This is a genomic window from Leclercia adecarboxylata, assembly GCF_023639785.1.
Taxonomy (GTDB): Bacteria; Pseudomonadota; Gammaproteobacteria; order Enterobacterales; family Enterobacteriaceae; genus Enterobacter; species Enterobacter adecarboxylatus_D.
In genome coordinates, this window is record NZ_CP098325.1 from 3,834,348 (window position 1) to 3,890,446 (window position 56,099).

57 protein-coding genes and 1 other RNA gene (1 of these 58 only partly in view) are annotated in these 56,099 nt (G+C 57.6%); 18 read left to right on the top strand and 40 right to left on the bottom strand.

Features of this window, described 5'->3' with window-relative positions:
- Positions 1 to 91, top strand: partial view of a flavodoxin FldB gene (gene fldB, locus NB069_RS18050; RefSeq protein WP_250585781.1) — the 3' end only. It extends 431 nt beyond the left edge of the window; 91 of the gene's 522 nt are visible here — the last part of the coding sequence; its start codon lies off the left edge, out of view; its stop codon occupies positions 89 to 91.
- A 4-nt stretch (positions 92 to 95) separates the two neighbouring features.
- Here the strand turns inward: fldB and NB069_RS18055 are convergent, their stop codons facing one another.
- Both NB069_RS18055 and sdhE read right to left on the bottom strand, forming a co-directional pair.
- Positions 96 to 509, bottom strand: a complete 414-nt coding sequence (locus tag NB069_RS18055; protein WP_250585783.1) for a protein YgfX — start codon at positions 507 to 509, stop codon at positions 96 to 98.
- A complete protein-coding gene (gene sdhE / locus NB069_RS18060; RefSeq protein ID WP_039029834.1) occupies positions 490 to 756 on the bottom strand; it encodes an FAD assembly factor SdhE in 267 nt (88 codons plus the stop codon). The genes NB069_RS18055 and sdhE overlap by 20 nt, the downstream gene beginning before the upstream one ends.
- A gap of 303 nt (positions 757 to 1,059) precedes the next feature.
- On the opposite strand from sdhE, the gene ygfZ reads away from it, so the two are divergent.
- Positions 1,060 to 2,040: a tRNA-modifying protein YgfZ gene (gene ygfZ / locus NB069_RS18065; protein WP_250585786.1), complete on the top strand. Its 981-nt coding sequence runs from the start codon at positions 1,060 to 1,062 to the stop codon at positions 2,038 to 2,040.
- 90 nt (positions 2,041 to 2,130) lie between these two features.
- On the opposite strand, the gene trhA is transcribed toward ygfZ, so the two are convergent.
- Entirely contained in the window at positions 2,131 to 2,790 is a 660-nt protein-coding gene (gene trhA, locus NB069_RS18070; protein ID WP_250585788.1) for a PAQR family membrane homeostasis protein TrhA, read from the bottom strand.
- A gap of 165 nt (positions 2,791 to 2,955) precedes the next feature.
- Positions 2,956 to 3,267 (bottom strand): N(4)-acetylcytidine aminohydrolase, encoded by a 312-nt coding sequence (gene yqfB / locus NB069_RS18075; RefSeq protein ID WP_250585790.1) that lies wholly within the window; start codon positions 3,265 to 3,267, stop codon positions 2,956 to 2,958.
- 52 nt (positions 3,268 to 3,319) lie between these two features.
- Between yqfB and NB069_RS18080 the strand changes: the two genes are divergently transcribed.
- Both NB069_RS18080 and bglA read left to right on the top strand, forming a co-directional pair.
- Positions 3,320 to 4,051, top strand: a complete 732-nt coding sequence (locus tag NB069_RS18080; RefSeq protein WP_250589541.1) for a MurR/RpiR family transcriptional regulator — start codon at positions 3,320 to 3,322, stop codon at positions 4,049 to 4,051.
- 114 nt (positions 4,052 to 4,165) lie between these two features.
- Entirely contained in the window at positions 4,166 to 5,599 is a 1,434-nt protein-coding gene (gene bglA / locus NB069_RS18085; RefSeq protein ID WP_250585792.1) for a 6-phospho-beta-glucosidase BglA, read from the top strand.
- A 77-nt stretch (positions 5,600 to 5,676) separates the two neighbouring features.
- Here the strand turns inward: bglA and NB069_RS18090 are convergent, their stop codons facing one another.
- The 8 genes from NB069_RS18090 to NB069_RS18125 form a co-directional block, all read right to left on the bottom strand.
- Positions 5,677 to 6,420 carry an SDR family oxidoreductase gene (locus NB069_RS18090; RefSeq protein ID WP_250585794.1) on the bottom strand — a complete coding sequence of 248 codons (744 nt, stop codon included), beginning with the start codon at positions 6,418 to 6,420 and terminating at the stop codon, positions 5,677 to 5,679.
- Positions 6,421 to 6,489: 69 nt separating this feature from the next.
- A complete protein-coding gene (gcvP, locus tag NB069_RS18095; RefSeq protein WP_250585796.1) occupies positions 6,490 to 9,363 on the bottom strand; it encodes an aminomethyl-transferring glycine dehydrogenase in 2,874 nt (957 codons plus the stop codon).
- A gap of 127 nt (positions 9,364 to 9,490) precedes the next feature.
- The gene (gene gcvH, locus NB069_RS18100) at positions 9,491 to 9,880 is read right to left on the bottom strand and encodes a glycine cleavage system protein GcvH (protein ID WP_039029826.1); all 390 of its coding nucleotides are present in this window, start codon (positions 9,878 to 9,880) and stop codon (positions 9,491 to 9,493) included.
- 23 nt (positions 9,881 to 9,903) lie between these two features.
- Positions 9,904 to 10,998 carry a glycine cleavage system aminomethyltransferase GcvT gene (gene gcvT / locus NB069_RS18105; protein ID WP_250585798.1) on the bottom strand — a complete coding sequence of 365 codons (1,095 nt, stop codon included), beginning with the start codon at positions 10,996 to 10,998 and terminating at the stop codon, positions 9,904 to 9,906.
- 429 nt (positions 10,999 to 11,427) lie between these two features.
- Positions 11,428 to 12,630 carry an FAD-dependent 2-octaprenylphenol hydroxylase gene (gene ubiI, locus NB069_RS18110; protein WP_250585800.1) on the bottom strand — a complete coding sequence of 401 codons (1,203 nt, stop codon included), beginning with the start codon at positions 12,628 to 12,630 and terminating at the stop codon, positions 11,428 to 11,430.
- A gap of 12 nt (positions 12,631 to 12,642) precedes the next feature.
- Positions 12,643 to 13,821 (bottom strand): 2-octaprenyl-6-methoxyphenyl hydroxylase, encoded by a 1,179-nt coding sequence (gene ubiH, locus NB069_RS18115; RefSeq protein WP_250585802.1) that lies wholly within the window; start codon positions 13,819 to 13,821, stop codon positions 12,643 to 12,645.
- Entirely contained in the window at positions 13,818 to 15,131 is a 1,314-nt protein-coding gene (gene pepP / locus NB069_RS18120; protein ID WP_250585804.1) for a Xaa-Pro aminopeptidase, read from the bottom strand. Before pepP ends, ubiH begins: the two co-directional genes overlap by 4 nt.
- Before the next feature lie 21 nt (positions 15,132 to 15,152).
- A complete protein-coding gene (locus NB069_RS18125) occupies positions 15,153 to 15,731 on the bottom strand; it encodes a YecA family protein (protein WP_250585806.1) in 579 nt (192 codons plus the stop codon).
- Positions 15,732 to 15,898: 167 nt separating this feature from the next.
- Between NB069_RS18125 and zapA the strand changes: the two genes are divergently transcribed.
- From zapA to NB069_RS18140, 3 genes are all read left to right on the top strand, one after another.
- On the top strand, positions 15,899 to 16,228 hold the full coding sequence (gene zapA, locus NB069_RS18130) for a cell division protein ZapA (protein ID WP_039029820.1): 330 nt from the start codon (positions 15,899 to 15,901) through the stop codon (positions 16,226 to 16,228).
- A 41-nt stretch (positions 16,229 to 16,269) separates the two neighbouring features.
- A non-coding RNA gene (ssrS, locus tag NB069_RS18135) (6S RNA) lies at positions 16,270 to 16,453 on the top strand.
- A gap of 25 nt (positions 16,454 to 16,478) precedes the next feature.
- Positions 16,479 to 17,078 carry a 5-formyltetrahydrofolate cyclo-ligase gene (locus tag NB069_RS18140; protein ID WP_250585808.1) on the top strand — a complete coding sequence of 200 codons (600 nt, stop codon included), beginning with the start codon at positions 16,479 to 16,481 and terminating at the stop codon, positions 17,076 to 17,078.
- Positions 17,079 to 17,169: 91 nt separating this feature from the next.
- On the opposite strand, the gene serA is transcribed toward NB069_RS18140, so the two are convergent.
- Both serA and rpiA read right to left on the bottom strand, forming a co-directional pair.
- On the bottom strand, positions 17,170 to 18,402 hold the full coding sequence (gene serA, locus NB069_RS18145) for a phosphoglycerate dehydrogenase (protein ID WP_039029818.1): 1,233 nt from the start codon (positions 18,400 to 18,402) through the stop codon (positions 17,170 to 17,172).
- A 267-nt stretch (positions 18,403 to 18,669) separates the two neighbouring features.
- The gene (rpiA, locus tag NB069_RS18150) at positions 18,670 to 19,329 is read right to left on the bottom strand and encodes a ribose-5-phosphate isomerase RpiA (protein ID WP_039030111.1); all 660 of its coding nucleotides are present in this window, start codon (positions 19,327 to 19,329) and stop codon (positions 18,670 to 18,672) included.
- 150 nt (positions 19,330 to 19,479) lie between these two features.
- Between rpiA and argP the strand changes: the two genes are divergently transcribed.
- Positions 19,480 to 20,373, top strand: a complete 894-nt coding sequence (gene argP / locus NB069_RS18155) for a DNA-binding transcriptional regulator ArgP (protein WP_039029817.1) — start codon at positions 19,480 to 19,482, stop codon at positions 20,371 to 20,373.
- Between the two features lie 59 nt (positions 20,374 to 20,432).
- On the opposite strand, the gene NB069_RS18160 is transcribed toward argP, so the two are convergent.
- From NB069_RS18160 to tkt, 7 genes are all read right to left on the bottom strand, one after another.
- The gene (locus NB069_RS18160) at positions 20,433 to 21,185 is read right to left on the bottom strand and encodes an oxidative stress defense protein (protein WP_434543630.1); all 753 of its coding nucleotides are present in this window, start codon (positions 21,183 to 21,185) and stop codon (positions 20,433 to 20,435) included.
- A 125-nt stretch (positions 21,186 to 21,310) separates the two neighbouring features.
- Entirely contained in the window at positions 21,311 to 21,946 is a 636-nt protein-coding gene (gene argO, locus NB069_RS18165; protein WP_250585812.1) for an arginine exporter ArgO, read from the bottom strand.
- A 140-nt stretch (positions 21,947 to 22,086) separates the two neighbouring features.
- A complete protein-coding gene (locus tag NB069_RS18170) occupies positions 22,087 to 22,944 on the bottom strand; it encodes a small-conductance mechanosensitive channel MscS (protein WP_250585815.1) in 858 nt (285 codons plus the stop codon).
- A gap of 186 nt (positions 22,945 to 23,130) precedes the next feature.
- Positions 23,131 to 24,210: a class II fructose-bisphosphate aldolase gene (fbaA, locus tag NB069_RS18175; RefSeq protein ID WP_250585817.1), complete on the bottom strand. Its 1,080-nt coding sequence runs from the start codon at positions 24,208 to 24,210 to the stop codon at positions 23,131 to 23,133.
- Positions 24,211 to 24,299: 89 nt separating this feature from the next.
- On the bottom strand, positions 24,300 to 25,463 hold the full coding sequence (pgk, locus tag NB069_RS18180) for a phosphoglycerate kinase (RefSeq protein WP_250585819.1): 1,164 nt from the start codon (positions 25,461 to 25,463) through the stop codon (positions 24,300 to 24,302).
- A 49-nt stretch (positions 25,464 to 25,512) separates the two neighbouring features.
- Positions 25,513 to 26,532, bottom strand: a complete 1,020-nt coding sequence (epd, locus tag NB069_RS18185; RefSeq protein ID WP_250585821.1) for an erythrose-4-phosphate dehydrogenase — start codon at positions 26,530 to 26,532, stop codon at positions 25,513 to 25,515.
- 357 nt (positions 26,533 to 26,889) lie between these two features.
- Positions 26,890 to 28,881, bottom strand: coding sequence for a transketolase (gene tkt / locus NB069_RS18190; RefSeq protein ID WP_250585823.1), 1,992 nt, complete (start codon positions 28,879 to 28,881; stop codon positions 26,890 to 26,892).
- A 279-nt stretch (positions 28,882 to 29,160) separates the two neighbouring features.
- On the opposite strand from tkt, the gene NB069_RS18195 reads away from it, so the two are divergent.
- Positions 29,161 to 29,919 (top strand): M48 family metallopeptidase, encoded by a 759-nt coding sequence (locus NB069_RS18195; protein ID WP_250585825.1) that lies wholly within the window; start codon positions 29,161 to 29,163, stop codon positions 29,917 to 29,919.
- A gap of 82 nt (positions 29,920 to 30,001) precedes the next feature.
- Here the strand turns inward: NB069_RS18195 and NB069_RS18200 are convergent, their stop codons facing one another.
- The 14 genes from NB069_RS18200 to NB069_RS18265 form a co-directional block, all read right to left on the bottom strand.
- A complete protein-coding gene (locus NB069_RS18200; RefSeq protein WP_250585827.1) occupies positions 30,002 to 31,642 on the bottom strand; it encodes a thiamine pyrophosphate-binding protein in 1,641 nt (546 codons plus the stop codon).
- Positions 31,643 to 31,655: 13 nt separating this feature from the next.
- A complete protein-coding gene (locus NB069_RS18205) occupies positions 31,656 to 33,125 on the bottom strand; it encodes an aldehyde dehydrogenase (protein ID WP_250585828.1) in 1,470 nt (489 codons plus the stop codon).
- Between the two features lie 9 nt (positions 33,126 to 33,134).
- The gene (locus tag NB069_RS18210) at positions 33,135 to 33,905 is read right to left on the bottom strand and encodes an aspartate dehydrogenase (protein ID WP_250585831.1); all 771 of its coding nucleotides are present in this window, start codon (positions 33,903 to 33,905) and stop codon (positions 33,135 to 33,137) included.
- Between the two features lie 9 nt (positions 33,906 to 33,914).
- The gene (locus NB069_RS18215) at positions 33,915 to 34,709 is read right to left on the bottom strand and encodes an SDR family oxidoreductase (RefSeq protein ID WP_250585833.1); all 795 of its coding nucleotides are present in this window, start codon (positions 34,707 to 34,709) and stop codon (positions 33,915 to 33,917) included.
- Positions 34,693 to 35,463 (bottom strand): alpha/beta fold hydrolase, encoded by a 771-nt coding sequence (locus NB069_RS18220; RefSeq protein ID WP_250585835.1) that lies wholly within the window; start codon positions 35,461 to 35,463, stop codon positions 34,693 to 34,695. Before NB069_RS18220 ends, NB069_RS18215 begins: the two co-directional genes overlap by 17 nt.
- A gap of 9 nt (positions 35,464 to 35,472) precedes the next feature.
- Complete coding sequence (locus NB069_RS18225; protein WP_250585837.1) at positions 35,473 to 36,003, bottom strand: cupin domain-containing protein; 531 nt, start codon at positions 36,001 to 36,003, stop codon at positions 35,473 to 35,475.
- A 10-nt stretch (positions 36,004 to 36,013) separates the two neighbouring features.
- A complete protein-coding gene (locus NB069_RS18230; RefSeq protein ID WP_250585839.1) occupies positions 36,014 to 37,270 on the bottom strand; it encodes an MFS transporter in 1,257 nt (418 codons plus the stop codon).
- Between the two features lie 25 nt (positions 37,271 to 37,295).
- Positions 37,296 to 38,483 (bottom strand): NAD(P)/FAD-dependent oxidoreductase, encoded by a 1,188-nt coding sequence (locus NB069_RS18235; protein WP_250585841.1) that lies wholly within the window; start codon positions 38,481 to 38,483, stop codon positions 37,296 to 37,298.
- Positions 38,480 to 39,406, bottom strand: a complete 927-nt coding sequence (locus NB069_RS18240) for a VOC family protein (RefSeq protein WP_250585843.1) — start codon at positions 39,404 to 39,406, stop codon at positions 38,480 to 38,482. The genes NB069_RS18235 and NB069_RS18240 overlap by 4 nt, the downstream gene beginning before the upstream one ends.
- Positions 39,407 to 39,484: 78 nt before the next feature.
- Complete coding sequence (locus tag NB069_RS18245; RefSeq protein ID WP_250585845.1) at positions 39,485 to 40,273, bottom strand: IclR family transcriptional regulator; 789 nt, start codon at positions 40,271 to 40,273, stop codon at positions 39,485 to 39,487.
- 12 nt (positions 40,274 to 40,285) lie between these two features.
- Entirely contained in the window at positions 40,286 to 41,035 is a 750-nt protein-coding gene (locus NB069_RS18250; RefSeq protein ID WP_250585848.1) for an SDR family oxidoreductase, read from the bottom strand.
- Positions 41,035 to 42,057, bottom strand: coding sequence for an aromatic ring-hydroxylating oxygenase subunit alpha (locus NB069_RS18255; protein WP_250585850.1), 1,023 nt, complete (start codon positions 42,055 to 42,057; stop codon positions 41,035 to 41,037). The genes NB069_RS18250 and NB069_RS18255 overlap by 1 nt, the downstream gene beginning before the upstream one ends.
- A 10-nt stretch (positions 42,058 to 42,067) precedes the next feature.
- Complete coding sequence (locus NB069_RS18260; protein WP_250585852.1) at positions 42,068 to 42,376, bottom strand: recombinase-like helix-turn-helix domain-containing protein; 309 nt, start codon at positions 42,374 to 42,376, stop codon at positions 42,068 to 42,070.
- A complete protein-coding gene (locus tag NB069_RS18265) occupies positions 42,373 to 42,696 on the bottom strand; it encodes a Rieske (2Fe-2S) protein (RefSeq protein ID WP_250585854.1) in 324 nt (107 codons plus the stop codon). Before NB069_RS18265 ends, NB069_RS18260 begins: the two co-directional genes overlap by 4 nt.
- Before the next feature lie 414 nt (positions 42,697 to 43,110).
- Between NB069_RS18265 and NB069_RS18270 the strand changes: the two genes are divergently transcribed.
- A complete protein-coding gene (locus tag NB069_RS18270; RefSeq protein ID WP_250585856.1) occupies positions 43,111 to 44,322 on the top strand; it encodes an MFS transporter in 1,212 nt (403 codons plus the stop codon).
- A gap of 3 nt (positions 44,323 to 44,325) precedes the next feature.
- Here NB069_RS18270 and speB read toward each other — a convergent pair whose 3' ends face one another.
- From speB to NB069_RS22505, 4 genes are all read right to left on the bottom strand, one after another.
- A complete protein-coding gene (speB, locus tag NB069_RS18275; RefSeq protein ID WP_002434404.1) occupies positions 44,326 to 45,246 on the bottom strand; it encodes an agmatinase in 921 nt (306 codons plus the stop codon).
- A 259-nt stretch (positions 45,247 to 45,505) separates the two neighbouring features.
- Positions 45,506 to 47,482, bottom strand: a complete 1,977-nt coding sequence (speA, locus tag NB069_RS18280) for a biosynthetic arginine decarboxylase (protein WP_250585858.1) — start codon at positions 47,480 to 47,482, stop codon at positions 45,506 to 45,508.
- An 8-nt stretch (positions 47,483 to 47,490) separates the two neighbouring features.
- Positions 47,491 to 47,622, bottom strand: coding sequence for an acid stress response protein YqgB (yqgB, locus tag NB069_RS18285; RefSeq protein ID WP_250589542.1), 132 nt, complete (start codon positions 47,620 to 47,622; stop codon positions 47,491 to 47,493).
- 87 nt (positions 47,623 to 47,709) lie between these two features.
- Positions 47,710 to 47,862 (bottom strand): hypothetical protein, encoded by a 153-nt coding sequence (locus NB069_RS22505; protein ID WP_419146408.1) that lies wholly within the window; start codon positions 47,860 to 47,862, stop codon positions 47,710 to 47,712.
- Positions 47,863 to 48,281: 419 nt separating this feature from the next.
- Here NB069_RS22505 and metK point away from each other — a divergent pair, with 419 nt between their 5' ends.
- The 8 genes from metK to ruvX all read left to right on the top strand — a co-directional run bounded on the left by metK (position 48,282) and on the right by ruvX (position 55,290).
- Entirely contained in the window at positions 48,282 to 49,436 is a 1,155-nt protein-coding gene (gene metK / locus NB069_RS18290; RefSeq protein WP_250585860.1) for a methionine adenosyltransferase, read from the top strand.
- A gap of 208 nt (positions 49,437 to 49,644) precedes the next feature.
- A complete protein-coding gene (locus tag NB069_RS18295; protein WP_250585862.1) occupies positions 49,645 to 51,042 on the top strand; it encodes a sugar porter family MFS transporter in 1,398 nt (465 codons plus the stop codon).
- 71 nt (positions 51,043 to 51,113) lie between these two features.
- Positions 51,114 to 51,611: a SprT family zinc-dependent metalloprotease gene (locus NB069_RS18300; RefSeq protein ID WP_250585864.1), complete on the top strand. Its 498-nt coding sequence runs from the start codon at positions 51,114 to 51,116 to the stop codon at positions 51,609 to 51,611.
- A gap of 94 nt (positions 51,612 to 51,705) precedes the next feature.
- Complete coding sequence (endA, locus tag NB069_RS18305; protein ID WP_250585866.1) at positions 51,706 to 52,413, top strand: deoxyribonuclease I; 708 nt, start codon at positions 51,706 to 51,708, stop codon at positions 52,411 to 52,413.
- Positions 52,414 to 52,526: 113 nt separating this feature from the next.
- Complete coding sequence (rsmE, locus tag NB069_RS18310) at positions 52,527 to 53,258, top strand: 16S rRNA (uracil(1498)-N(3))-methyltransferase (protein ID WP_250585868.1); 732 nt, start codon at positions 52,527 to 52,529, stop codon at positions 53,256 to 53,258.
- Positions 53,259 to 53,277: 19 nt separating this feature from the next.
- A complete protein-coding gene (gene gshB, locus NB069_RS18315) occupies positions 53,278 to 54,225 on the top strand; it encodes a glutathione synthase (protein ID WP_250585870.1) in 948 nt (315 codons plus the stop codon).
- An 88-nt stretch (positions 54,226 to 54,313) separates the two neighbouring features.
- Positions 54,314 to 54,874 carry a YqgE/AlgH family protein gene (locus tag NB069_RS18320; protein WP_250585872.1) on the top strand — a complete coding sequence of 187 codons (561 nt, stop codon included), beginning with the start codon at positions 54,314 to 54,316 and terminating at the stop codon, positions 54,872 to 54,874.
- On the top strand, positions 54,874 to 55,290 hold the full coding sequence (ruvX, locus tag NB069_RS18325; RefSeq protein WP_250585874.1) for a Holliday junction resolvase RuvX: 417 nt from the start codon (positions 54,874 to 54,876) through the stop codon (positions 55,288 to 55,290). Before NB069_RS18320 ends, ruvX begins: the two co-directional genes overlap by 1 nt.
- Before the next feature lie 39 nt (positions 55,291 to 55,329).
- On the opposite strand, the gene NB069_RS18330 is transcribed toward ruvX, so the two are convergent.
- Complete coding sequence (locus NB069_RS18330; protein ID WP_250585876.1) at positions 55,330 to 56,019, bottom strand: IclR family transcriptional regulator; 690 nt, start codon at positions 56,017 to 56,019, stop codon at positions 55,330 to 55,332.
- Positions 56,020 to 56,099 lie beyond the last annotated feature (80 nt).

Below are 56,099 nucleotides of genomic sequence, written 5' to 3' on the forward strand. Positions count from 1 at the left end.
CGACGAAACCAACCAGTACGATCTCAGTGAAGAGCGCCTGCAAAGCTGGTGCGAGCAGATCCTTGGTGAAATGGCGGAGCAGTTCAGTTAAACCGCTACCGCCCCTGCGTCGGCTGGTGTGAGATCATCCGACGCAGATCCCGCCACTCCCCTTCGTCCATGCTGTCTGCCGCCAGCCACAGGTGATGGCAGCGTTGCCCTGCACTTTTGCGCAAACGCAGCATCATGCCGGAATTGAGCATCCACGGCGTGCCGACAATCTCCCACTCGCTGCCCAGCCAGTGCAGGCGGGAATCCATGAACAGTTTGATTTCACCCTGGCGGGCGTTAATGCGCCGCTGGCTGCGGACGCTATCAAACACCACCAGCGACAGCAGTATTAGCCATAACGGGGTGTAGCTCAGCGGCCACGGCATCAGCAGAATGAAAGCCGCGACCAGGCCGTGGAGCAGAAGAGACATCCACTGGGAGCGCCACGAGACGCGTAGATCAGATTGCCACAGGACCACGTTCCCGATTCCGTGTTTGAATTAAAAGCACCATCCGTTGCAGTTCGGTGTCGGCGGGTTCGCCGTGATTCATCAGCCAGTTAAATAAGTCAGGATCGTCGTTCTCCAGCAGGCGGATAAAGAGCTGCTTATCCTCATCGCTCAGGCTGTCATATTCGTATTCGAAGAACGGCATGATGGAGATATCGAGTTCGCGCATGCCGCGACGGCATGCCCAGTGAATGCGGGCTTTGTTATTAATGTCCATGTCTGGTTCCTGCATAACGTTGAGTTCAGGCAGTGTTCCGTTCGTACCGGCGGCGTCAGGCGCTCTACCTGGACGAAACGGCCTCTAGTGTAACGTGTTTTTTGCTGTTTCATTACTGGAATATTAGGTTCCTGGAGCAGGCTTCAACAAAAAACCACAATAAATAAGCGTGTTCATCTGTTTTGCGTGGCGTTACGCAGAATAGCCTGAGGGCACGAATAGCCTGTTGAAACCGCTTGCAATGGCGGCAGTCTCTTTTACCATTAGGCATTATCAAAGCGTTAAGCAATTCAGGACATCAATATGGCATTTACACCTTTTTCACCGCGCCAGCCTGTCGCCTCTGCGCGTCTGCCGCTGACGCTTATGACCCTTGATGACTGGGCGCTGGCGACCCTCGCCGGCGCGGACAGCGAAAAGTACCTGCAAGGCCAGGTGACCGCTGATGTCAGTCAGCTGACCGAACACCAGCACCTGCTGGCAGCGCACTGCGATCCAAAAGGCAAGATGTGGAGCAACCTGCGCCTCTTCCGCCGTCAGGACGGTTTTGCCTTTATCGAACGCCGCAGCCTGCGCGACGCACAGCTCACCGAACTGAAAAAGTATGCGGTGTTCTCTAAAGTGACCATCGCCGCCGACGACGAAGTGGTGCTGCTGGGCGTGGCGGGCTTCCAGGCACGCGCCGCGCTGAAAAATCTGTTCAGCGAACTCCCTGATGCAGAAAAACAGGTGACCACCGACGGCGCCACCTCGCTGCTGTGGTTTGAACATCCGGCAGAGCGTTTCTTACTGGTGACCGACGTCGCCACCGCCGAGCGTGTGACTCAAGCCCTGCGTGGCGAAGCACAGCTGAATAACAGCCAGCAGTGGCTGTCGCTGAACATTGAAGCGGGCATCCCGGTGATCGACGCCGCCAACAGCGGGCAGTTTATTCCCCAGGCCACTAACCTGCAGGCGCTTGGCGGTATCAGCTTTAAAAAAGGCTGCTACACCGGCCAGGAGATGGTGGCACGCGCGAAGTTCCGCGGCGCCAACAAACGCGCCCTGTGGTATCTGGCGGGTAAAGCCAGCCGCGTCCCGGAAGCCGGTGAAGATCTGGAACTGAAAATGGGTGAAAACTGGCGTCGTACCGGCACCGTGCTGGCTGCCGTTCAGCTCGACGATGGTCGTCTGCTGGTCCAGGCCGTGATGAATAACGATATGGAGCCGGACAGCGTGTTCCGCGTGCGCGATGATGCGAACACCCTGAGCATTGAGCCGCTGCCGTATTCGCTGGAAGAGTAATACCTGTTAGTGCCGGGTGGCGGCTTCGCCTTACCCGGCCTACGGGTTGTGTAGGCCCGTGCAAGCGAAGCGCCGCCGGGCAAAGCGGAATCAAACCTGCCCAACGTACAAATAAATCGCCAAAAAATGGCACACGCTGCCGCCCAGCACAAACCCATGCCAGATCGCGTGGTTGTAGGGGATGCGCTTGCAGACGTAAAAAATGACCCCCAGCGAATAGACCACGCCCCCGACTGCCAGCAAGGTCACGCCGCCCGCAGCCAGTTTAACCGCCAGCTGATAAACCACAATCAGCGACAGCCACCCCATTGTCAGGTACGTCACCAGCGACAGCACCTTGAAGCGATGCGCGATGGTCAGTTTAAACAGGATCCCCAGCAGGGCCAGGCTCCAGATAACAATCATCAATCCACGCGCCAGCGGCGAATCCAGCCCGACCAGCAAAAATGGCGTATAGGTTCCGGCAATCAGCAGATAAATGGCGCAGTGGTCGAATTTTTTCAGCCAGATTTTAGCCCGCTGATGGGGAATGGCATGGTAAAGGGTGGACGCCAGGAACAGCAGGATCATACTCCCGCCATACAGGCTGTAACTGGTAAAAGCCAGCGCGCTGGCATTCGTGTCGGCGGCCTGAACCAGCAGCAACACCAGCCCGACGATGCCAAACACCAGGCCGACTCCGTGACTAATACTGTTGGCTATTTCCTCAGCCAGCGAATATCCCTGTGTGGTTAATGGTTTGCTAACCATAGATAACTCCGGGAAAACAAAAGTGAATAATGTATCGCTGCCTATGCTAACTGAGAATGATTCCAGTGAACACCTGTTAGCTAAAATAAATATCGAACCAATATTTATCTATAAAAATCATGATATTAAATTATTTTTTCGGCTAACAGCCGTTCACGGAAAATGTTAAAGACATTTGAAATCAATGACATAAAACTGTTGCTGGTCAGGGTAAATTTCTGCAATTACGCGCTTCAGTTCGTTCAGAGTCATGTTCTCCTGTTGAGCATGTTTTTCCGTCAATGTATCAAGGGTGACCGTCGAGGTGCCTGTTACCTCAATAGTGCAAAAGTAGCCGTCATCCTCGTAGCGCCCTACCCGCAGTACGTCGCCCGCGCTGAAATGGGATTCGCTTTCATCGCGAATGGTGATGGTTTTACGTCCGGCCAGGATGTCATCCTGAAAACGCTGAAAAAAAGTAATGTCGTTTGGCTGCATGGTATTATTCCCTGTAGATGAAGTCTGATGAGTGAGTTTAGCCACTGTGAGCATGTTCTCCCATTCCGCCATTGCCAGTCTCAATAACCTGGAGATGATGGTCTACAACACCGTCATCAAAAACCGCGATCGGGTGATGTACATGACCATTCGCGAACTGGCGGATGCGGCGGGCGTGTCCACCACCACCGTGCTACGCTTTTGCCGCAAGCTGAACTGCGATGGCTATTCTGAATTCCGCGTGCGTTTTAAATTATATCTTGAGCAAAACGAACCCCAGCAGGCTAATTTTGGCGCCAGTGAGATTATCAGCTTTTTCAAAAGTGTAAATAACGACGAATTTGACGCCCTGCTCAATGAAGCGGTGGATATTATATTATCCTCCGAGCGGATTATATTTGTCGGCGCAGGCACCTCCGGTTCTCTGGCGAAATATGGCGCGCGTTTCTTTTCCAATATAGGTAAATTCAGCAACCATATCGACGATCCTTATTTCCCGGTCACTAACGACATGGCGAAAAACGCGCTGGCTATCGTGCTCTCGGTCTCGGGCGAAACCGAAGAGATCCTGCGCTTCGCCAGCCAGTTCAGCCTGCATCACTGCAAGGTACTCTCTATCACCAGCCACGAGCATTCGCGTCTGGCTAAATTAGCGGACTTCAATCTCTCCTGGCACGTGCCGCAAACGCGTATTGGCGGCGTCTACGATATTACCACTCAAATACCGGTCGTTTATATTCTTGAATCTCTGGGACGTAAACTGGCGAAGAAATTAACGGAATAAAACACCCTGTTTTTTCGGTGTGACAAATTACAATTTCGGCGAATTGTTATATCGTGACTTTTTAATCCCCTTTGTTAGACTCAAAAACAATAGCAATAAATGAGATTAGCAAAGATGAAAAAACTCACCTTACCGAAAGACTTTTTATGGGGCGGCGCGGTTGCGGCGCATCAGGTTGAAGGCGGCTGGAACAAAGGCGGCAAAGGGCCAAGCATTTGTGACGTGCTGACCGGCGGCGCGCACGGCGTACCCCGGGAAATCACCCAGGAAGTGGTGGACGGTAAATACTACCCGAACCACGAAGCCATCGATTTCCACGGCCACTATAAAGAAGACATCAAGCTGTTTGCCGAGATGGGCTTCAAATGTTTCCGCACCTCCATCGCCTGGACCCGTATCTTCCCGAAAGGTGATGAAACCCAGCCTAACGAAGAGGGGCTGAAGTTCTACGACGACATGTTCGATGAGCTGCTGAAGTACAACATCGAGCCGGTGATCACCCTCTCCCACTTCGAAATGCCGCTGCACCTGGTGCAGGAGTACGGCGGCTGGACCAACCGTAAAGTGGTGGATTTCTTCGTTAACTTCGCTGAAGTGGTGTTTGAGCGCTACAAGAGCAAGGTCAAATACTGGATGACCTTCAACGAAATCAACAACCAGCGTAACTGGCGCGCGCCGCTGTTCGGCTACTGCTGCTCCGGCGTGGTCTACACCGAGCATCAAAACCCGGAAGAGACCATGTACCAGGTGCTGCATCACCAGTTTGTGGCCAGCGCCCTGGCGGTGAAGGCGGCTCGCCGCATCAACCCGGAGATGAAAGTCGGCTGCATGCTGGCGATGGTGGCGCTCTATCCGTTCTCCTGTAAACCAGAAGACGTGATGTTTGCTCAGGAATCAATGCGTGAGCGTTATGTCTTTACCGACGTGCAGCTGCGGGGTTACTACCCGTCCTACGTGCTGAACGAGTGGGAGCGTCGTGGCTTTACCATCAATATGGAAGCGAACGACGAGCAGATCCTGCGTGAAGGCACCTGTGACTATCTGGGCTTCAGCTATTACATGACCAACGCGGTGAAAGCCGAAGGCGGCACCGGCGATGCGATCTCCGGCTTCGAAGGCAGCGTGCCGAACCCGCACGTCAAGGCGTCCGACTGGGGCTGGCAGATCGATCCGGTTGGCCTGCGCTATTCTCTGTGCGAACTGTATGAGCGCTATCAGAAGCCGCTGTTTATCGTTGAAAACGGCTTTGGCGCTTACGATAAAGTGGAAGAAGACGGCAGCATCAACGATGACTACCGCATCGACTATCTGCGCGCGCACGTGGAAGAGATGATGAAAGCGGTCACTTACGACGGCGTGGATCTGATGGGCTACACCCCGTGGGGCTGCATCGACTGCGTATCGTTCACCACCGGCCAGTACAGCAAGCGCTACGGCTTTATCTATGTGAACAAGCACGACGACGGCACCGGCGACATGTCCCGTTCACGCAAGAAGAGCTTTAACTGGTACAAAGAAGTGATCGCCAGTAACGGCGAGACGCTTTAAAGTTTTGCCCGGTGGCGCTGCGCTTACCGGGCCTACGATTAAGGTAGGCCCGGTAAGGCGAAGCCGCCACCCGGCATTTATTTCCCGCCCGCCAGCTCAATAAAACTCCCCGTCACGTACGAGGCTTTCTCGCTCAGCAGCCAGACAATCGCCTGCGCCACCTCTTCCGGCTGACCGCCGCGCTGCATCGGCAGCATCGACTTCACCCGATCCACGCGCCCTGGTTCACCGCCGGAGGCATGAATTTCGGTGTAGATCAGCCCCGGACGTACGCAGTTTACCCGGATGCCCTGCGCCGCGACTTCCAGCGACAGCCCGGTAGTGAGGGAGTCCACCGCCCCTTTCGATGCCGCATAATCCACATACTCCCCCGGCGCACCGAGTCGTGAGGCCGCAGAGGAGACATTCACGATCGCCCCGCCTTTTCCGCCATGTTTCAGCGCCATGCGTTTCACCGCTTCACGGCAGCAGAGGAAATATCCTGTCACGTTGGTGGCCAGCACGCGGTTAATGCGCTCGGCGGAGAGGTTTTCTATGGTGCTTTGTTCAAACAGAATGCCGGCGTTGTTGACCAGCGCAGTGAGGGGTTCGCCTTCACGATCGAGGCTGTCGAACATCGCCATAACCTGCGCCTCGTCGCTGATGTCCGCGCGCAGGGCAAAAGCCTTACCGCCCTCTTCGACAATCTGATTGATGACATCGGTGGCGGCTTTAATGTTGTGATGATAGTTCACCGCCACGGTGTAGCCAACACGTGCCAGTTCAATTGCGGTCGCTTTGCCGATCCCACGGCTGGCGCCGGTTACTAATGCTATAGCCATCTATAATCTCCGGATAAAAAAAAGGCCGGGTGACGCTTGCGCTTACCCGGCCCACAGTATGGCAGAAGGTTACTGGTATTCGCTCATCGGCACGCAGGAGCAGAACAGGTTACGGTCGCCGTAGACGTCATCGAGACGCTTCACGGTCGGCCAGTACTTGTTAGCAACGCCCGCCGGGAAGACCGCCAGCTCGCGGGAGTAACCGTGGTTCCACTCTGCCACCAGCTCGTGCTGGGTGTGCGGGGCGTTCACCAGCGGGTTATCTTCCAGCGTCCATTCACCATCCTGAACGCGATCGATCTCCATGCGGATGGCCAGCATCGCGTCGATAAAGCGGTCCAGTTCGGCTTTGCTTTCGGACTCCGTTGGCTCCACCATCAGCGTACCTGCCACAGGGAACGACATGGTCGGGGCGTGGAAGCCGTAGTCGATCAGACGTTTGGCAATGTCCAGCTCGCTGATGCCGGTCTGCTCTTTCAGCGGACGAATATCGAGAATACACTCGTGCGCCACGCGACCGTCACGGCCGGTATAGAGTATCGGATAGGCAGATTTCAGACGCGTTGCGATGTAGTTGGCATTCAGGATCGCCACCTGGCTTGCCTGCTTCAGCCCTTCTGCGCCCATCATACGGATGTACATCCAGCTTATTGGCAGAATAGAAGCGCTGCCGAACGGTGCCGCAGAGACCGCCCCCTGACGGGTGAGCATGCCTTCGATCTGTACCACGCTGTGACCCGGTACAAACGGTGCCAGGTGCGCTTTCACACCGATTGGACCCATACCCGGGCCGCCACCGCCGTGCGGAATGCAGAAGGTTTTGTGCAGGTTCAGGTGCGACACGTCCGCGCCGATAAAGCCTGGGGTGGTGATCCCCACCTGGGCGTTCATGTTGGCGCCATCAAGGTAAACCTGGCCGCCATACTGGTGCACGATCTCGCACACTTCACGGATGGTCTCTTCATACACGCCGTGGGTGGACGGATAGGTGACCATAATGCAGGAGAGCTTATCGCCGGTCTGTTCCGCTTTCGCACGTAGGTCAGCCAGGTCGATGTTGCCGTTCTTATCGCAGGCCACAACCACCACTTCCATCCCTGCCATCTGGGCAGATGCCGGGTTGGTGCCGTGGGCAGAGCTTGGGATCAGGCAGATATCACGATGGCCTTCGTTGCGGCTCTCGTGGTAGTGGCGGATGGCCAGCAGGCCCGCGTATTCACCCTGGGCGCCGGAGTTTGGCTGCATGCAGAGTGCGTCATAGCCGGTCAGTTTCACCAGCCAGTCGGAGAGCTGGTTGATCATCTGGTGATAACCTTCCGCCTGGTCAGCCGGGCAGAACGGGTGCAGCTCAGCGAACTCCGGCCAGGTAATGGGGATCATCTCGGCAGCGGCGTTCAGCTTCATGGTGCAGGAGCCCAGCGGGATCATCGCCTGGTTCAGGGCCAGATCTTTACGCTCCAGAGAGTGCATATAGCGCATCATCTCGGTTTCGCTGTGGTAGCGGTTAAAGACCGGATGGGTCAGGATCGCGTCGTCGCGCAGCATGCTCTGCTGGATGGAGCGGCTGTCGTGTGCCACCTCTTTATCAAGCGTGTCCAGATTCAGGCCGTGGCCTTCGCCCAGCAGGACATTGAACAGCACCTGTACATCTTCACGGGTAGTGGTTTCATCCAGGGTGATGCTCACCGCATTCAGGATGTCGCTACGCAGGTTGATCTCTGCTGCTTCAGCACGTGCCAGCACGGCCGCCTTGTCGGCCACTTCCACGCACAGGGTGTCGAAGAAGTGCGCGTGACGCAGTTTTTGACCTTTCTGCTGCAGGCCGCAGGCCAGAATATCGGCCAGGCGATGAATACGGCTGGCGATACGCTTCAGGCCGGCCGGACCATGATAGACGGCATACAGGCTGGCGATGTTGGCCAGCAGGACCTGAGAGGTACAGATGTTGGAGTTGGCTTTCTCACGGCGGATGTGCTGCTCGCGAGTCTGCATCGCCATGCGCAGGGCGGTGTTACCGGCCGCATCTTTCGATACGCCGATAATGCGGCCTGGCATGGAGCGTTTGAATTCATCTTTTGCAGCGAAGAAGGCCGCGTGTGGCCCGCCGTAGCCCATCGGCACGCCGAAGCGCTGTGCAGAGCCGAAGACGATGTCCGCACCCTGTTTGCCCGGCGCGGTTAACAGCACCAGCGCCATAAAATCGGCCGCCACGCTGACGACGATTTTGCGCGCTTTCAGCTCGCCAGTCAGCTTGCTGTAGTCGTGCACTTCACCGGTGGTGCCCACCTGCTGTAACAGCACGCCGAACACATCCTGGTGATCCAGCACTTTATCGGCTTCATCAACGATCACCTCAAAGCCAAACGTCTCTGCGCGGGTACGCACTACGTCCAGGGTCTGCGGGTGAACGTCGGCAGCGACGAAGAAGCGGTTTGCACCCTTCAGTTTGCTGACGCGTTTCGCCATTGCCATTGCTTCTGCAGCGGCGGTGGCTTCATCCAGCAGCGAAGCAGAGGCGATGTCGAGGCCGGTCAGATCCAGCGTGACCTGCTGGAAATTGAGCAGCGCTTCCAGACGGCCCTGAGACACTTCCGGCTGATAAGGGGTATACGCCGTATACCAGCCCGGGTTTTCCAGCATGTTACGCAGGATCACCGGCGGTAACTGCACGTTGGTGTAACCCATGCCAATGTAAGACTTAAAGCGCTTGTTCAGGCTGGCAATGCCTTTCAGTTCCGCCAGTGCGGCGTATTCAGTGGTCGACTCTCCCACCTGCGGTGGCGTGTCGAGCTGAATATCCTTTGGCACAATCTGGCCGATCAGGGCGTTGAGCGAATCCGCGCCAACCGTCTTCAGCATCTCCTGCTGTTGCTGAGCATCCGGCCCAATGTGACGTTCGATAAAGGCGCCACGGTTTTCAAGCTGGCTTAAAGTCTGTGTCATGAGCGATGGTTCCTGAAACGTGCAGTGAATCGTAGTTGTCTGTAACTCTGTTGCCCGGTGGCGCTAGCGCTTACCGGGCCTACGTTGTTATGTAGGCCGGATAAGCGCAGCGCCATCCGGCACAACATTATTCGTCTTCCAGTAAGGCTTCGTACGCGGTGGCATCCAGCAGAGCGGCAACTTCCGCTTCATCGCTGGCTTTGATTTTGAAGATCCAGCCTTCGCCGTAAGGCTCGCTGTTGACCAGCTCAGGGGAGTCGCTCAGCGCGTCGTTAACCGCCACGATTTCGCCGCCCACTGGCGCATAGATGTCAGAAGCAGCTTTTACCGACTCCGCTACCGCGCAGTCGTCGCCTGCGGTGACGGTCGCGCCCACTTCTGGCAGATCCACAAACACCATGTCACCTAACAGCTCCTGAGCATGTTCGGTGATCCCAACGGTGTAGGTGCCGTCGGCTTCTTTGCGCAGCCACTCGTGTTCTTTGCTGTATTTCAGTTCTGCTGGCACATTGCTCATTGAATTTCTCCTGATAAAAATAATTAGGCGACCGGTTTACCGGCGCGAACAAAAATCGGTTTAGTCACGCGGACCGGCATTTCGCGGTTGCGGATCTGCACCACGGCAGTCTCGCCAATCCCCGCCGGCACGCGCGCCAGAGCAATACTGTAACCCAGCGTCGGAGAGAAGGTGCCGCTGGTGATAATGCCTTCGCAGTGGTTGCCGTTCGCATCGGTAAAACGTACCGGCAGCTCGCCGCGCAGGACGCCTTTCTCGGTCATCACCAGGCCAACCAGCTGGTCGGTGCCTTTCTCACGCTGCATTTCCAGCGCTTCACGACCGATAAAGTCGCGATCGGCAGGTTCCCACGCGATGGTCCAGCCCATATTGGCCGCCAGGGGAGAGACGCCCTCGTCCATCTCCTGACCGTATAAATTCATACCGGCTTCCAGACGCAGCGTATCGCGCGCGCCCAGCCCCGCTGGCTTAACGCCCGCTTCTACCAGCGCATGCCAGAAATCGGCCGCTTTTTCATTCGGCATCGCAATTTCATAGCCCGCTTCACCGGTGTAGCCGGTGGTCGCCACAAAGAGATCGCCCGTCTGCACGCCAAAGAACGGCTTCATGCCTTCGGTGGCCTGACGCTGCTCATCGCTGAACAGGGAGGCGGCTTTTGCCTGCGCGTTTGGCCCCTGCACCGCGATCAGCGACAGGTCGTCACGCACGGTGATTTCGATAGCGTAGGGTTCTGCGTGTTGGGTGATCCAGGAGAGGTCTTTTTCGCGGGTGGCGGAGTTAACAACGAGGCGGAAGAAATCTTCGGAGAGGTAATAGACAATCAGGTCGTCAATCACGCCGCCAGAGGCATTCAGCATGCCGGAATAGAGCGCTTTGCCCGGCTTCGTGAGCTTAGCCACGTCATTTGCCAGCAGATAGCGTAAAAACTCCCGGGTGCGGCTGCCGTGGAGATCGACAATGGTCATGTGAGAGACGTCGAACATACCGGCATCGGTGCGCACCGCATGATGCTCATCAATCTGCGAACCATAATGCAGCGGCATCATCCAGCCATGGAAATCGACCATGCGTGCACCGCATAAGGTGTGTTGTTCGTACAAAGGCGTCTGTTGAGCCATCTTATCCTCGTTGAATGAGCTGGGCTGTCTTGCGTTTCATGCTGTAAAAAATCACCACGAAACCCGGCATCGACATCGCTCCCGGACGCCGACGCAAACGTTCTCTTTCCTCTGAACTTACCACCGAAAACGGTGGTTAACCATAAGGCAAAACGGGTCATCACATTAGCTTATGGTCAAAAAAGCCAACAAAGCGTACAGAGTTATTCACTATAAAAATGCGAAACCCTCCGCACAAAAGCAAAGTCATCAGCCTGACATTTAGCACAGGCTGATATTTACTGCGGAAAAATGCGCGAAATTTCCGTAACATAAAAACAGCCAGATTAGATAATCTAATGCGAAAAAGTCGGTGAAATTAGATTATTTCAAACGAGGGGATTTTCCCGGCCCACAGGCCGGGAGAAGAAAGTGTGACGGGGGTCTGGTTTACTTAAGCCAGTCGGGCAGATCGTTAAGACCCATCGCCTGACGCAGAAGTTGTGGTTTAACGCCCGGAAGGGTATCAGCCAGTTTCAGGCCAAGATCGCGCAGCAGTTTTTTCGCCGGATTCGCCCCCGCGAAGAGTTCGCGGAACCCCTGCATACCTGCCAGCATCATTGCCGCACTGTGTTTGCGGCTGCGCTCGTAGCGGCGCAGATAGAGGTGCTGACCAATATCCTTGCCTTCGCGGTGCAGTCGGCGCAGTTCGTCCACCAGTTCGGCGGCATCCATAAAGCCCAGGTTTACGCCCTGCCCGGCCAGCGGATGAATGGTGTGCGCCGCGTCGCCCACCAGCGCCAGACGATGCGCGGCGAACTGGCGCGCATAGCGGCCCGTCAACGGGAAAACCTGGCGTTCGCTTTCAACGGAGCAAAGCCCCAGACGGTTATCAAACGCCACGCACAAAGCCTGATTAAATTCTTCTGCTGACGCCTCCTGCATCTGCTGAGCCTTCTCGGGGGCCAGCGACCAGACGATGGAGCAGAGATGCGGATCGCTGAGCGGCAGGAAGGCCAGAATGCCGTCGTTGTGGAAGATCTGCCGGGCCACGGCCTGATGCGGTTCCGCCGTGCGGATAGTGGCGACCAGCGCATGGTGGCGATAGTCCCAGTACGTCAGCGGAATGTCGGCTTTGTTGCGCAGCCAGGAGTTTGCGCCATCGGCCCCCACCACCAGACGAGCGGTGAGCATGTCTCCACTTTGCAGGGTGATAAAGGCGTCGTTTTCTCCCCAGGCGACCTGCTGCAGCATCGCAGGTGCAATCAGCGTGATATCGCTGCACTGCTGCGCTTTCTGCCACAGGGCATAATGAATAACCGCATTCTCAATGATATGCCCGAGATGGCTGTAACCCATGCTCTCGTCATCAAACGCGATATGCCCGAAGCTGTCTTTATCCCACACTTCCATCCCGTGATAGCAGCTGGCGCGTTGGGCGATAATTTCCGACCAGACGCCGACGCGGGTCAGCAGCTTTTCACTGGCGGCGTTAATCGCCGAGACGCGTAGCTCAGGCGGGGCGTCGGGAGCGACAGGCTGTGGCTGTTTCTGTTCCAGCACCGCCACGCGCAGACCGCTGCCCTGCAAGCCGCAGGCCAGCGCCAGTCCTACCATTCCGCCACCGACAATGGCGACATCAACATTCTGCACTTTGTTTACTCCTTAGCGAGCGACCCAACCAAGCGTCCTCTGTGCCAGCACATCACGTGCCGGAATGAATAGTTCCATCGCCATCAACCCTGCGTTACGGCCCGCCACCAGCGGTGCCCAGCGATTGGCAAACAGATGCACCAGCCCATCTGTTATGCCGATGGTGGCCTCTTTATCGGCCTGGCGTCGTTTCTGGTAATGGCATAAGACCGGGTATGCGCCGCAATCCTGCTGTTGCGCAAACGCCTGGGCCAGCGTTTCGGCAAGGGTCATCACATCGCGCAGGCCAAGATTAAAGCCCTGTCCGGCGATGGGGTGTAACGTCTGGGCGGCATTGCCCACCAGCGCGACGCGATGGGAGATGCACTGCGATGCCGTGGTTAGCGCCAGGGGGTAAACCGCCCTCTTACCGGCATGGGTAATACGTCCCAGCCGCCAGCCAAAGGCTTTTTGCAGCTCTGCGCAGAAGCGTTCATCAGACCAGCTCTGCACTTCATCCGCGCTCTCCAGCGGATGACACCAGACCAGCGAGCTGCGGCCCTGGGACATCGGCAGCATAGCCAGCGGGCCATGCCGGGTAAAACGTTCAAAAGCGCGCCCCCGATGCGGCTCGGCGGTGGCAACGTTGGCAATCACCGCCAGCTGATGGTACGGCTGCTGTTGCCACTGGATCCCACACTGCTGGCCGAGCGCCGAACGAGAGCCGTCGGCGGCTACCAGCAATTGTCCGTCCAGCGTCGTGCCGTCATCCAGCGTGACGCTCACCGCCTGTTCGCTGCGGGTAAAGCGCTCCACGCGGGCCGGACAGTGAAGGGTTACGCCCGGAGCATCTTTTAACAGACGGAACAGGCGCAGGCCCACGTCGTGCAGCTCAACCACCTGTCCCAGCGCATCAATGCGGTAATCCTGCGCCTCAAGGGTAACAAACCCGGCATGGCCACGATCGCTCACATGCACGGTTTCGATGGCCGTGGCGCAATCGGCAATTGCCTGCCAGATGCCGCTGCGTGCCAGCTGCTGGCAGGTGCCCTGTGCCAGGGCGATAGCACGTCCGTCAAATCCCGGATGACCGGTCGACTGCGGCGCAACGGCCTCGACCAGATGAACCGGCAGTTTGCCCTGGGTCAGGGAGGAGATCGCCAGCGCAAGCGTAGCTCCCGTCATGCCTCCGCCAACGATGATGATGCTCATGGGCGTGCCGCCGCCATCAGCGCCTCAATCTCGTCAGCGTTTTTCACCACCGACGCGGTCAGGTTTTCGTTGCCGGTTTCGGTGATAACAATGTCATCTTCTATACGAATGCCGATCCCACGATACTCCGCGGGCACATCGGCGTCCGGGGCGATATAGAGCCCCGGTTCAACGGTCAGCACCATGCCCGGCTCCAGCACGCGGGAACGATCCGGGCCGTACACGCCCACATCATGCACATCCAGCCCCAGCCAGTGACTCAGACCATGCATAAAGAAGGGGCGATGGGCGTTCCCGGCAATCAGTTGATCGACATCGCCATGCAGAATGCCCAGGTCCACCAGGCCTGCGATCATGATGCGCACCACTTCACCGGTCACGTCCTGAATGGAGGTGCCGGGGCGGAACAGCATCAGGGCGGTGTCCAGCGAGTGCAGGACGATGTCGTAGATGGCGCGTTGGGCCGGAGTAAATTTGCCGTTCACCGGGAAGGTGCGGGTGATATCCCCGGCATAGCCTTTATATTCGCAACCGGCATCAATCAGCACCAATTCGCCATCCCGAAGTTCGGACTCGTTTTCGGTGTAGTGCAGAATGCAGCCATTTTCCCCGCCGCCGACAATGGTGTTGTAGGCCGGATAGCGCGCGCCGTGGCGGGTGAACTCATGGTGAATTTCACCCTCGAGCTGATATTCGAACATTCCCGGACGGCATTTTTGCATAGCCCGGGTATGGGCCAGCGCGCTGATTTCGCCCGCGCGACGCATCACGTCCAGCTCTTCCGCCGATTTAAACAGGCGCAGCTCGTGCACGGCAGGACGCCAGTCGGTAAGCGTTGCCGGGGCTTTCAGATTTTGCCGGGAACCTTTGCGCAGCTTATCCAGCGCGGCGTAGACGATATTGTCAGCCCAGGCATACTCACCCTGCGCGTGGTAGACCACATCCAGGCCATTCAGCAGCTGGTAGAGCTGCTCGTTGATTTCGCTAAACGCCAGCGCACGATCCACTCCCAGCTTTTCAGGGGCTGCATCCTGGCCCAGGCGGCGACCAAACCAGATCTCGGCGGTCAGATCCCGGACGCGGTTAAACAACACGCTGTGGTTGTGGGTGTCATCACTTTTAATCAGCACCAGTACCGACTCCGGCTCGTTGAAGCCGGTGAAGTACCAGAAATCACTGCTCTGGCGGTACGGATATTCGCTATCGTTGCTGCGCGTGGCTTCCGGTGCGGCAAATATCAGCGCGGCGCTTCCCGGCTGCATAGTGGCCAGCAGCGCCTGACGGCGGCGCAGATACTCTTGCTGAGTCATGACACCCTCCAGTAGTTGTTATTAGTGTAAGGTCGGTTTGCGCACTTCCGGCGCAGTCGGTTGGGTTCGCGTAAAGGTATCGTGGCAGAGCAGCGAGGCAACGCGCACATACTCGATGATCTCTTCGAGAGACATCTCCAGCTCTTCCTGGTCCTCATCCTCGTCGTAGCCCAACTGGGCAATATTGCGCAGATCGTCAATAGCTTCTCCGGCTTCGCCCGTCACCTTCTCAAGTTTAGGCTGCGTTACGCCCAACCCCAACAGGTAATGGTTGACCCACCCGGCCAGCGCATCGGCGCGATCGAACACGCTGACGTCATCGCCATCAGGCAGATAAAGCTGAAAAAGGAAGCCGTCATCTTCCAGCGCATCGCTGATTGCGCCATGCATGCTGCGCAACGCCTGGGCCAGATCGTGACCAAACGCCAGACCTTCGTTCGTCAGGTCGTGAACCAGCGGCAGCCATGAGCTGTCGTTGTTTCCACCACACAGCATCCCGCTGATCAGACCGTGCATTTCAGCCGGGGTTAAACCTACGCCCTGCTGGTTCAGTAACTGGCTAACGTCGTTGTAGCCAGGCATTTCGTTCTGTATAGACATGCGCATTCGTCATCATTGGGAGGAATATTCATGGTATGCTACCACTTTGGACCCTGGTGAACCAGAATAGGGCTTGTATCTGCGCACCAGGGTAGCTATAGTGTCGCCCCTTCGCAGCCCCCGGAATCGGGTGTGAAGGCAGCGCAGTCAAACAGCAGGAAGGTGGCATGTCTGCACAACCCGTCGATATCCAAATTTTTGGCCGTTCGCTGCGAGTGAATTGTCCGCCTGAACAAAGGGATGCTTTGAATCAGGCTGCGGATGATTTGAATCAGCGGTTGCAAGATTTAAAAGAACGCACTAGAGTCACAAATACTGAGCAGCTGGTCTTCATCGCCGCGTTGAACATCAGTTATGAGCTGACTCAGGAAAAAGCGAAGACCCGCGAATACGCGGCGAGCATGGAACAACGTATTAAAATGCTCCAGCAGACCATTGAACAGGCATTGCTTGATCAGGGTCGCATTACAGACAGACCGGGGCAAAACTTTGAATAACACTTCATGGTCTACTATGGTAGAGTGACCCTGAAGGAAAAATTTCTCTGAGATGTTCGCATGCGGGCCAGTCCCCTGAGCCGATATTTCATACCACAAGAATGTGGCGCTCCATGGTTGGTGAGCATGCTCGGTTCGTCCGAGAAGCCTTAAAACTATGACGACACATTCACCTTGAACCAAGGGTTCAAGGGTTACAGCCTGCGGCGGCATCTCGGAGATTCCCTCACCTTTATACCCAGCGACTACCATGACGCAACTTCCTGAAGTCCCTGTTTCCCGTCAACACATTCGTCAGTTTATCCGTCAGCAGCGCAGAGCCTTAACGCCTGAACAACAAGCCCATTTCGCGCAACAAGCCGCGGCCCGCATGATGGCCTATCCGCCCGTGGTGATGGCGCACAGCGTAGCCCTGTTTCTCTCCTTTGACGGCGAACTGGATACCCAACCGCTGATTGACGAACTCTGGCGCACCGGGAAAAAAGTCTATCTGCCGGTGCTCCACCCTTTTAGCCCGGGTAATCTGCTGTTTCTGCACTACCATCCGCACAGCGAACTGGTGGTAAATCGTCTTAAAATTACCGAACCCAAACTGGACGTGCGTGACGTCTTGCCGCTGGATCAGCTCGACGTGCTGGTGACGCCGCTGGTGGCATTTGATGAAAGCGGTCAGCGCCTGGGGATGGGGGGAGGTTTTTACGATCGCACCCTGCAAAACTGGCAGCAGTACGGCTTACAGCCTGTAGGCTATGCCCATGATTGTCAGGGCGTTGAAAGGTTGCCGGCGGAGAAATGGGACATCCCGCTGCCTGCGGTGGTGACCCCGTCCAGGATTTGGCAGTGGAGGTAAAAGCAAAACGGTAACGCCAGTTACCGTTTTTAGTGTTTACGCCCTCTCCCCGTGGGAGAGGGACGGGGTGAGGGCATCAGACCGCACTAACTTAGTAAAGCAGACGCGCGCGAATAGTCCCCGGAATGGCCTTCATTCCCTGCAGCGCTTTCTCTGCAACGTCCTCATCCGCTTCAATATCGATAACCACATAGCCCATCTGCGCGTTAGTTTGCAGATACTGGGCGGCAATGTTGACGCCCTGCTCGGCGAAGATCTGGTTGATGGCGGTCAGCACGCCCGGACGGTTTTCGTGGATGTGCAGCAGACGACGCCCACCGTGCAGCGGCAGGGATACTTCAGGGAAGTTAACCGCAGACAGGGTTGAACCGTTATCGGAGTACTTGCTCAGCTTACCGGCCACTTCAAGACCGATGTTTTCCTGCGCTTCCTGAGTAGATCCACCGATGTGTGGCGTCAGGATCACGTTGTCGAACTCACACAGCGGGGAGGTGAACGGATCGCTGTTGGTCGCAGGCTCGGTCGGGAAGACGTCGATGGCCGCGCCCGCCAGGTGTTTGCGTTTCAGGGCGTCACACAGGGCCGGGATATCCACCACTGTACCGCGCGCGGCGTTGATCAGCAGTGAGCCAGGCTTCATCAGCGCCAGCTCTTCCGCACCCATCATGTTTTTGGTGGAGGCGTTTTCCGGCACGTGCAGGCTCACCACGTCGCTCATATTCAGCAGGTCGGAGAGATGCTGAACCTGAGTCGCGTTACCCAACGGCAGTTTGCTTTCGATGTCATAGAAGAAGACGTGCATCCCCAGAGATTCCGCGAGAATGCCCAGCTGCGTACCGATATGACCGTAGCCGATGATGCCCAGCTTTTTACCGCGCGCTTCAAAGGAGCCGGAGGCCAGCTTGTTCCAGATGCCACGGTGGGCTTTGGCGTTGGCTTCAGGGATGCCGCGTAGCAGCAGCAGGAGTTCGCCGATGACCAGCTCCGCCACGGAACGGGTGTTAGAGAATGGCGCGTTAAATACCGGAATACCGCGTTTCGCCGCCGCATTGAGGTCAACCTGGTTGGTGCCGATGCAGAAACAGCCGATCGCCACCAGTTTTTCTGCCGCAGCAATAACGTCTTCTGTCAGATGGGTACGGGAGCGCAGGCCGATGAAATGGGCATCACGGATCGACTCTTTCAGCTGTTCGGTATCCAGTGCACCTTTGTGAAATTCGATGTTGGTGTAACCCGCCGCACGAAGGCTATCCAGTGCTTTCTGATGCACCCCTTCGACCAGCAGAAATTTAATTTTGTCTTTCTCCAGTGATACCTTTGCCATTTCCCCGACCCTGTCTGATTGTCTGAACTGTTGTTGTGCTGGATGTGAATCCGCTCCAGCCAACATATCAAAAAAAACTATTGCAGCAATATGAACGTTTGCGTCGGCACTCTGAAGAAATGTCATACAGCGTCAATTGGCAGTGAAAAATGCTGCGGAGAAATAAGAATGCGGCAGGATCGTCAGGAGAGATTTAAAAATGTGACACAAGTCACCGAATATCGCTTTTGCAAAAAAAGTCAGCGGGGGGAGGCTCCCCCCGTCAGATCATTTCACGATGGTTTTGACGCCATCGGCGGTGCCAATCAGCGCGACATCCGCGCCACGGTTGGCGAATAACCCCACGGTTACCACGCCTGGCAGGCCGTTGATGGCATTTTCCAGCGCCACGGCGTCGAGGATCTCCAGACCGTGCACGTCCAGGATCACGTTACCGTTGTCCGTCACCACGCCCTGACGGTATTCCGGGCGTCCGCCCAGCTTGACCAGTTCGCGGGCAACCGCGCTACGCGCCATCGGGATCACTTCAACCGGCAGCGGGAATTTGCCGAGGATATCAACCTGCTTCGAGGCATCGGCGATACAGATAAACTTGTCTGCGACAGAGGCGATGATCTTCTCACGCGTCAGCGCCGCGCCGCCGCCTTTGATCATCTGCATATGGCCGTTGATCTCATCCGCGCCGTCAACGTAAATTCCCAGACGGTCAACTTCATTCAGATCGAAAACCGTAATGCCAAGGCTTTTCAGCTTTTCCGTGGATGCATCGGAGCTGGAAACCGCGCCCTCAATCTGGCCTTTCATCGTGCCGAGCGCATCAATAAAGTGTGCAGCCGTTGACCCGGTGCCCACGCCGACAATGGTACCCGGCTGTACATACTGGAGAGCGGCCCATCCTACTGCTTTTTTCAGTTCATCCTGCGTCATGATCTCTTGCCCGTGGTGATTTTGCGTGACGCGCATTATAGAGCATTCACCTGCGCCATGTGATCTGCGAGGTCACCAATTTCGTCTGTATCAAACATAAATTTATGTCATAGTGCGAAGTATTGAATTATTTGGGAGTCAGCCAGAGCAATGAAACGTCCGGACTACAGAACATTACAGGCGCTTGATGCCGTTATACGTGAACGCGGATTCGAACGCGCAGCACAGAAGCTGTGCATTACCCAGTCCGCCGTTTCGCAACGAATCAAACAGCTTGAGAATATGTTCGGGCAGCCGCTGCTGGTTCGTACCGTGCCGCCGCGTCCCACTGAACAGGGGCAAAAACTGCTGGCGCTGCTGCGTCAGGTTGAGCTGCTGGAAGATGAGTGGTTGGGCGACGAACAGACGGGCTCCACGCCGCTGCTGCTGTCGCTTGCGGTCAACGCCGACAGTCTGGCAACCTGGCTCCTCCCTGCCCTTGCCCCGGTACTGGCGGATTCGCCTATTCGCCTGAACTTACAGGTTGAAGACGAAACCCGTACCCAGGAGCGTCTGCGCCGTGGTGAAGTGGTGGGTGCGGTCAGTATCCAGCCTCAGGCGCTGCCAAGCTGCCTGGTGGATCAGCTGGGGGCGCTGGATTATCTTTTCGTCGGGTCTAAAGCCTTTGCTGAGCGCTACTTCCCGAACGGCGTTACCCGTGCGGCCCTGCTTAAAGCCCCGGCCGTGGCGTTTGACCATCTTGATGACATGCATCAGGCCTTTTTACAGCAAAACTTCGACCTGCCGCCCGGCAGCGTTCCCTGCCATATCGTTAACTCCTCCGAAGCCTTCGTGCAGCTGGCGCGTCAGGGCACAACCTGCTGCATGATCCCGCATCTGCAGATCGAAAGAGAGCTGCAGAGCGGCGAGCTGATCGACCTGACGCCAGGCCTGCACCAGCGCCGCATGCTCTACTGGCACCGCTTCGCGCCGGAAAGCCGCATGATGCGCAACGTTACCGATGCGCTGCTGGCCCACGGCCATAAGGTTCTGCGCCAGGACTAATAAAAAAGCCGGGTCGCGTAGACGCTGACCCGGCCTTGTCTTGTCGTGCAAAACAACCCTTACGGCGCTTTGGTCGCCGTATCCTGCTGCTGATTTTGCTCCTGCACCTGCGGACTCTGCTGGCTCTGCTGCTGACCCTGGGCAGGCTCAAGCTGGAACACCACATCAACCTGATCGTCGAACTGAATCGTTGGCTGCTCGTAGGTATCCTGCGCGGAGACCGGCGCCGCTTCCGCTTTCATCATGCGTACCATCGGGCTCGGCTGGTAGTTGGAGACGTGGTAACGCACGCTGTAAACCGGGCCCAGCTTGCTGTTAAAGCCAGCGGCCAGCTGCTGCGCCTGGCGCACGGCGTCATCAATCGCCGCTTTGCGCGCTTCGTCTTTATACTTCTCAGGTTGCGCAACACCCAGTGACACAGAACGGATCTCATTCAGACCCGCTTTCAGGGCACCGTCCAGCAGGGCGTTAAGCTTATCCAGCTGACGCACCGTGACTTCCACGGAGCGCACCGCACGATAACCTTTCAGGATGCTTTTGCCATCCTTATAGTCGTAGTCCGGTTGGGTACGCAGGTTGGCGGAGTTGATATCTTTTTTACCGACGCCGTTCTGCTCCAGGAAAGAGAGATATTGCGCAACGCGGTCGTCTGCCTGTTTCTTGGCGGTGGCCGCATCTTTTGCCGCCACGTTCACTTCAATGGCTAAGGTCGCGATATCCGGTGCCGCATCCACGCTTGCGGTGCCGGAGGTCACAATGTGCGGGCTGTCAGGCAGTTCACTGGCCTGAACGGATGCTGCGCCAAAACCCATTAATGCCGCCAGGGCGATTGCATTCAACTTCACTTTTATTCCTCCATGTTGCGAAGATTGCCCATGTAACAGGGCGCATGCCAGCAAGCTTAGCGCCTGCTGGTCGAATGTCCATAAGACAACGCCTAGAGGAATAGTTCCCTGATGTGATGAATCCCCTCTTTCGCCAGCTGGAAAGCAATAAACCACATCACCACGCCGACCAGGCCGTTGATAATGCGCTGGGCTTTGGCGGTGCGCAGGCGCGGCGCCAGCCATGCGGCGAGCAGCGCCAGACCGAAGAACCACAGGAAGGAGGCGCTTACGGTGCCCAGCGCGAACCAGCGTCTCGGCTCAGCCTCCAGTTGCCCTCCCAGGCTCCCCAGCACAACAAAGGTATCCAGATAAACGTGCGGATTAAGCCAGGTCACCGCCAGCATGGTGACGATAATTTTCCACCGGCCCTGCTTCATCACTTCGGCGCTTGCCAGCTCAATATTGCTGCCCATCGCCGTTTTCAACGCGCCAAAGCCATACCAGAGCAGAAAGGCTACGCCACCCCAGGTAACCAGCGCCAGCAGCCAGGGGGACTGCATCAGCAACGCGCTGCCGCCAAAAATCCCGGCGCAGATCAGCAGCATATCGCTCACCGCGCAGAGCAGCGCGATCATGATGTGATACTGACGACGAATGCCCTGATTCATGACGAAGGCGTTTTGCGGGCCGAGGGGCAGGATCATCGCTGCACCAATCATAAGCCCTTGAATGTAAAAAGAGAACATGGAGTTTAATCTCAGAAGTCTGTCTTAGGGGCTGACTATACTGCGGGAGAATAATAAGAGGAAATGGATAATATTAATTGGCAATAAGTGAAGCTAATAAAACCCGGCACGCATTGCGCGTACCGGGTTAGGCAGAAAGGTTATTCCGCCGGTTCTTTTACACGCTTGAAGTTCACGTCCATCTGCGGGTACGGGAAGCTGATGCCGTTGGCATCAAAGTCACGCTTCACGCGTTCCAGCACATCCCAGTAAACGCTCTGCAAATCGCTGCTGTTGCTCCAGACGCGCACCACAAAGTTGATGGATGAAGCACCCAGTTCGTTCAGACGCACGGTCATGTCGCGATCTTTCAGAATGCGCTCGTCAGACTCGATAATGTTGGTGAGCAACTGCTTCACTTTGTCGATATCCGAGTCGTAGGCGACGCCAATAATGAACTCATTACGACGCACAGGTTCACGAGAGAAGTTGATGATATTGTTGGCGATGATTTTCCCGTTCGGGATCACCACGATACGGCCGTCAACGGTGCGCAAGGTGGTAGAGAAGATCTGCACCTGCAGCACGGTACCGGCCACACCGCCCAGATCCACATATTCGCCCGAGCGGAATGGACGGAAGGTTACTAACAGCACCCCGGCGGCCAGGTTCGACAGCGAGCCCTGCAAGGCCAGGCCAATAGCCAGACCGGCGGCACCGAGCACGGCGATCACCGACGCGGTCTGTACCCCGACGCGCCCAAGCGCCGCGATCAGGGTAAAAGCAATGATGCCGTAGCGCACCAGGGCCGAGAGAAAGTCTGCTACCGTGGCGTCGATATGGCGCGCCCGCATCACGCGGTTAACCGCATTAGAGATGATGCGCGCAACAATCATACCGATGATGATAATGGCGATGGCCGCCACAATGTTTACCGCGTAACTCAACAGCAACGCCTGGTTACGCACCAGCCAGGAGCCCGCGTTATTGATGCTATCTACAACACCGAGATCTTCCATTCAATATTCCTTATCTAAACCAGACCATAAAAATGCATCCCCCGTCGAGGCAGGCAGGTTAGTAAAGGGTAAACAAAAGCGGGGGTTTTGCCAAACAGATCACAAAAACAGGCAGGATAGCCAGTTGAAAAGACATAAAAAAAGCCCGCGATTAACGCGGGCTTCTGATGCTGTCAGCAGCTCAAATTACAGAACGTCAACCGCGTTCAGCTCTTTGAATGCCTGCTCCAGACGGGTCACCATGGAAGACTGCGCTGCGCGCAGCCATACGCGTGGATCGTAGTATTTTTTGTTCGGCTGGTCTTCGCCTTTCGGGTTGCCCAGCTGGCCCTGCAGGTAAGCTTCGTTAGTTTTGTAGTACTGCAGGATACCGTCCCAGGTTGCCCATTGGGTGTCGGTATCGATGTTCATTTTGATTACGCCGTAGCTTACGGAGTCTTTGATTTCCTGAGCAGAAGAACCGGAACCGCCGTGGAAGACGAAGTTCAGGCTGTTGTGCGGCAGGTTGTGTTTCTTGGAAACATATTCCTGAGAATCACGCAGGATGGTTGGGGTCAGAACCACGTTACCTGGCTTGTACACGCCGTGTACGTTACCGAAGGAGGCAGCGATGGTGAAACGTGGGCTGATTTTGCTCAGCTCGGTGTAAGCGTAATCAACGTCTTCTGGCTGAGTGTACAGAGCAGAAGCGTCCATGTGGCTGTTGTCCACGCCGTCTTCTTCGCCACCGGTGCAACCCAGTTCGATTTCCAGGGTCATGTCCATTTTGGCCATGCGCGCCAGGTATTTGGAGCAGATTTCGATGTTCTCTTCCAGAGACTCTTCAGACAGGTCGATCATGTGAGAAGAGAACAGTGGCTTACCGGTTGCAGCGAAGTGTTTCTCGCCCGCGTCCAGCAGACCGTCGATCCATGGCAGCAGTTTCTTGGCGCAGTGGTCAGTGTGCAGGATAACCGGAACACCGTAGTGCTCAGCCATCTGGTGAACGTGATGTGCGCCAGAGATTGCGCCCAGGATTGCCGCGCCCTGAGGAACGTCAGTTTTCACGCCTTTACCTGCGATGAACGCAGCGCCGCCGTTGGAGAACTGAACGATTACTGGCGCTTTAACTTTTGCTGCGGCTTCCAGTACGGCGTTGATAGAGTCGGTACCGACGCAGTTAACAGCTGGCAAAGCAAAGTTGTTTTCTTTAGCTACCTGGAACACCTTCTGAACGTCATCACCAGTGATCACGCCAGGTTTTACGAAATCAAAAATTTTAGACATGTTGCGAGTCCTGTATCTTCGGCCTTGGAAAGGGGCGAGCTCTTAAAAGCGCGCTGAAAATTGGGCAGGTTTCCCTGCCCTAAAATGGCTTACTTCTTAGCGCGCTCTTCGAGCATGGCTACTGCTGGCAGAACTTTGCCTTCCACGAATTCGAGGAATGCGCCGCCGCCAGTGGAGATGTAGGAGATCTTGTCGGAAATACCGAACAGATCGATTGCTGCCAGGGTATCACCGCCGCCAGCAATGGAGAATGCTTCGCTGTCTGCAATCGCGTTAGCCACGATTTCAGTACCTTTACGGAAGTTCGGGAATTCGAACACGCCAACCGGACCGTTCCACAGAATGGTTTTCGCATTCTTCAGGATTTCAGCCAGTTTCTCTGCAGAAGCGTCGCCCAGGTCCAGAATCTGCTCATCATTTTTGATGTCAGTAACAGATTTCAGCTCTGCGGTTGCGGATTCAGAGAACTCGGTCGCTACGCGAACGTCAGTTGGAACCGGGATATCACAGGTGGTCAGCAGGCGTTTTGCTTCATCAACCAGGTCTGCTTCGTACAGGGATTTACCCACGTTGTGGCCCTGGGCTGCAACGAAGGTGTTGGCGATACCTCCGCCGACGATCAGCTGGTCAGCGATTTTGGACAGAGAGTCCAGAACGGTCAGTTTGGTAGAAACTTTAGAACCACCAACGATAGCCACCATTGGACGAGCTGGTTCTTTCAGTGCTTTACCCAGTGCTTCCAGTTCGTCTGCCAGCAGTGGACCTGCACAAGCAACGTCAGCAAATTTGCCGATACCGTGAGTAGAAGCCTGCGCGCGGTGAGCGGTACCGAATGCATCCATTACGAATACGTCGCACAGTGCCGCGTATTTTTTGGACAGGGTTTCGTCGTCTTTCTTCTCGCCTTTGTTGAAGCGAACGTTTTCCAGAACAACCAGTTCACCTTCAGCAACTTCAACGCCGTCCAGGTAGTCTTTAACCAGACGTACCGGGCTGGACAGTTTGTCTTTCAGGTAATTAACAACCGGCAGCAGAGAGAACTCTTCGTTGTACTCGCCTTCAGTCGGACGACCCAGGTGGGAGGTTACCATCACTTTCGCACCCTGCTTCAGTGCCAGTTCGATGGTTGGCAGAGAAGCACGGATACGCGCGTCGCTGGTCACTTTACCATCTTTAACCGGTACGTTCAGATCCGCACGGATGAAAACGCGTTTACCTGCCAGATCCAGATCGGTCATCTTAATTACAGACATGGTGAATCCTCTCGTTGATTCTTAAAGTTTTGCAGACGCAATACGCGTCTTACCTGAAACCTTGAGCGGCCATGGCTAACGTGGTGTCGAGCATCCTGTTAGCAAAGCCCCATTCATTGTCACACCAGACCAGCGTTTTGATCAGGTGCGCTCCACTTACTCGCGTTTGCGTGCCATCAACAATGGCGCTATGCGGATCGTGGTTAAAATCTACTGAGACCAACGGTAATTCCGTATAGTCAACTATACCATGAAATGCCTGCTGTGCCGCTTTTTGCAGCAACAGGTTGACCTCAAAGGCTTTTACCGGTTTTTTCACGGTTACGCTGAGGTCAATCGCCGTCACGTTGATGGTCGGTACACGCACGGCGATAGCTTCAAAACGGTCTTCAAACTGGGGGAAAATTCGGGTGATACCGGCCGCCAGTTTGGTGTCCACCGGGATAATCGACTGACTCGCCGCACGAGTGCGTCGCAGGTCCGGGTGGTAAGCGTCAATAACCTGCTGATCGTGCATGGCGGAGTGGATGGTGGTAACCGTACCCGACTCAATGCCGTAGGCATCGTCCAGCAGTTTGATGACCGGAATAATACAGTTGGTGGTGCAGGAGGCATTGGAGACGATACGGTGTTCCGCGCGCAACTCATGATGGTTGACGCCGTATACCACCGTAGCATCTAGATCGTTACTGCCAGGGTGTGAAAAGAGTACTTTCTTAGCGCCGGCCGCCAGATGGGCTTCGCCGTGTTCGCGATTGCCGTAAACACCGGTACAATCGAGGACCACATCAACACCCAGTTCACGCCAGGGTAATGCTTCTAACGTCCGCTCATGAAGCACACGAATGACATCATCACCGACAAGCAGCTGCTCTCTCTCCTGACGAACGTCCCAGGCAAAGCGCCCATGGCTGGTGTCATATTTCAACAAATGCGCCATGCCTGCGGCATCCGCCAGTTCGTTGATGGCCACCACGGTAATTTCCGCCCGGCGTCCGGATTCATATAAAGCACGAACCACGTTACGTCCGATGCGACCGAAACCATTAATCGCTACGCGTACGGTCATAAGTCTCCTGCAAAGCTTTCCCTGACTTGAGGTGGCTGACAGAGTAATGCAGCAACGCTCTGAGGGGAATCCTTGCCTGTCACAAACTCCAACTGATTGGTCATTTGTCGAACATTTAGTCGACTGAAACGCTTCAGCCAGAATAAGCGAAACACGGAATAAAGGGAATGACTGTCCAGACCAATAAGCCAGCTATATGACTTGCGTCACATTTCTAATGGAATAATTAACGGTCTGGTTACAGGCTGGAGGAATAGTGGATACAAAAAAGCCGGGTAGCGCGCTTGCGCTCACCCGGCCAGGTTTTCTTGCTATTTTTAAGCCCGGTAAGCGTAGCGCCACCGGGCGAAACAGCGATTACAGCAGTTCTTTCGCTTTCGCGACCACGTTCTCAACGGTGAAGCCGAACTCTTCGAACAGCTGCTCAGCCGGAGCAGACTCACCGAAGGTGGTCATGCCGACGATAGCGCCGTTCAGGCCCACGTATTTGAACCAGTAGTCAGCGATACCCGCTTCGATTGCCACGCGGGCAGAAACGGCTTTCGGCAGCACGGATTCACGGTAAGCCGCGTCCTGTTTGTCGAAGGCATCGGTAGACGGCATGGAGACCACGCGCGCCTTCACGCCTTCGGCTGCCAGCTGATCCCAGGCCGCAACGGCCAGTTCAACTTCAGAACCGGTTGCGATGAAGATCACCTGCGGCTGACCGTCACAGTCTTTCAGCACGTAACCACCGCGGGCAATGTTCGCCAGCTGCGCGTCGGTACGATCCTGCTGAGCCAGGTTCTGACGGGAGAGGATCAGTGCGGTCGGGCCGTCCTGACGCTCAACGCCGTATTTCCACGCCACCGCAGATTCAACCTGGTCACATGGACGCCATGTGGACATGTTCGGAGTCACGCGCAGAGAGGCAACCTGCTCAACCGGCTGGTGAGTCGGGCCATCTTCGCCCAGACCGATAGAGTCGTGGGTGTAGACCATCACCTGACGCTGTTTCATCAGCGCAGCCATACGCACCGCGTTACGGGCATATTCCACGAACATCAGGAAGGTGGAGGTGTACGGCAGGAAACCACCGTGCAGGGAGATACCGTTGGCGATAGCGGTCATACCGAACTCACGCACGCCGTAATGGATGTAGTTACCGGCAGTATCTTCGTTGATCGCTTTAGAACCAGACCAGATAGTCAGGTTAGACGGTGCCAGGTCAGCAGAGCCGCCGAGGAATTCAGGCAGCAGCGGGCCGAAGGCTTCGATCGCATTCTGGGACGCTTTACGGCTGGCGATTTTGGACGGATTAGCCTGCAGCTTAGCGATGAACTCGTTCGCTTTCGCGTCGAAGTCTGCTGGCATGTCACCTTTCATACGGCGGGTGAATTCTGCCGCTTCCTGTGGGAAAGCTTTGGCATAGGCGGCGAATTTCTCGTTCCAGGCCGCTTCTTTTGCCTGACCGGCTTCTTTTGCATCCCACTGGGCATAGATGTCAGACGGGATTTCAAAGGCCGCGTGTTTCCAGCCAAGCGCTTCGCGGGTCAGGGCGATCTCTGCGTCACCCAGCGGTGCACCGTGGGAGTCGTGAGTACCGGCTTTGTTCGGAGAACCGAAACCGATGACGGTTTTGCACATCAGCAGGGACGGTTTGTCAGTCACGGCGCGCGCTTCTTCTACTGCACGTTTGATCGCGTCAGCATCGTGACCGTCTACGCCACGCACCACGTGCCAGCCGTAGGCTTCGAAACGGGCTGCGGTATCGTCGGTGAACCAGCCTTCAACGTGGCCGTCGATGGAGATGCCGTTGTCGTCGTAGAACGCAACCAGTTTGCCCAGCTTCAGGGTACCGGCCAGGGAGCAGACTTCGTGAGAGATGCCTTCCATCATGCAGCCGTCACCCAGGAATGCATAGGTGAAGTGGTCAACAATGTCGTGGCCCGGACGGTTGAACTGCGCCGCCAGGGTCTTCTCAGCGATCGCCATACCTACGGCGTTAGCAATACCCTGCCCCAGCGGACCGGTTGTGGTTTCAACACCCGCGGTGTAACCCACTTCCGGGTGACCCGGGGTTTTAGAGTGCAGCTGGCGGAAGTTTTTCAGCTCTTCAATTGGCAGGTCGTAGCCGGTGAGGTGCAGCAGGCTGTAGATCAGCATGGAGCCGTGACCGTTAGAAAGAACGAAACGGTCGCGGTCAGCCCAGGCCGGGTTCTGCGGGTTGTGGTTCAGGAAATCACGCCACAGCACTTCGGCAATGTCAGCCATACCCATAGGGGCACCCGGGTGACCGGATTTAGCTTTTTGGACAGCATCCATGCTCAGCGCACGAATAGCATTGGCAAGCTCTTTACGTGAGGACATTTTGACTCCAGATCGGATGTTGAAGGCCATACCCGTTTCGGCTTGACGACAGCGCGTTTTGGGCTACGCCAGAAAAAAGTGCCAACAATGTAACCCAAGCGACAGGGCATGTACATGGACCATTCTTTTGCCGCTTAAGAAATCTCCGGAACACGATCGCACGTTGCGCAATCTTCTCGCCCGCCCGGGTTTAAATTCTTTATAATTAGTCCTGCACCCTCCTCCGGGGCGGCAATACTTTCAGAATTTATCAATGTTAACGAGTACGGAAGCAACATAATGAAAATGCGTGCAATAGTGCTGGCTCTGGGAACGACGCTCCTGCTTAGCGGGTGTCAAAATATGAATTCTGGCGGCCTGTTGAGCTCCGGAGCAGAGGCGTTTCAGGCCTACTCCCTGACCGACGCCCAGGTGAAAACCTTAAGCGATGAGGCCTGTAAGGAGATGGACGGTAAAGCGACCATCGCTCCTGCGAACAGCACCTACGCCCAGCGTCTGAATAAGATTGCGTCGGCCCTCGGCGACAACATTAATGGCCAGCCGGTAAACTACAAGGTCTACATGGCTAAAGACGTCAACGCCTTTGCCATGGCTAACGGCTGTATCCGCGTCTACAGCGGGCTGATGGATATGATGAACGACAACGAAGTTGAAGCGGTCATCGGCCATGAGATGGGCCACGTTGCGCTCGGCCACGTGAAGAAAGGGATGCAGGTCGCGCTCGGCACCAACGCCGTTCGCGTGGCGGCGGCCTCTGCCGGTGGCATTGTCGGGAGCCTCTCCCAGTCGCAGCTTGGCGATCTTGGTGAAAAACTGGTGAATTCCCAGTTCTCCCAGCGTCAGGAATCTGAGGCCGATGACTACTCCTACGATCTGTTGCGCAAACGCGGCATTAACCCGTCAGGTTTAGCCACCAGCTTCGAAAAACTGGCTCAGCAGGAAGCGGGCCGTCAAAGCTCCATGTTTGACGATCACCCGGCCTCTGCAGCGCGTGCGCAGCATATCCGCGATCGCATGGCGACAGACGGTATTAAATAGTGCCCCACGGAGGCGCCTGCGCCTCCTTTGAAAAAGCCGGGTGGCGGCTTCGCCTTACCCGGCCTATTCAGAAGCGCAACAGCTAGTAAAGCGTCTTCTGCGGCGGCCCGGCGAACTTCAGGGCGCCAATCTGCCCCATCCGCACCTCCACCACCGACGGCCCCGGCATTGCCAGCGCCTCTGTCATGACCGCATCAAAATCCTCCGCCCGCTCAACGCTCCAGGCCTGCAGGCCAACTGCCTGCGCTAGCTGGGTAAAGTCCGGGGTGTGCAGCTCGTTGTAATACTGCCGCCCGCCAAAATACTTATCCTGAATGCCGCGCATCACACCGTAACCGCCGTCGTTCATGACCAGCAGCGTGACGTTGGCTTTCTCCTGCGCCAGCGTCGCCAGCTCGCCCAGATTCAGGCTCAGACCGCCGTCGCCTACCAGTCCTACCACTTTACGCTGCGGGTTGGCTATCGCAGTGCCAATCGCCATCGGCAGCCCCATACCAATCGCCCCGGCCAGAGAGTGGATGTTCATCAGCGGGCCGTTAGCGCGGAACAGGCGGCTGCCCCACAGGCTGCCGGATACGGTGATATCGCGCACCAGCAGGCCATCCTTCGGCAGGGCTTTCTCGATGGCATCGTTGAGCTGCGCGTAGGCGCCGCACTGCTCGCGCAGCGCCTGCCCGGCTTTATTTACCGCATCTTTTACTTCACCGTCCCACTGCGCGTTACCCCATTCACGCCCCTGCGCTTTGTCAGCCAGCGCGTCGAGCAGGACAGAGCAGTCAGCAATCAGGGTGTTATCCATCAGATAGTTACGGCTCGCCGCTGCCGGGTCGATATCGATTTGCACGCGCGGAGACGGCAGCTCCAGCGTCCAGGAGCGGGTTTCGTTGCTGCGCAGACGCGACCCGGCCACCAGCGTGAAATCACACCGGGCAATCAGCGCTTCCACCGACGGCGAGTTATGGAATGCCCGCAGGCTGGCACGATGGCTGTCCGGCAGCACGCCGCGCGCGTGGGTACTGGAGATCACCGTGATGCCCGCATCCGCCAGCTTTTTCACGGCGTCAGCGCTGCCCAGCGCCCCGCCGCCGAGCCACAGCAGCGGCTGTTTCGCCTGCTTAAGCTGCGCCCACAGCGCGTCGACCATCGCGGCATCCACGGTTGCAGCCAAAGCCGGTTTCACCAGCGCCGTTACCAGCGACAGCGGAATTTTCGCCCCCTGAATATCAATCGGGATTTCCACGGAGACCGGCCCGCACGGCGGGGTCTGTGCCTCCTGAATGGCTTTATGCAGGATCGCCATCGCCTGGTTCGCATTGCTGATGCGGTACGCCCGTTTTGAGCTGGCCTTCAGGAAGGTCAGCTGGTCGCGGGTTTCGTGGATAAACCCGGTGTCGGCATCCAGCCAGGTCTTTTCCACCTGTCCGGTTAAATGCAGCAGCGGCGTGCAGGCGTTCATCGCTTCCACCAGCGCGCCTACCGCGTTACCTGCCCCCGCGCCGGTGCTGGTCAGGGCCACGCCGAGGCCGGAAAAACGTCCGTGGGCGTCGGCCATGGTAACGGATCCCGCTTCGCCGCGCGCGGGCACGAAGCGGATATTGCCGCGCTGCCCCACCGCATCGGCGATGGGCAGGTTGTGAATAGAGATGACGCCGTAGATGGCCTCAACCTGATACTGCTCCAGCGTTCTGGCGATGGCGTCGCCGACGGTTATCATTTCGCTCATTGCTCACCCTTTCTCAGTCGCACCAGTGGTTGACGCTATTACTCGTCGCCAGATAAATGCTCTTTTGTTGCATCCAGGCCTTCAGCCCCTGAATGCCCTTTTCGCGGCCCAGACCGCTCTCTTTAAAGCCCCCGAACGGGGTCGAAATCGCAAAGACTTTGTAGGTGTTGATCCACACCGTGCCCGCCTCCAGCTGCTCGCTTAAGCGCAGCGCGCGTCCGGTATCGCGCGTCCAGATCCCCGCCGCCAGGCCGTAGACCGAGTCGTTCGCCTCGCTCATCAACGCCGCTTCATCGCTAAACGGCATCGCCACCAGCACCGGGCCGAAGATCTCCTCCTGGCAGGCGCGGGCGCTGTTGCTCAGCCCTTCGATAATCGTCGGCTGGAAGAAACTGCCGTTGGCAAGAGCAGGATCGGCCGGGATCTCACCGCCGCACAGCACGCGGCCCCCTTCGCGCTTCGCCAGCTCGACATAGTCCTGCACGCTCTGACGATGTTTGTCGTTAATCAGCGGCCCGACGTGCGTGCCGTCGGTAAACGGATGCCCGACGCGCAGCCCGCGCGTCAGTTCCAGCAGCCGCGCCATCAGCGGAGCGTAAATGCTCTGATGGATAAACAGCCGCGATCCGGCGATACAGGCCTGCCCCGCCGAGCTGAAAATGCCGTAGCAGATCCCGCGCGCGGCCTGCTCGATATCCGCATCCTCCAGCACGATGGTCGGGGATTTCCCCCCCAGCTCCAGCGACGCCGGGATCAGCTTCTCCGCCGCCACGTGCGCCAGATGCCGCCCCGTGGCGGTGCCGCCAGTAAAGGATATTTTGCGCACGCGAGGGTGGCGTGCCAGGGCATCGCCGATCACCGAGCCTTTACCCGGCAGCACGCTCAGCAGCCCGGCGGGCAGCCCGGCCTGCTCAAAGATCCGCGCCAGCTCCAGGGCCATCAGCGGCGTGGCTTCGGCGGGCTTAAGGATCACCGCGTTACCCGCCGCAATGGCGGGCGCGACTTTCTGCATTTCGCTGGCAATGGGGGAGTTCCACGGCGTGATGGCCGCCACCACGCCGAGGGGTTCGTAGCGGCTCAGGGTCAGTAAATCTGCCTGGCGCGGCGTCGGGAGTTCCCCTTCCAGCAGCTCACAGGCCGCGGCAAAATAGCGCGCCGTTCCTGCGGCACTCATCACCAGTCCGCGCGCTTCCGCCAGCGGTTTGCCGTTATCCCGGCTCTGCATCTGTGCCAGCGCATCCACGCGGGACTCGATCAGATCGGCCACCTTATGCAGGATCTTCGCGCGGACGTGCGGCAGGCTGTTGCGCCAGGCCGGATCCCGCCACGCGCGCTCTCCTGCCGCGATCGCCTCTTCGAGATCCTCGAGGCTGGCCGCGCGCAGCGTTGCATTAAGCGACCCATCGGCGGGAAAATGGCTCTGCATCGGATTACCGCCGCCCTGGCGCCAGTGGCCGCCAATAAAAATCTTCAGCTCTTCCATCGCGGCTCCTTAGCGCTGGGCCAGTTCACGGCAGGCGCGCACCGCGCTCAGTGCCGCAAGGGTGGAGGTTTTCGGGTTAGAGGCAAGCGGCAGGCCGCTCAGCTCCAGATGGAACTCGCCGAACAGGCCCTCGACGTGCAGCGTGTGGGTGTTGCGTTTTGTCGCCGGGTCGACCATCAACTGCACGCGGGTGTCATCCATTCCCACGCCGCCGAGCGCCACGGTGGCCGCCACGTTGGCGTTAGCCGGGAACAGCCGCGCCGCCTCCCGGGCGCTGCCTTCAAAGAAGATCTGCGCGTCGGATACCGCATTCAGATCGATAAGCTGCTCGGCGTAGCTGCCGCGCCAGCTGGCCGGGCTCTTGCGTGACTGATAGGTGACGCGCTCAAGCCCGCCCTCTTTTGCCGCCGCCAGCCCGTCGATACCGGCAACCGCCCCGGAGAGCAGCGTCAGTTTGCCGCCCGCCGCGAGGAGACGCTGTTCCAGCGCGCTGTCTGCCAGCGCCCCCGTGGAGATCACCGCCAGATGCCAGCCGCGACGCAGAATCTCTTCTCCGTACTGCGCCACCGCCTGCTGGCTGGCGCACTCCAGCACCAGATCGGGTGTTTCAGCGCAGTCCATCGGCGCCGTCAGTGCCGCCACCGCACCGCTAAACTGCTGGCGGATCGCCGCGTGGTGAGACTCGCGTGCGACGATCCAGCCGAGGGTCACCCCGGCAGGGAGGCGTTCAATCACCGCCTGCGCCATGGCGCCAAACCCAATTAACATGATCTTTTTCATGATGCGTCCTTACAGATGGCGGCAGAAGCCGCCGGAAACGTCCAGCGCCGCGCCGGTGGTAAAGGAGGCCAGCGGCGAGGCGAGGAACAGCAGCGCCTGCGCGGGCTCCTGCGGCTTGCCGAGGCGCGCCATCGGGATGCCTCGCTTGCGCGCGATATCCGCCGTCCACTCCGGCCAGCTCTGGCTTTTATCCGTCCGGCTCTCAAAGCGGCGCTGCCACTGCCCGGACTCCACCATCCCGAGCAAAATGGAGTTCACGCGGATGCCTTTACCCACCAGCTCTTTTGAGAGCGTCAGGGTCATGTTCAGCAGCGCGGCGCGGGCGGCAGAGGTGGCGATCATGTGCTCCTCCGGCTGCAGCGCCAGCAGGGAGTTGACGCAGGTGATGGAGGCGATATCAGACTGCTCCAGCAAGGGCTGAAACGCCTGCACCGGGTTGATTACCCCGAACAGTTTCAGCTCGGCTTCGTGCAGCCACGCCTCGCGCGGGGTGTCGTGGAAGTGCGCCACGTAGCCCTGCCCGGCATTGTTGATCAGCATGTCCGCCGCGCCAAAGCGCGCCTGAACGGCCCCCGCGAAGGCCTGAACCTCGTCGGGCTTCAGCACGTCGCAGCGGTAAGAGAAAATGTCCCCGTCGGGGTATTCGTTTTGCAGCGCCGCGTGGGCGCTGGCGAGCCGGTCCGGGTCGCGGCCGCAGAAGGCCACTTTTGCCCCCTCGCCCAGCAGCAGGCGCAGCGTTTCAAAGCCAATGCCTGAAGAACCGCCGGTGACAACCGCTACGCGCCCGTCAATTTGTGCATTCATCGCGCACCTCTTCATTAATGCGTAAAAGCTGTTGGTTAAAAAACGCGTCGTTATCGAGATAGCTGGCGTGCCCGGCCTGTGCGATGGCGGTAAAGGGCATGCCGTAGCGCAGCGCCAGCCCCTGTACCAGTTGGGGTTCCGTTATTGCGTCCTGCTCGCCGCACCAGACTTCAAAGTTGCCCGGATAGCGTTGCAGCCAGCCATGAATGTCGTCATGCGCCAGCATCCACGCCGCGGCGAGGTAGCCCTCCGGGCGCAGCCTGCGCATCCCTGCCGCCACGGTGGCAATATCTTCCGGGCGCGCGCCGGGGCGCAGCAGCTTCGCCGCGCGGGTTTGCGCCATGATCTCGCCGCCCAGCGCCATCTGCTGCTCGCGGCTGCGCCAGACCTGCTCGCGCTGCGCCGGTGCGGCCTGGCCGTAGCCCTGGGCGGCATCCGCCAGCACCAGATGGATGACCCGATCCGGGAATTTCGCCGCAAAGGCGCTGGCCACCAGCGCCCCCAGCGAGTGTCCCACCAGCACCGCCCGCCAGACGCCCGCGCGATCGAGCATCAATGCCAGCGCGTCGGCGTAATCCCCGGCGTTTGCCCGTTCGACCGCCAGCATCGGGCTTTCGCCGTAACCGGGCATGTCCCAGGCCAGCACGCGGAAACCGTCCAGCGCCATCTGCTTATGCCAGGAGGCCGCGCCTGAGCTGATACCGTGCAGCAGCATCAGCGGAATGCCGCTTCCCTGTTCACGAAACCCCGTCATCATGCCCCCTTAGTTGCGCTTCACTTTCGAGAGCGGATGGTCAGCGGGATAGGTCGGGATCTCCGGCTTGTTGGTCCCCAGCATGACGCACATCAGCGCCTCTTCTTCCCCGTGGTTGAACAGCCCGCGATAGATGCCCGGCGGAACGGAGATCAGATCGCGCTCGCGCAGCACGGTTTCGGTGTAGTTGTCGCCGTCCTGGATCATCAGGGTGATCTGCCCTTTAAGCATGAAGAACACCTCTTCCACGTCGTCGTGCAGGTGCAGCGGCCCTTCGCACTTCGACGGCAGCACCATGGTGGAGAAGGTAAAGTGGTCCGCCTGCACGGTGTTGGTGTCGTTCGCCACGCCGGTTGCCCCGGTGCCGATGTAGCGCATCTGCGCCCGGCGGTATTTCGGGTCAAAATCGGCCTGGAACTTCAGCGCGTTCCAGTCGTATTTACGGCCTTCGAAGCGCGCGATGCGCGACTCGACCCACTCTTCCATCGTCAGGTGGTCAGGTTTGATGCCTGATGTATTGGTTACGGTTGAATCAGTCATGACACTCTCCTCAGTAACGTCTCAGCAGCGGCAGTAACAGGACGCAGCCCACCGCCGCCATCACCGCCAGAAAAATCAGCCCGGAATCCATGCTGTGGGTGAAGGCGATCAACGCGCCCATCACCGCCGGCGACAGCGCGCCCGCAAAGTTTCCCAGCCCGTTGAAAATGCCGCCCGCCGTGGCGCTCACCCGCGGATGGGTGGCCTTCGCCAGCAGGGCGAAAATGTTGGGCGCACCGGTGCCCCACATAAAGGTGCTGAAGCTCATCGCCGCGATAACGGTCAGCGGAGTATCGAACTGCATCACTGCCGCCAGCCCGACTGCCGCTCCCGCCATCGAGATAAAGCAGGCCGCGGCGCGCTTATCGACCCTGTCCGAGAGCCATGCGCCAATCACCTCCCCTGCCAGCATGGCGATAAACGGCATCGACGACATCCAGCCCGCGTGCTCCAGATGAATGCCTTTGCCTTTAATCAGGTAACCCGGCAGCCAGCCGTTGATGCCCCACAGGTAGGTCAGGAAGGCGATGTTAAAGATGCAAATCATCCAGAAGTGCGGGCTGACGAACAGCTCCCGCCGTGCCGCACGCCGTTCATCCTGAGACGCCTGGGAGGTGCCGGTTCTGGCATCCAGACGGATCCCGCGCAGACCGATACGCACAAACAGCAGCACCGGCAGGGTGAGCATCGCCATCACGAAGAAGGTGCTCTGCCAGCCGAAGGTGTTCAGCAGCCAGAGGGAGAGCGGGAAACCAATTGCCGCGCCGACGGGGGTGCCCAGCAGCCAGAGCATGGTGGCGCGCGCCTGCAGATGCTGCGGGAAGTTGTGGCGCACGATGGCGAAGGCCAGCGGGAAGAGCGGCCCCTCCGCCACGCCCAGCAGGATGCGCAGGACGATCATCAGCGTGTAGTTATGGGTAAAGCCCATCGCCACCATCAGCACACACCAGATCACCATCATCCCGGTGAGCAGGCGCAGCGGCGCGATTTTGTCCCCGAGCCCGCTCAGAAAGACCGACGAAAAGCCGTAGCTCAGCAGGAAGGCGCTCATCAGAATGCCGAGGCGCGTGGTGTCGAAATCGATGCCCATCGCCTGCTGGAAATGGCTGTCGGAAAACAGCGCCGCAATGCTGATTTTGTCGAAAAACGCCAGCAGTACGCAGGCCAGCAGCGACAGCGGGATGGCCCAGCGCACCGCTTTTTCAGGCGTGCGGGTTCCCTCACCGCTCGCCTCAACGGGCGCGGTGTTGGTTTCTAATGTGGTCATGTCTCCCCCTACGGGTGCGGGTTAGCTATCGCAATGACATCAGTGAAAAAGCCGGGTCGGCGAGCGGGACGTCCGACAGATCCCGCCCGGCCGCCATCCAGCGCTTCGCCAGCTTGACGGTGCGCGCATCGTTGAACGCCACCAGCTGCGTCAGCCGTCCGTTTTCGTCCAGCGAGAAGAACAGCGCCTCGTCGCGCACGATCGTTGTGCTGCCCGGCTGCGGGATGCCGAGGATCTGGATGTTGTGCTGGTATTGATCCGACCACAGCCACGGCGCGTCGTCGTAGCCCGGCGCATCGGGGTTGAGCATCGCTTTTGCCGTCGCCACCGCCTGGTTCTGAGCGAAGGCCCAGGACTGAATGCACAGACCGTAGTGATGATGCTGGGCCACATCCCCGGCAGCGAAAATGAACGGATCCGAGGTGCGCCCATGGGCATCGACAACGATCCCACGTTCAGTCTTCAGCCCCGCGTCGCGCGCCAGCTCCAGATTAAGATCGACGCCGATCCCCACCACCACCGCATCGAATGTTTCCCGCTTTCCGTCGCAGTGGATGACCGGCAGGCCATTGTCATCTTCCAGCTCCAGCGCGCCGCAGCCGGTACGGATATCCACGCCCTGCCCGCGGTGGATCGCGTCTAAGCGCTGCGACACCTCGCCGCTCACCGAGCGCATACACAGCGCGGGCTGCTGCTCGAACAGCGTGACCGCCACGCCGCTTTTACGCGCGGAGGCGGCAATCTCGAGGCCGATCCAGCCGCCGCCAACCAGCGCCAGGGTTTTACTTTCCGCCAGACGCGCTTTCAGGCGCTGGGCGTCCTGCCAGTGGCGCAGGGTGTAGACCTGCGGATGCGCAGCCCACGCCTGCGAAGGCAGGCGCGCCCGGCCGCCGGTAGCCAATAAAAGGATGTTGTAACTAAGACGTTCACCGTTGCTCAACACCACCGCTTTCGCCTCACGGTCGATGGATTCTGCGCGCAGCGGGCGGTACCAGGTGAGGTTCAGCGCCTGCTGTGCCTCGTCGGTAAACAGTCGCGGAAGGGTTGCGTCCGGCTCCAGCAGAGACGCTTTCGACAGCGGCGGCCGTTCGTAGAAATCCCACGCCTCTTCCGCCACCACGCAAATCTCGCCGTCGAAACCCTCGTCACGCAGGGTTTTCGCCGCCCAGCCGCCCGCCTGACCGCCGCCGATAATGACAATGCGCGAGGTCATACCGCCTCCGGCTTTTTCTGCTGGCGGCGTGTGTCGTGGTCGATCCCGCCTTCCACCGCCCATTCGGTAAAGGAAACCAGCGAATGCTCCAGCTCGCGCGGGTGCCAGTTTTCAGTCAGGTAATCGTCGTTGGTGTAATACTCAAACGCGCCGCCGGTCGGGCTGTTGACGTACCAGAAGTAGGCTGACGAGACCGGATGGCGACCCGGGCCAATGAAAGTGCTCCAGTCATGCTTATTCATCGCGATGCCGCCGCCGATCACCTCGTGGATGTCGCGCACGGTGAAGGCCACGTGGTTCAGGCCGCGCTTGCGGTTCGGCAGCTGCAGCAGGAACAGGTTATGGTGGCCGCCGCGCTTGCCGCAGCGCAGGAACACGGCGCGGTTGATGTAGCGGTCAGAGACCTGGAAGCCGAGCACCTCGCGGTAAAATTTCTCCACCGCCGCGAGCTCCTCCACGAAGAACACCACATGCCCCACGTTAATGGGCTGGGCGCGATCGTAAACCGGGCTGGGGGTGTCGATACGGCGGGCGTCGCCCCACTGGTTGATCGGCTCAACATTCAGCTCCACGTCGGTCTGCTGGCTGACCTGCACCCGCAGCGTCATGCCGTTCGGGTCAATGCACTCCAGGGCGTCACCCACTTCACGAAAGCCGGGCTGCTGCGCAAGCTTCGGGCGCAGCGCGTCCAGTTCCGTCTGCGTGGCCACCGCCCAAGTCATGCGGCGCAGGGTGTTACCCGCTTCAAACGCCGGCGGCAGATCGGGGCTGTCGACAGGGTTAAGCTCGACGCGCGCGCCGCTCAGGGTGGTAAAACGCTGGCCGCTGGCATCGCCCGTCAGGCCAAAATCACGCATAAATTTGGCGCAGTGCGTCAGGTCTTCAACGCCAAATTCCAGCTTTTCAATTCCGGTTACACTCATCGTTCGTTGCCTCATCTGGCCCAAATTGGGCGTAAAACATGCCCGACGCAGCAAAGCGCCTGACGTTAACTCACTGATTTAACTGGCCTGTGACAAATACCCTAAGAAGCCAGAAATTTTATCCGCCGCGAGGCGAACCTCATTTTGCAGGCGCTCGCGATCGGTTTGCGGGATCTCCTCCGACGGCACCAGAATGCTGACCACCGCCGCCACGCGTCCGCTTCGGTCATACACCGGGTAGACGATGGAGGAGATGCCGTGGCGGAAGAAGGATTCCCCGATCACATACCCGCGGGCTTTGTCCTGCTGCACCATCTGCCACAGGGCTTCCCGGTCATGAAGCTGCCCCGGCGTGTTGCCCGGCAGGCGCTCGTGCGGGAACAATTGTTCAAAATCGGCGCGGGAAACGTCGGTCAGCAGCATGCGGCCGAGCGAGGTGCAGTGCACCGGTAAACGGGTGCCGATGCTGACCTGATTGATACGCGAGCCGGCGGCGCTGACGCGGGCGATGTAGATGATGTCGCGTCCGTCGCGGATCGCCAGATGGCTGCTGCACTGGCTAACGTCGCGCAGCTGCTCGATCACCGGCTGGCCCACCTGCGCCACGTCCAGCGAGGCGATGTACTCAAAGCCCAGACGCAGCACGTTCATGCCGAGCGAAAAGGTATTGGTGCGCGTGTTGCGCTCCAGAAAGCCCATATACTCCAGCGTCTGCACCACGCGGTAGGCGGTGGCCTTGGGCATATCCACCAGCCGGTGCAGTTCGGCAAAGGTCAGATCGCGATGCTGCTCGCCGAAGGCCAACAGCAGCTGCAAACCGCGCTCCAGCCCCGGCACCAGATACTTCACTTCCTGATCGTTTGCCATAATCGCTATACCTTAGTTAAAGACAAAACCGCCGTTGACCGGAATCAGCTGTCCGGTGATGAACCGCGACAGATCGCTTAACAGCCAGACCACGCTGCCGGTGACATCTTCCGGCTGCTGCGCCCCCGTTAACGCCCGGCCGTTTTCGTAGAGCTGATGGCGTTCAGCGGGCACATATTCCGTTGCTTCGACGCGGGTTAACCCCGGCGCGATGGCGTTGATGCGAATGCGCTGTTCACCCAGCTCCCGCGCCATTGAGCGGGTCATGGCAATCACCGCGCCCTTGCTGGCGACATAGGCCATCAGGCGCGGCGCGCCCCACAGGGCGGTATCGGAGGCCACGTTCACAATGCCCGCCCCTTCCCGCAGCAGCGGTACGGCGGCGCGGGTGACCAGCCAGGTGCCTTTGACGTTGACGCGCATTACCCGATCCCAGAGATCCGGATCGTAATCGAGCATGTTTTTGCCGCCGACGCCGGTGGCCATCGCCGCGTTGTTCACCAGGCCGTCAATCTTTCCCTGCTCGCCAATGGCGCTGAATACCTGCTCGATGGAGCATGGATCGGCCAGATCGATAACGTGCGATTCGATGCGAAAACCCTGCCCGCTCAGCCCGTGGGCGCTTTCAGCCAGTTCACCTTTGAGGATGTCGCACATGACGACGCTTGCCCCCTGCTCTGCGCAGGCTCTGGCAAAGTGGTAACCCAGCCCGCGCGCGGCACCGGTCACCACAATGCGTTTTCCGTTCAGCAGCCCATTCATCAGGCGGCTCCCTGCTGTTCTTCACGCATCGCCAGCTGCTCTTTCGCGGCTTTTTGCATCATGCGGCGCAGGCGGGAGAGGCCAACGTCGTGCTGGTACAGGTATTCATGGTCGCGGGCATTCGGCGCCAGGCTTTCCAGCACCACGCGATCCTGCTCCAGCACTTCCCAGTGCAGCTTTTCCAGACGGTTGCGGTACATGAAGCGCCACATATCGCGCTGCCAGCCCTGCACGCGGCGGATGCGCCAGAAGAAGACGCGGCAGTTGTCGTTATCTTCCGGCACCACCATGCCGACGATAAAGAAGTGCCCACCCGGCCCGAAGCGCTTCTTGTAAGGAATGGAGAGACGCATCCAGCAGGTGCCGCTGTTGCCCAACTCCACCCAGTCGAAGTTGATGCCGCTCTGCCCTTTTTTCTCAAAGATGAAGCCGGTTTTGGTCGGCTGTAGCACCATGTCAGCCTTGCGATCCCCTTCCGCCATCGAGTGCGAGGAAGAGTGCAGATAGGTGCCGTGCATCGGGTCCATCACGTTTTCCAGCGCGTACTGGTAATTGCATTTCCACGCGGCGGTGCAGAGGAAGTTGCTGAAATTTTCCGTGTCGGCGAGCTCATCCGGGAAGGTCAGCTCGTCCGGCTGCTGATCAGCGGTAACGCCAAACCACAGGAAAATGGCGCCGTGGGCCTCCTGCACGTTGTAGCTGCGCACGCACTGCTGGCCCACCAGCGGACATTTGTCCACCGCAGGCACATCTTTCACTTCGCCGTTGCCTGCCACTTCCACGCCGTGATACCAGCAGGCGATACGGTCCCCAAGGTTCCAGCCCATCGACAGTCGCGCGCCGCGGTGTGGGCAGCGGTCTTCCAGCGCCTGAACCTGGCCATCTTTGTTACGCCACACCACAATCTGCTCACCCAGACGGGTAATGCCCACCGGCGCAGACTGCACTTCCCAGCTCGCCAGAACCGGATACCAGAGGCCACGCAGACCTTTATCGAGATAGTGTTGTACGGTAGTCGTCATCGCGGTGCCCTCAGTAGCCGTTAACCTGTAAGAATGCCTGGAAGCTGGCAACGCTCCACGGCTCACCCTGCTGATCGTGCATCCGTACCGCGTTCAGCCCGTTTACCAGTTCTGGCAGGGTTTCAGCGCCCTGTTCGAAGAGCTCTTCCAGGGTAGCGATCAGGTTCACTTCCCAGTTTTCCGGCTCGCGGCTGCGGGTCTGCCAGATCAGATTCTGGTAATCACCCGGCTTATGAATAGCGCCGTTACCGCCCTCTGCAGGCGGAGTAAACTGGCGGCTTTCGGGCAGGGCCGGGTTGAAGTTCAGGGTGTCGCTCATGCCACGCTCTCCTCGACAAAGGTAATCTGGATTTGGTTTTCAAAGACCCGAACCGGGTAACGGTTGAGGTTGCGACCCCCGGGGCCATGCAGGCACTGGCCGGTTTTGACGTCGAACACCGCTTCATGCAGCGGACATTCCACTTTGCCATCTTCCACAAAGCCCTGACTCAGCAAGGCATACGCGTGCGGGCACACGTCTTCCAGCGCGTGATATTCGCCGTCAATCAAATAAACGCCGATCTCTTTACCGTCGACGTTGCCGCTAAAGGGGAAATCTTCCTGTACTTGTTCTGCGTCACATACGCCTATCCAGCTCATCGCGATCCTCCAGGCTTTTGTTTCATATATGAAACTCTGTTTCTTATTTAATACGGTCAATATAAAAGCGATGAATGTTTCGTCAAGCGCCAATGTGACGAATTTGTTAACTAAACGATGATTAATTAACTAAGTGTGCAAAGGATCACGAAAAAATGCAGCGATATGAAATTTTCATTATTGCGGCGTGAATGAATACGATTTGTCGATGGCTATAAATTTATATAAAGAAATATTGACTTCTTTTCTTTTTGCTCATTAAAAATAAAAGAAGTCAGCAACCTGGTGTTTCACCTGTGAAACTCATTTTTATTTTATTCTTTATAAACAATGAGTTTCATAGGTGAACCATTTTAGTTACGTGACAATCACGCTTATAAAAATATAAATACGCGCACGCGTAAGGCAGGCATCATGACGGCAAGATGGCAAGGCACAATTGCACTGTTATTTCTCATTATTATTTCCTACGTCGACCGGGTAAATATCTCGGTAATGATTTTAAATCCGGAATTTGCCGAACACTTTCGGTTAAATGAAAACAGAATGTTACAAGGAATGCTAATGACCTGCTTTCTTCTGGGTTATGGCTTTTCCGCTCTATTATTAACACCGGTTATCGAAAGCAAATTCCATTACCGTCAGGGTCTGTTGGGCAGCATTGCGATATGGGCCCTGGTTTGCGCTGTTTCACCCTTGCTGGGATCGCTGATGGGAATGCTCATCGCCCGCCTGATTCTGGGCATTGCCGAAGGACCGCTTTTTTCGCTGAAAACACGCTTTATCAGCGATAACTTTAGCGCAGAAGAGATAGGCAAACCCAACGCCGTGACCGCGCTGGGCGTCTCGCTCGGGCTGGCCGTGGGCTTTCCGCTCGTCACCTGGCTGATGGCGCATCTCGGCTGCGCGGGCTCGTTCTATGCGCTGGCGGCAATCAATCTGCTGCTGGGCGGCGGGTTAATCTGGCGCTTTCTGCCCGCACCGCATGATGCGGTGAAGATAAAAAAACCGGGGTTTGTCGGGACGTTCACCCTCGCATGGCAGACGCCGCTGCTGGGCTGGATCCTGCTGGTTGAAATCGCCACCCTGAGCTATCTCTGGGGAAGCAGTGCCTGGCTGCCCGCGTGGCTGCGTGATGAGCACCACTTCTCCCTTCACGCGACGGGCATGCTGGCAGCCGTTCCCTTCCTGTTGAGCCTGGGGTCAAAGTTTCTGGGTGGCGTGCTGCTCGATAAAATGCGCCCGGAACAGGCGCCGGTGCTGTTTGTCATTGGCGGGACGTTGACGGCGTTGTCGGTGGTCGCGCTGATGCTCAGCCATCAGCCCCTGTGGCTGGCGCTGTTTATGCTCTCCGCCAATGTCTTCTGGGGACTTCAGGGGGCCGCAATTCCTGCCGTGATCCAGCATCACGCCGCGCGGGAAGCGGTGGGTAGCGCGTACGGGATCATTAACGGGATTGGCAATATCTGCGCCGCCTTTATTCCGCTGCTGATGGGGATGGTGATGAAGTCGGTGGGGTCGGTGAGCTCGGGCTTTTCGGTGCTGGTGGTGTCGCAGGTTATCACCCTGCTGGCGGGGGGAATGTTGCTGCTGCGCATGCGACGCGCAGCAGCAATCAGCGCGTAAGGCTTACTCGCCTTTCTTCGCCGCCTGGATGTAGAGCATCTCCAGCGCCAGGGTCGCTGCGGCCAGAGCAGTGATCTCGGACTGGTCATAGGCAGGCGCCACTTCCACAACGTCCATGCCGACGATGTTCAGATCCTTCAGGCCGCGCACCAGTTTGATGGCGCGGTCAGAGGTCAGGCCGCCGATCACCGGGGTACCGGTACCCGGGGCAAAGGCCGGATCCAGGCAGTCGATGTCGAAGGTCAGATAGACCGGCATGTCGCCGACAATCTGCTTAACCTGGGCGATGATGTCATCCACGCCGCGATCGTTCACCTGGCAGGCATCCAGCACGGTGAAGCCGTTGTCTTTATCGAACTCGGTACGGATGCCGATCTGCACGGAGTGGTTCGGATCGATCAGACCTTCGTTCGGCGCGGTGTAGAACATGGTGCCGTGGTCGAATTCGCAGCCGTTCGCATAGGTGTCGGTATGTGCATCGAAGTGCACCAGCGCCATCTTGCCGAAGTGCTTCGCGTGGGCGCGCAGCAGCGGCAGGGTCACGAAGTGGTCACCACCGAAAGAGAGCATGCGCTTGCCGGCAGCCAGCAGTTTTTCTGCGTGGGCCTGCAGTTTTTCACTCATTTCACGGGCGTCACCAAAGGCATACACCAGGTCGCCGCAGTCCACCACGTTCAGGCGCTCGCGCATGTCGAAGTTCCACGGGAAGCGGTTGTGCTCCCAGGCCAGGTTAGTGGAGACCTGACGGATCGCCGCCGGACCGTGACGGCCACCGGCACGACCGGACGTCGCCATATCAAATGGCACCCCGGTGATCACCCAGTCCGCATCGCTGTCGTAGGGCTGGAAGTTCATCGGAAGGCGTAAAAAACCAAAAGCGTTAGATACCAGAGAATTATCGTACTGATGCCCTAAAGTGCTCATGTCCTGACCTCTTTATAACGTCGGTGCATTGAAAACAGATGAAAAAAAATCCCCTCCGCGTCGTTAAACCCGACGAGGAAGGGATTGATTCGTAAATCGCTAATTGGGGCGAATTATCGCCGCTATTTCATACGGGTTCAAGTGAGTATAGCAAACGCAATTCCGGCGGAATTTTATCGCCGGATGGCGGCTACGCCTTATCCGGCCTACGTGTTGCGTTTATGTAGGCCCGGTAAGCGCAGCGCCACCGGGCACATACTTACTCGTCTTCCAGGTAGGTGTAGCCGTACAGACCGGCTTCAAACTCTTCCAGGAACTGTTTCTGCAACGTGTCGTCCAGATCGGTCTTTTTCACCTGATCGCGGAACTGGGTCAGCAGCTTGTTCGGATCGAGCTGAACGTACTGAAGCATATCCGCCACGGTGTCGCCCTCGTCGGAGAGCTCCACTTCCACGTTGCCGTCAGGGAAGACAAACACGTCAACCGCTTCGGTGTCGCCGAACAGGTTGTGCATGTTGCCGAGGATCTCCTGATAGGCCCCGACCATAAAGAAGCCCAGCATTGGTGGGTTCTCCGGATCGTACTCCGGCATTGGCATGGTAGTGGCGATACCGTCACCGTCAATGTAGTGGTCGATCGCCCCGTCGGAGTCACAGGTGATATCCAGCAGCACCGCACGACGCTCAGGCACCTGGTTCAGCCCTTCCAGCGGCAGAACCGGGAACAGCTGATCGATACCCCAGGCGTCCGGCATCGACTGGAAGAGCGAGAAGTTGACGTACATCTTGTCCGCCATACGCTCCTGCAGCTCGTCGATAATCGGACGGTGCGCGCGGTTGCTCGGGTCAAGCTGTTTCTGCACTTCGTGGCACATGTTCAGATACAGCTGCTCCGCCCAGGCGCGCTCCTGCAGGCTGAACGCACCGGATGAATAGCCGATGTGAATGTCATGCAGATCCATCTGGCTGTCGTGCAGCCACTCGCGCAGGGAACGGCGCGTACCCGGCTCGTGCATCTCCTGCCAGGTTTCCCACATGCTTTGCAGGGAACGCGGGGCATCATCCGCCGGAGGCGTCGCTTCGGTGATTTCGCTGCGCTCAACGCCGATGATGTTGGAGACCAGCACCGTGTGGTGCGCGGTTACCGCACGCCCGGATTCGGTGATCACCGTCGGGTGCGGCAGGCCGTGCTCTTCACAGGCATCGCCAATCGCCCAGATGATGTTGTTAGCGTATTCGTTCAGGCCGTAGTTGACGGAGCAGTCGGACTGCGAGCGCGTACCTTCATAGTCCACGCCCAGACCACCGCCCACGTCGAAGCACTGGATATTCACGCCCAGCTTGTGCAGCTCAACGTAGAAACGGGCCGACTCACGCACGCCGGTGGCGATGTCGCGAATATTGGCCATCTGTGAGCCGAGGTGGAAGTGCAGCAGCTGAATGCTGTCCAGACGACCGCGTTCGCGCAGGATTTCCACCAGCTGCAGAACCTGGTTCGCCGCCAGACCGAATTTGGATTTTTCGCCGCCGGAGGACTGCCACTTACCGGAGCCCTGGGAAGCCAGGCGCGCACGCACGCCAAGACGCGGTACCACGTTCAGGCGCTCGGCCTCTTCCAGCACGATAGCGATCTCAGTCATCTTCTCGATAACCAGATAGACCTTGTGGCCCATCTTCTCACCGATTAGCGCCAGGCGAATGTATTCGCGGTCTTTATAGCCGTTACAGACGATCACCGAGCGGGTCATGCCGGCATGCGCCAGGACGGCCATCAGTTCTGCTTTAGAACCCGCTTCCAGTCCCAGCGGTTCGCCAGAATGAATTAAGGATTCGATTACGCGACGATGCTGGTTCACCTTGATCGGATAAACCAGGAAGTAATCGCCGTTGTAGCCATAGGATTCACGCGCGCGCTTAAAGGCGGCGTTAATGGAACGCAGACGGTGTTGCAGGATCTGCGGGAAGCAGAACAGAGCAGGCAGACGCTGACCCTGCGCTTCACGTGCTTTCACCAGTTTGGCGAGATCGACGCGCGCTTCCGGTACGTCAGGATCCGGGCAAACGCTGATGTGGCCCAGCTCGTTGACGTCGTAGTAGTTATTGCCCCACCAGGCAATATTGTAAGTGCGCAGCATCTTGCTGGCTTCCTGGGAGCTCATCGCAACCTCCTGCATAGAACGTAGTACACCCTGTTCGCCCGCTGACGAAGGCGAAACCGAAGACATGTCGTCAGACATAGCGAACCTCAACTCTTACTATTCAGTGTAAAACAGTTGACTACTATCGCAGCGTCAATCTGCGATAACAACCCATTATCCGACCAGCTTTCCAGCACAGAATGCTGAAAGCCGGGCCGTGCGACCGGTTTCTTATTCATATCATTGTAAAACACGTATCCGAACTCTGTATGACAAGGTTCGGCGAAACCACGAGAAAACTCTTGTATTTACAAGAGCGCCCTTGTTCAGTCTTCGCAAAGCGTAGTGCCAGCCCTGGAGTCCTGAGAAGCGCCGAGATGGGTATAACATCGGCAGGTTTGCAGATTAGAAATGCGAATGGCGGGGAACATGTTCCGGCCTGAAAGGCAGAACTGAATTAGCGGAAAACGACGGTTCATTATCTCGTATCACCTCCACGCAAGCCTGAATAAACCCGCGACAAGTTAAAGCTAAAAGTTCACTGCTTTACCCGGCTGGAAGTGGCGACACGAAGAAACGTCGTGTGCTTTTTTGTATGAGCCGCGCGCCGCGTTTTATACCGACAAGACGGGGAAAATGCAAAATATAAATGCGTGCATTGACACACCGTCAGCAAAAATTTCCAGCCGGGTTTTCAACGGCGTAGCCACTCATTCAAAAAAAGCTGGAAATCGGGCGAAGAAGTGACCTAAAATAGCCATCCAGATGTTAATCCATCCATACTGATTAACACTCAGACTGCCAGTGTCATCATCTGCAAGTCCTGGTGGAAAAAACTACCACGACGACCCCACACGACAGTTTGAGCTAAATAAATTCTCCTTAGGTAAATTAAAACATGGCAAAACACCTGTTTACGTCCGAGTCCGTATCAGAAGGACATCCTGATAAAATTGCTGACCAAATCTCCGACGCGGTGCTGGACGCGATCCTCGAGCAGGATCCAAAGGCGCGCGTAGCGTGTGAAACCTATGTCAAAACCGGCATGGTCATGGTTGGCGGTGAAATCACTACCAGTGCATGGGTTGATATCGAAGAGATCACCCGTAACACCGTGCGTGAAATCGGCTATGTGCATTCTGATATGGGTTTTGATGCCAACTCTTGCGCCGTCCTGAGCGCGATTGGCAAACAGTCCCCGGACATTAACCAGGGCGTTGACCGTGCCGATCCGCTGGAACAGGGCGCGGGCGACCAGGGCCTGATGTTTGGCTATGCGACCAACGAAACCGACGTGCTGATGCCAGCGCCGATCACCTATGCTCATCGTCTGGTGCAGCGCCAGGCTGAAGTGCGTAAAAACGGCACCCTGCCATGGCTGCGTCCGGATGCGAAAAGCCAGGTCACCTTCCAGTACGACGACGGCAAAATTGTCGGCATCGACGCGGTGGTTCTGTCTACTCAGCACGCTGAAGATATCGACCAGAAATCCCTGCAGGAAGCCGTGATGGAAGAGATCATCAAGCCGGTTCTGCCAACCGAGTGGCTGAATGCCTCCACCAAATACTTCATCAACCCAACAGGCCGTTTTGTAATCGGTGGACCAATGGGCGACTGCGGTCTGACCGGTCGTAAGATCATCGTTGATACCTACGGCGGCATGGCGCGTCACGGTGGCGGCGCGTTCTCCGGTAAGGATCCGTCTAAAGTTGACCGTTCTGCAGCGTACGCGGCACGTTATGTGGCGAAAAACATCGTTGCTGCTGGTCTGGCTGACCGCTGTGAGATCCAGGTTTCCTACGCTATCGGCGTGGCAGAACCGACCTCCATCATGGTTGAAACCTTCGGCACCGAAAAAGTGCCTTCAGAACAGCTGACCCTGCTGGTACGCGAGTTCTTCGACCTGCGTCCGTACGGTCTGATTCAGATGCTGGATCTGCTGCACCCAATCTACAAAGAAACCGCTGCTTACGGTCACTTTGGTCGCGAACATTTCCCATGGGAAAAAACCGACAAAGCCGCTCAGCTGCGTGAAGCTGCCGGTCTGAAATAATCGACTGACAACGCTTGAATGAGGCCAGCCCCGTGCTGGCCTTTTTATTTTTCTGCTTTATAACCCCTGTCTGAAAACGCTCTCACCGCGATAAAAGCGCTGCCCTTTCGGAATACTCTCTTTGTTTGTCTCGCCCCTCTCACATACTTTTACAGCATCCCATTCAAATCTTTACATTCATAAAACAAAAAACCAACTGGAGGGCTTCATGCCTGATAATAAAAAAAAGGGGCGGGCGTCCAATAAGACGATGACATTCTTCGTCTGCTTCCTCGCAGCACTGGCCGGATTACTGTTCGGTCTGGATATCGGCGTGATTGCCGGTGCCCTGCCGTTCATTACTGATGAATTCCAGATCAGCTCCCATACCCAGGAGTGGGTGGTCAGCTCAATGATGTTCGGGGCTGCGGTCGGGGCGGTCGGCAGCGGCTGGCTCTCCTTCAAGCTCGGGCGTAAAAAGAGCCTGATGATTGGCGCGATCCTGTTTGTCGCCGGCTCGCTCTTCTCTGCCGCGGCACCTAACGTGGAAGTGCTGATTGCCTCCCGCGTACTGCTGGGCCTGGCGGTCGGTGTCGCCTCTTATACCGCGCCGCTGTACCTGTCGGAGATCGCACCGGAGAAAATCCGCGGCAGCATGATCTCCATGTATCAGCTGATGATTACTATCGGTATTCTCGGGGCCTATCTTTCCGACACCGCATTTAGCTACAGCGGCGCATGGCGCTGGATGCTGGGTGTGATCATTATCCCGGCGGTGCTGCTGCTGATTGGCGTCTTCTTCCTGCCGGACAGCCCGCGATGGTTTGCAGCCAAACGCCGCTTTAACGATGCGGAACGGGTGCTGCTGCGCCTGCGCGACACCAGCGCGGAAGCGAAGCGCGAGCTGGAAGAGATCCGCGAAAGCCTGCAGGTAAAACAGAGCGGCTGGGCGCTGTTCAAAGAGAACAGCAACTTCCGTCGGGCGGTGTTCCTTGGCGTGCTGCTGCAGATCATGCAGCAGTTCACCGGAATGAACGTCATCATGTATTACGCGCCGAAAATCTTTGAGCTGGCGGGTTACAGCAATACCACCCAGCAGATGTGGGGCACCGTGATTGTCGGCCTGACCAACGTGCTGGCAACCTTTATCGCCATCGGTCTGGTGGATCGCTGGGGCCGTAAACCGACGCTGACGCTGGGCTTCCTGGTAATGGCCGTCGGCATGGGCGTGCTGGGTACCATGCTGCATGTGGGTATCGAGTCCCCTGCTATGCAGTACGTGGCCGTCGGAATGCTGCTGATGTTTATCGTCGGTTTTGCGATGAGTGCTGGCCCGCTGATCTGGGTGCTGTGTTCTGAGATCCAGCCGCTGAAAGGCCGCGACTTCGGTATCACCTGCTCCACCGCCACCAACTGGATCGCCAACATGATTGTCGGCGCAACCTTCCTGACCATGCTCGATACGCTGGGTAACGCCAACACCTTCTGGGTGTACGGCGGTCTGAACCTGCTGTTTATCGTGCTGACCCTGTGGCTGGTTCCTGAAACTAAACACGTTTCCCTGGAACATATCGAACGCAACCTGATGAAAGGCCGTCCGCTGCGCGAAATTGGCGCTCACGACTGATCTTTCCGGCTTCCTCCCTCGCGGAGGAAGCCGCTTGCACCGCTCCGCCGCACGCTCTATGCTCTGCCCCTATGAAAACACCCCGTCTCCCCATTGCGCTTCAGCAAGCCGCCATGCGCAGCCTGCGCGAAAAACTGGCCCAGGCCAACCTGAAGCTCGGTCGGAACTACCCTGAACCTAAGCTGGTCTGGCAGCAGCGCGGCACCGCAGCAGGCACCGCCTGGTTGGATGCCTACGAGATCCGCCTCAACCCCGTTTTAATGCTGGAAAACCAGCAGGCCTTTATCGACGAAGTGGTGCCCCACGAGCTGGCGCATCTGCTGGTGTGGAAGCACTTTGGCCGCGTGGCCCCGCACGGCAAAGAGTGGAAATGGATGATGGAAGCGGTGCTGGGCGTTCCAGCGCGGCGAACCCACCAGTTCGAGCTTGATTCCGTACGTCGCAATACGTTCCCCTACCGCTGCCAGTGTCAGCAGCACCAGCTCACGGTGCGTCGCCATAACCGGGTAGTGCGCGGGGAGGCCACTTACTGCTGCGTTAAATGCGGTGAACCGCTTATTGCCGAGTAAGCGGCGGAACAATCAGGAACATTCCTGATCTGCCTGATTGCATACAAGAACAACTTTCGTTACGTTGCGGGCTCGTTTTGACACGGAGTTCACGATGTCCCGTAATTTCTCTCTCGCGGTCGCGTTTCTGGCGACGGCGTTCTCAGGCCACGCGCTGGCCGAAGGTATCAACAGTTTCTCTCAGGCAAAAGCCGCAGGCGTGAAGGTCAATGCTGACGTCGCGGGTGACTTTTACTGTGGCTGCAAAATTAACTGGCAGGGCAAAAAAGGGGTCGTGGACCTGGCGTCCTGCGGCTACAAAGTGCGTAAAAATGAAAACCGGGCCAACCGCATTGAATGGGAACATGTGGTTCCGGCCTGGCAGTTCGGCCACCAGCGCCAGTGCTGGCAGGATGGCGGACGTAAAAACTGCGCCAAAGACCCGGTTTATCGCCAGATTGAAAGCGACATGCATAACCTGCAACCCGCCGTGGGCGAGGTGAATGGCGATCGCGGCAACTTTATGTACAGCCAGTGGAACGGCGGCGAGGGCCAATACGGCCAGTGTGCCATGAAGGTCGATTTTAAAGAGAAGCTTGCCGAGCCACCGGCCCGTGCGCGCGGTAGTATCGCCCGCACCTACTTCTATATGCGCGATCGCTATAACCTCAACCTCTCCCGCCAGCAAACCCAGCTCTTCAACGCCTGGGATAAACTCTATCCGGTGACTGCCTGGGAGTGCGAGCGTGACGTGCGCATTGCTAAAGTTCAGGGGAATCACAACCCTTACGTCCAGCGCGCTTGCCAGGCGCAAAAGAGCTAACCTACACTAGCGGCAATTGTTTCTTTAAGTATACCCCTCACCCTAACCCTCTCCCCACAGGGGAGAGGGGATAGAATGTGCCGGGTACTCAGCTCTTGATGGATTTCTTAACTATGCGTGTACCTCGTATTTATCATCCCGAACCTATCGCCGCAGGCAGCGAGATTGCCCTGTCTGAAGAGGCCGCTAACCACGTGGGTCGCGTGCTGCGCATGGGTGCTGGCCAGGCCATTCAGCTGTTTGATGGTTCAAACCAGGTGTTTGACGCAAACATCATCCGCGCCGATAAAAAAAGCGTGCACGTCAGTATCGTGAGTAGCGAAATCGACGATCGTGAATCACCGCTGCATATCCATTTAGGCCAGGTGATGTCGCGCGGCGAAAAAATGGAATTCACTATCCAGAAATCGATCGAACTGGGTGTAAGCCTCATTACGCCACTTTTTTCTGAGCGCTGCGGCGTTAAACTGGATGCTGAACGTCTGAATAAGAAGCTCCAGCAGTGGCAAAAAATCGCCATTGCCGCCTGTGAGCAGTGTGGCCGCAACCGCGTCCCGGAGATCCGCCCGGCAATGGATCTCGAAGCCTGGTGTGCGGAAGAGGAGCAGGGCCTGAAGCTCAACCTTCATCCCCGCGCCAGCGCCAGCATCAACACCCTGCCGCTGCCGGTTGAGCGCGTGCGCTTGTTGATTGGCCCGGAAGGCGGCCTGTCGGCGGATGAAATCGCCATGACCGCCCGCTACCAGTTTACTGATATTCTGTTGGGACCCCGCGTTCTGCGTACTGAGACCACCGCGCTAACCGCCATCACTGCCCTGCAGGTGCGTTTTGGCGATTTAGGTTGAAGCATTAACGGAGAAGACAATGATCAAGCTCGGCATCGTGATGGACCCCATCGCAAGCATCAATATCAAGAAAGATTCCAGCTTCGCTATGCTGCTGGAAGCGCAACGTCGCGGCTACCAGCTCCACTATATGGAGATGAGCGACCTGTACCTGATTAACGGCGAAGCGCGTGCGCGCACCCGCATCGTCAACGTCGAGCAGAATTACGATAAATGGTATGAGTTCGGTTCCGAGCAGGATCTGCCCCTGGCCGAGCTCGACGTCATCCTGATGCGTAAAGATCCGCCGTTCGACACGGAATACATCTACTGCACCTATATCCTTGAGCGCGCAGAAGAGAAAGGCACGCTGATCGTTAACAAACCGCAGAGCCTGCGCGACTGCAACGAGAAGCTCTACACCGCCTGGTTCTCCGACCTGACCCCAGAGACGCTGGTGACGCGCAGCAAAGCACAGCTGAAAGCCTTCTGGCAGAAACACGGCGATATCATCCTGAAGCCGCTGGACGGCATGGGCGGCGCCTCTATCTTCCGCGTCAAAGAGGGTGACCCGAACCTGGGCGTTATCGCTGAGACCCTGACCGAGCATGGCACCCGCTACTGCATGGCCCAGAACTATATTCCGGCGATTGTCGACGGCGACAAGCGCGTGCTGGTGGTGGACGGCGAGCCGGTTCCCTACTGCCTGGCGCGTATTCCCCAGGGCGGCGAAACCCGTGGTAACCTGGCGGCCGGTGGCCGTGGCGAACCGCGTCCGCTGACCGAAAGCGACTGGGAAATTGCCCGCCGCGTAGGTCCGCTGTTAAAAGCCAAGGGGCTGATCTTCGTGGGCCTCGACATCATTGGCGACCGCCTCACAGAAGTGAACGTCACCAGCCCGACCTGTATTCGTGAAATCGAAGCTGAGTTCCCGGTCTCTATTACCGGCATGCTGATGGATGCCATCGAAAAACGGCTGAAGCAGTAACCAGAATAATACTGTTAGTGACAGCACCCAGGTTTCTCCGCATACTGGGCGCTGTCGCTTTTTAAACCAGGAAACAGAACCTCTGACAATGAATTTACAGCATCACTTTCTTATTGCCATGCCTGCTCTCCAGGACCCGATTTTCCGCCGTTCCGTGGTTTATATCTGCGAGTACAGTGAAGAGGGCGCGATGGGGATTATCATCAATAAACCGCTGGAAAATCTTTCTGTTGAAGGCATTCTGGAAAAATTGAAAATTTCCCAGGACGAACGTGTGCCTGAGATTCGTCTCGATAAAGCGGTCATGCTCGGTGGCCCGCTGGCAGAAGATCGGGGCTTTATTTTGCATACGCCGCCAGGTTTTTCCTCCAGTATCCGTATCTCTGACAATACCGTTGTGACCACCTCTCGTGACGTGCTGGAGACGCTGGGCACAGAAAAGCAACCTGCCGATGTGCTGGTCGCGCTCGGTTACTCCTCATGGGAAAAAGGTCAGCTTGAGCAGGAGATCCTGGATAATGCCTGGCTCACTGCCCCGGCAGATTTGAATATCCTGTTTAAAACCCCCATCGCCGATCGCTGGCGCGATGCGGCTAAGCTGATTGGCATTGATATCCAGACCATGCCTGGCGTAGCGGGGCATGCCTGATGAGCGGCACGCTTCTCGCCTTTGATTTCGGCACCAAAAGTATTGGCGTGGCGATCGGCCAGCGCATTACCGGCACCGCTCGCCCGCTGACGGCGCTGAAAGCGCAGAACGGCACCCCGGACTGGAGCCTGATTGAACGCCTGCTGAAAGAGTGGCAGCCGGATGAGGTGATTGTCGGCTTACCGCTGAATATGGATGGCACCGAACAGCCATTAACTGCCCGGGCGCGCAATTTCGCCAATAAAATTCATGGCCGTTTTGGGGTAGCGATTAAGCTGCACGACGAACGGTTAAGTACGGTAGAAGCCCGTGCCGGTCTGTTTGAGCATGGCGGTTTTCGCGCACTCAACAAAGGCAGCGTCGATTCCGCCTCCGCCGTGATTATCCTCGAGAGTTTCTTCGAGCAGGGTTACTGATCACCCTTCCCTTTGCCCGGCCCCCCGGGCAAATCCCTTTTATTCCGCCAGCAGCGTGGCGTTGAGTGCGGTCAGTTCCTCAAGACGCGTACGGACGCTCGCATCCTCAATATTCCACATACCGGCAAACGCCAGCGCGGCATGATGCGCGCCCACGGGCAGAGCCATAGAGACTTCCCCGTCGTCATGATGCCAGATCACATGCCCCTGCTCGCGCTGCTGGGCCACATGCGGGGCAAGGTTTTGCCACTGTTCAGGCGTAAAGCGAGGAATGAGCGCTTCATCCGTTTCGCTCGCCAGCAGCGACATACCAATCACCGATTGCCAGGCTGGCAACATGTGGAAACCGGCCAGCGCCTGGCTGGTCTGGCTGCCGGGAACGGAGTGCCAGATATAGATAACCTGGTCTTCCCACAGCACCCCCAGCGCCACCACGATATCCCGTGGCGCATGGCGTTCCAGCCGGGGCAGCGCCCTGGAGAACAGCTCAGAGCCACGGATAGACTGTGCCGCAAGGGCATGAATGCCGGGGCCGGGAAGATAGCGACGATGCTCGTCCTGCATGGTCAGGCCAATGGAGGCCATCGTCATCAGCAAACGGTTAACACGGGTGGTGTTAATCCCCATCAGTCGTGCGAGTTCACGGCAGCCGATGGCGCGGCCGCTGGAAACCAGATATTGCAGACAGCGAATGCCGTCGATAAGACTTTGGTTCGGTTGTGATGACATAGCCGCTTCAATCAGTGCAATAAGAAAGTCGATTTTAGCGCCCGTACAGAAGGAAACAAGGCCGTGAAGCGCATTCTCTG

Coding starts and splice junctions, on each gene's coding strand:
- sdhE (WP_039029834.1), bottom strand. CDS start 756: ATGGACATTAATAACAAAGCCCGCATTCACTGGGCATGCCGTCGCGGC.
- ygfZ (WP_250585786.1), top strand. CDS start 1,060: ATGGCATTTACACCTTTTTCACCGCGCCAGCCTGTCGCCTCTGCGCGT.
- trhA (WP_250585788.1), bottom strand. CDS start 2,790: ATGGTTAGCAAACCATTAACCACACAGGGATATTCGCTGGCTGAGGAA.
- yqfB (WP_250585790.1), bottom strand. CDS start 3,267: ATGCAGCCAAACGACATTACTTTTTTTCAGCGTTTTCAGGATGACATC.
- NB069_RS18080 (WP_250589541.1), top strand. CDS start 3,320: ATGTTCTCCCATTCCGCCATTGCCAGTCTCAATAACCTGGAGATGATG.
- bglA (WP_250585792.1), top strand. CDS start 4,166: ATGAAAAAACTCACCTTACCGAAAGACTTTTTATGGGGCGGCGCGGTT.
- NB069_RS18090 (WP_250585794.1), bottom strand. CDS start 6,420: ATGGCTATAGCATTAGTAACCGGCGCCAGCCGTGGGATCGGCAAAGCG.
- gcvP (WP_250585796.1), bottom strand. CDS start 9,363: ATGACACAGACTTTAAGCCAGCTTGAAAACCGTGGCGCCTTTATCGAA.
- gcvH (WP_039029826.1), bottom strand. CDS start 9,880: ATGAGCAATGTGCCAGCAGAACTGAAATACAGCAAAGAACACGAGTGG.
- gcvT (WP_250585798.1), bottom strand. CDS start 10,998: ATGGCTCAACAGACGCCTTTGTACGAACAACACACCTTATGCGGTGCA.
- ubiH (WP_250585802.1), bottom strand. CDS start 13,821: ATGAGCATCATCATCGTTGGCGGAGGCATGACGGGAGCTACGCTTGCG.
- pepP (WP_250585804.1), bottom strand. CDS start 15,131: ATGACTCAGCAAGAGTATCTGCGCCGCCGTCAGGCGCTGCTGGCCACT.
- NB069_RS18125 (WP_250585806.1), bottom strand. CDS start 15,731: ATGTCTATACAGAACGAAATGCCTGGCTACAACGACGTTAGCCAGTTA.
- zapA (WP_039029820.1), top strand. CDS start 15,899: ATGTCTGCACAACCCGTCGATATCCAAATTTTTGGCCGTTCGCTGCGA.
- NB069_RS18140 (WP_250585808.1), top strand. CDS start 16,479: ATGACGCAACTTCCTGAAGTCCCTGTTTCCCGTCAACACATTCGTCAG.
- serA (WP_039029818.1), bottom strand. CDS start 18,402: ATGGCAAAGGTATCACTGGAGAAAGACAAAATTAAATTTCTGCTGGTC.
- rpiA (WP_039030111.1), bottom strand. CDS start 19,329: ATGACGCAGGATGAACTGAAAAAAGCAGTAGGATGGGCCGCTCTCCAG.
- argP (WP_039029817.1), top strand. CDS start 19,480: ATGAAACGTCCGGACTACAGAACATTACAGGCGCTTGATGCCGTTATA.
- NB069_RS18160 (WP_434543630.1), bottom strand. CDS start 21,185: ATGGGTTTTGGCGCAGCATCCGTTCAGGCCAGTGAACTGCCTGACAGC.
- argO (WP_250585812.1), bottom strand. CDS start 21,946: ATGTTCTCTTTTTACATTCAAGGGCTTATGATTGGTGCAGCGATGATC.
- NB069_RS18170 (WP_250585815.1), bottom strand. CDS start 22,944: ATGGAAGATCTCGGTGTTGTAGATAGCATCAATAACGCGGGCTCCTGG.
- fbaA (WP_250585817.1), bottom strand. CDS start 24,210: ATGTCTAAAATTTTTGATTTCGTAAAACCTGGCGTGATCACTGGTGAT.
- pgk (WP_250585819.1), bottom strand. CDS start 25,463: ATGTCTGTAATTAAGATGACCGATCTGGATCTGGCAGGTAAACGCGTT.
- epd (WP_250585821.1), bottom strand. CDS start 26,532: ATGACCGTACGCGTAGCGATTAATGGTTTCGGTCGCATCGGACGTAAC.
- tkt (WP_250585823.1), bottom strand. CDS start 28,881: ATGTCCTCACGTAAAGAGCTTGCCAATGCTATTCGTGCGCTGAGCATG.
- NB069_RS18195 (WP_250585825.1), top strand. CDS start 29,161: ATGAAAATGCGTGCAATAGTGCTGGCTCTGGGAACGACGCTCCTGCTT.
- NB069_RS18200 (WP_250585827.1), bottom strand. CDS start 31,642: ATGAGCGAAATGATAACCGTCGGCGACGCCATCGCCAGAACGCTGGAG.
- NB069_RS18205 (WP_250585828.1), bottom strand. CDS start 33,125: ATGGAAGAGCTGAAGATTTTTATTGGCGGCCACTGGCGCCAGGGCGGC.
- NB069_RS18210 (WP_250585831.1), bottom strand. CDS start 33,905: ATGAAAAAGATCATGTTAATTGGGTTTGGCGCCATGGCGCAGGCGGTG.
- NB069_RS18215 (WP_250585833.1), bottom strand. CDS start 34,709: ATGAATGCACAAATTGACGGGCGCGTAGCGGTTGTCACCGGCGGTTCT.
- NB069_RS18220 (WP_250585835.1), bottom strand. CDS start 35,463: ATGACGGGGTTTCGTGAACAGGGAAGCGGCATTCCGCTGATGCTGCTG.
- NB069_RS18225 (WP_250585837.1), bottom strand. CDS start 36,003: ATGACTGATTCAACCGTAACCAATACATCAGGCATCAAACCTGACCAC.
- NB069_RS18230 (WP_250585839.1), bottom strand. CDS start 37,270: ATGACCACATTAGAAACCAACACCGCGCCCGTTGAGGCGAGCGGTGAG.
- NB069_RS18235 (WP_250585841.1), bottom strand. CDS start 38,483: ATGACCTCGCGCATTGTCATTATCGGCGGCGGTCAGGCGGGCGGCTGG.
- NB069_RS18240 (WP_250585843.1), bottom strand. CDS start 39,406: ATGAGTGTAACCGGAATTGAAAAGCTGGAATTTGGCGTTGAAGACCTG.
- NB069_RS18245 (WP_250585845.1), bottom strand. CDS start 40,273: ATGGCAAACGATCAGGAAGTGAAGTATCTGGTGCCGGGGCTGGAGCGC.
- NB069_RS18250 (WP_250585848.1), bottom strand. CDS start 41,035: ATGAATGGGCTGCTGAACGGAAAACGCATTGTGGTGACCGGTGCCGCG.
- NB069_RS18255 (WP_250585850.1), bottom strand. CDS start 42,057: ATGACGACTACCGTACAACACTATCTCGATAAAGGTCTGCGTGGCCTC.
- NB069_RS18260 (WP_250585852.1), bottom strand. CDS start 42,376: ATGAGCGACACCCTGAACTTCAACCCGGCCCTGCCCGAAAGCCGCCAG.
- NB069_RS18265 (WP_250585854.1), bottom strand. CDS start 42,696: ATGAGCTGGATAGGCGTATGTGACGCAGAACAAGTACAGGAAGATTTC.
- NB069_RS18270 (WP_250585856.1), top strand. CDS start 43,111: ATGACGGCAAGATGGCAAGGCACAATTGCACTGTTATTTCTCATTATT.
- speB (WP_002434404.1), bottom strand. CDS start 45,246: ATGAGCACTTTAGGGCATCAGTACGATAATTCTCTGGTATCTAACGCT.
- speA (WP_250585858.1), bottom strand. CDS start 47,482: ATGTCTGACGACATGTCTTCGGTTTCGCCTTCGTCAGCGGGCGAACAG.
- yqgB (WP_250589542.1), bottom strand. CDS start 47,622: ATGAATAAGAAACCGGTCGCACGGCCCGGCTTTCAGCATTCTGTGCTG.
- NB069_RS22505 (WP_419146408.1), bottom strand. CDS start 47,862: ATGAACCGTCGTTTTCCGCTAATTCAGTTCTGCCTTTCAGGCCGGAAC.
- metK (WP_250585860.1), top strand. CDS start 48,282: ATGGCAAAACACCTGTTTACGTCCGAGTCCGTATCAGAAGGACATCCT.
- NB069_RS18295 (WP_250585862.1), top strand. CDS start 49,645: ATGCCTGATAATAAAAAAAAGGGGCGGGCGTCCAATAAGACGATGACA.
- NB069_RS18300 (WP_250585864.1), top strand. CDS start 51,114: ATGAAAACACCCCGTCTCCCCATTGCGCTTCAGCAAGCCGCCATGCGC.
- endA (WP_250585866.1), top strand. CDS start 51,706: ATGTCCCGTAATTTCTCTCTCGCGGTCGCGTTTCTGGCGACGGCGTTC.
- rsmE (WP_250585868.1), top strand. CDS start 52,527: ATGCGTGTACCTCGTATTTATCATCCCGAACCTATCGCCGCAGGCAGC.
- gshB (WP_250585870.1), top strand. CDS start 53,278: ATGATCAAGCTCGGCATCGTGATGGACCCCATCGCAAGCATCAATATC.
- NB069_RS18320 (WP_250585872.1), top strand. CDS start 54,314: ATGAATTTACAGCATCACTTTCTTATTGCCATGCCTGCTCTCCAGGAC.
- ruvX (WP_250585874.1), top strand. CDS start 54,874: ATGAGCGGCACGCTTCTCGCCTTTGATTTCGGCACCAAAAGTATTGGC.
- NB069_RS18330 (WP_250585876.1), bottom strand. CDS start 56,019: ATGTCATCACAACCGAACCAAAGTCTTATCGACGGCATTCGCTGTCTG.